This window comes from Pseudorhodoplanes sp., assembly GCF_059499825.1.
This window is the reverse complement of the sequence record NZ_JCABZI010000005.1, coordinates 111,752-167,091: the sequence shown is the minus strand read 5'-3', so window position 1 is coordinate 167,091 and position 55,340 is coordinate 111,752. Positions and strand designations below refer to the sequence as shown.

Here is a 55,340-nt window from a genome sequence, read left to right as displayed (position 1 = left end):
ACGGCAGCAGATCGTCGGGTATGCGGTCGGGCGAATAGGGCCGTGGCCGGTTGCGGTTCCAGGTTTTCCAGCCGGAATAGGCAAGCGCCCAGGCGGCGGCAGCGACCCCGAGCGTATGCCAGGTGGCACGAGAAAAAGCAGCACCAGCGGTAACACGCCAAAAAGCGCAGCGCCGGCCAGCATCGCAATGCTCACGATCATGTGCCGCGTGTCGCTCAGGCCGCCGTTGAATGCGATGCGAGGACGATCGGCGGGCGGAATGCGACGGTGAAAGTCGCGCACGAAGGCGTGGTACGCCATCCGCTGCGCTTCGTCGGCACGCATATGGGAATCGCCGCTGAATATCGTCAGCGCGCGGAATCTTCCGAAGCCGACCCGGCAGATGCCGATCGGCGTTTCGTTGGGATTGGCGTGAGCCGTATGCAGGCGGACCGAGCGGAGTTCGGAAGAGCGGATTGTTCGTGTTTCGCGCTCGCTGGTGAAGGTGAGACCATCGTTGCCAAGCCGCAGCCCACGCGTTTCGATCGACCAGACGAAGCCGGTGCCGTCGCGGAAATACAGCGGATAGTCTGAGGCCGGTGCTGTTGTCATCGTGTCGAGCCTAACCCGCGCGCCAGCCCGGCGGGAAGTTCCGCTGCTGGCTGTCATCGTCGCGACCTTGCAATCGGGCTGCGGTTCACCATGTCTGACGCGCCATGACCGCAGCCTTCGCCAACAGCGCCCGCACGGCGCGCTTTGCCCGCTCCGCCTCCCGCGCCGAGCGTATCGCCCGCATTGACCGGCTGGCGACGCTGCTAGACACGCGCTTCGCCATTCCATTCACGAAAATCCGGTTCGGCGCCGACAGCCTGATCGGGCTTGCGCCGGGCGTTGGCGATACCATCACGACGGCCCTTGCGCTCTACATCGTGTACGAGGCCCACCGGCTCGGCGCACCGAAAACCGTGCTTGCGCGCATGCTCGGCAATGTCGCCATCGACGGCATGGTTGGCATCGTACCGGTTGCCGGCGACGTCTTCGACGTGATGTTCCGGGCGAACCGGCGCAACGTCCGCATCCTGCGCGAGCATCTGGACCGCGCCGGGCGCTAGGTCATCCGGCTGCAAGATGTGCTAAGGCTCCCCCGCAAAATCCATGCGGGGGAAATCCATGCGCAAAAAGCCTGCCTGTCCGGTCATCGCCATCGAAGAGCATTACTGGGACGAGGAGTTATCCGCGACCTATAGCGGCATCGGCCGTGCCACCCAGGCGGAGGAGCAGGTGCGCCGCCTGCGCGATCTTGGCGATCTGCGCATCCGCGAGATGGACGAGGCCGGCATCGACATCCAGGTGCTGTCGCATGGTTCGCCCTCGGCACAGGAGCTCACCGGACCGGAGGGCATCGCGCTGACCAGGCGCGTCAACGACCGGCTGGCCGAAGCGATCGCCAGGCATCCGACGCGGTTTGCCGGCTTCTGCGCGCTGCCGACTTCCGATCCGCAGGCCGCTGCCGCCGAACTCGAACGCTGCATCAGGAACGGCTTCAAGGGCGCGATGATCCACGGCCTCGCCAACGGCGTATGGCTCGACGACAACGCACTGCGCCCGGTCTTTGCCGAAGCCGAGCGGCTCGACGTGCCGATCTATCTGCATCCGTCGGTGCCGATGCCGGCGGTGATGGACGCCTATTACAAGGACTACATCAAGGATTACCCGATGGTGATCCGCGCGGCCTGGGGCTTCACGGTGGAGACCGCAACCATCGCGATCCGCATGATCCTGTCGGGGCTGTTCCAGGAGCATCCGAAGCTGAAGATCATTCTCGGCCATCTCGGCGAGACGCTGCCGTTCCTGGTCTGGCGCATCGATCATGCGCTGGCACGGCCGGGCCAGAAGTCGATGAGCTTCCGCGACGTGTTCTGCAAGAACTTCTACGTCACCACGAGCGGCTTCTTCTCCAATCCGGCGCTGCTTTGCACGGTGATGGAGATGGGCGTCGACCGTATCCTGTTCGCGGTCGACTGGCCGTTCGTGATGAACAAGCCCGGCACCGACTGGGTCGACACCATTCCGCTGTCCGACGAGGACAAGGTGAAGATCCTGAGCGGGAATGCAAAGCGGCTGCTGAAGATGTAGCGCGCCGCCCCCCCGGCGGTGCCGATATCGGCGTCCCGGGAAGCGAATTAAGGCGTTGTCGCCTTAATTCGCCCTAGGGCCGAAAATGCTGGAATTTCAAACGATTTGGGTCCATAAGGGGCCACATTAAACCCGCGGCTCATCCAAACGGGCTGATTCCCGCGGGTTGCAGATAGGACGACGGCGTTCCTGCCATCAATGTCCAATCTTCATCGTCGTTTGTAGGCTTATCGGCAGACGGCGCGATCGGCTCCGCATGACGAGCGCAACATGTCGATCGCGTTTCCCAGTCCCTGCCGATCCTGCGATCCCGCTGTGTGCGGTGGAGCGGACCGATTTGCCTGCGATAACGAACAGGCCGCCCGAACGCCGGGTGGCGTCAACACGAAGCCGGGTCGTTCGATCACGTCGATGGAGCGGCCGGCCACGAGCGGAGACGGGTTATGAGTGATCGCGTGCATCAATTCAAAGTCGGCGAATGGGTCGATATCGTACCGTCGACGCTGCGATCGGCGGCCCCCGGCCGTTACCGGATTGTGCGCCTCATTCCCTGCGACGCCGACAATCCGCGCTATTGCATTCGCTCCGAGCAGGAGAAATACGACCGCGTCCTGCCGGAGCACGATCTGCGCCGCATCGAAGAGGCCGTGGCCTGACGCCTGGCGCATGCCCGGCTGTCGGGGCGTCGCAAACAGATCGGTCTTCGCAGCGATCGCGTTCGCTGCGATTTTGTCTTGCGCTCCGGCAGACCCAGCGTCCGCACAAGACGGCAAGGCGCTCGGCGAAACCCTGAGCGCCGGTGAGCGCGCGGATTTCGTCAACGAGGTCGCGCAAGGATGTCTCGAAAATCAGCGGACGGCGCCCGAAAAAAAGGGCGTGTCCGAAGCGATGATGTCAGTCCATTGCCGATGCACCGCCGAGCAGATGGTGATGCAGTTCAATGCGGCCGAGATTGACCGGATTGTCGAGAACATCACGCCGAAACTGCACTTAGGGTCGACAATATCGAGAAGGCCTGTGTGCCGAAGGCGCGGTAGCCTTTTCGAAATCGTGCAGCCTCCGCCACCAACATTTTAACGCGCGTCGTCATCCGCCGCCGGACCGATTGACAGTATACTGAAAAACAGTATGCTGTTAAAAAAGCGCGACAAGACTGCGCATGTCGGGAGGAGTGGATATGGCGAAATCGTCGCAACCATCAGTGATCGTCGCCGGCGGTGGCATCGGCGGCCTGTCCGCGGCGATGGGCCTTGCGCGCACCGGTGCCAAGGTCACCGTGCTCGAACAGGCCGATACCTTCGGCGAGATCGGCGCCGGCATCCAGATCGGGCCGAACGGCTTTCACGCGATGGATTATCTGGGGGTCGGCAAGACCTGCCGCGAGCGCGCGGTCTATATCGACAACCTCATCATGATGGACGGCCTGTCCGGCGAGGAGATCCTGCGGGCGCCGGTCGGCGAGCAGTTTCGCAAATTCATGGGCAATCCCTACGCGGTGATCCACCGCGCCGATCTGCACTCGGCGTTTCTCGATGCCTGCCGCGCCTCGCCCAACGTCACGCTGATCAACAAGGAACGTGTCGTCTCCTATGAGAACACGCCGAGTGGCGTGCGTGCGAAGACCGCGGCCGGCAACGTATACGAGGGCGATGCGCTGATCGGTGCCGATGGCATCCGGTCGGCGATCCGCGAGCAGATGACGGGTGGCGATCCGCTGCGTTTGTCCGGCCACGTCGCCTATCGCGCCGTGCTGCCGATCGAACAGATGCCCGAGGACCTGCGCTGGAACGCAGCGTCGATCTGGGTCGGCCCCAAGACCCACTTCGTGCATTACCCGCTGCAGGGTTGGAAGACCTTCAACCTGGTCGCGACCTTTGTCACCGATCTCGAAAACGTCGGCAGCAACGAACCCGGCAAACGCGAGGAAGTGGTCGAGAAGTTTCAGCACATCGTGCCGCGGATCCGCAAGGTTCTGGAAATTCCGAAGGACTGGCGCCGCTGGGTGCTGGGCGATCGCGATCCGATTGCAAGCTGGATCGACGGCAATGTCGCATTGCTCGGCGATGCCGCGCATCCGACCTATCAGTATTTTGCGCAAGGCGCCTGCATGGCGATGGAAGACTCGGTCTGTCTGTCCGATGCGTTCGAAAAGGCCGGCGGCGACGTTACCGCGGCGCTGAAGGCCTATGAGACCATCCGCATCCCGCGGGCCTATCGTGTCGTGCTGTCCTCGCGCGAACTCGGACGCATCTTCCATGTCGAGGGAGTCGAGCGGCTGGTGCGCAATGCCTGGCTGAAGGACAAGACGCCGGACGATTTCAACCATTCCGTTCGCTGGATCTATGGCGGCAACGGTCTGACCGGTGCCAAGGCGCGCGCTGTGGAGCCCGGTCACGCGGCTTGATCTGCAACAAGGAAAGAAGCGGCAAACGGACAAAGAAAAGAAAAGGAAACCAGGAGACGCCGACATGACCGCTCTCGGAACGCTCAGTGAATTGCCTTCGGCCTATGTCGACGGACTTACCGCGAAAAACCTGGTCCCGCTCTGGCCGAGCCTGCGCACCGCCCTTCCGCACGACAAGCCGTACCGTCGCACGCAGCCGGTGTTGTGGCGTTACGCGGATGTGCGTCCGATGCTGATGCAGGCCGGAGAACTGACGCCAATCGAGAAAGCCGAGCGCCGCGTTTTGGTCCTCGCCAATCCCGGGCTCGGTCTCGAGAACATGCAGGCGACGCCTTCGATCTATGTCGGCCTGCAATTGATCATGCCGCGCGAGACCGCGCCGAACCATCGCCATACGCCGAGCGCGGTCCGGTTCGTCGTGGAAGGCGAGGGCGGCTACACCATCGTCGATGGCGAGAAACTGCCGATGGAGCCCGGCGACCTGATCCTGACGCCGTCGCTGATGTGGCACGAACATCGCCACGAAGGCTCCGGCCCGGTGATCTGGCTCGACGCGCTCGATCTGCCGACTGTGTTCGCGCATGAGGCCTCCTATGCGCTGGAAGGGCCGCCGCAGGCCGTGCGCAATCAACCGGACCAGTCGCAAACGCATTACAAGCGTTCGGGCCTTCTGCCTTATCGCGCCCTAAGCGGGCCGCGCGCCAATTATCCGCTGTTGCGCTATCCGTGGCAGGACGTGCGTGAGGCCCTGCAGGCGATGGCTTCGGTCACGGCGGCCGGCGAAATGGTGCATCTCGCATATGTGAATCCGCAGACCGGCGCCGAATGTTTGCCGGTGCTCGGTTTCTCCGCCATCATGCTGCGTCCGGGCGAAACCGCGAAGCCGGATCGCCGCTCCGCGTCGGCGGTCCTGCATGTGATCGAGGGCGAGGTCGAGGCCATGATCGACGGCGTCGCGCTTCAGGCTGCCGCGCGCGATACGCTTGCAGTGCCGACCCATGCCGCGGTTGCGATCGCAAATCGTTCGGCGCAGAAGCCGGCCTTCCTGTTCCAGGTCGACGACGCGCCGATGCAGCGCAAGCTCGGATTCTATGAAGTCTTTCACTGAGGGATCGACGGATCTGATGGGCATTGCGCGGATTATGAAATGGGCCGGCATCGATGCTGCTTGAGGAATTGCACCGCCAGCCTGGCCATCTGATCCGCCGCGCGCAGCAGATCGCGGTCGCGATTTTCATCGAGGAATGCGCGGCTTTCGATCTGACGCCGGTGCAATATGCGTCAATGGTGGCGATCCAGGACAATGAGGGGATCGACGCCACCCGGCTGTCGGCGCAGATCGCCTTCGACCGCTCGACGCTCGGCAATGTGCTTGAGCGGCTGGAGGCGCGGGGGTTTGTCGAGCGCTATGCCTCGCCCGAGGACAAGCGAGTGAAGTTGCTCAGGCTGACGCCGCAGGGGCGCAGCGTGACGCGGAGCGCAGAGGAGGGCGTCAGGCGGACACAGGAGCGGATACTGGCACCGCTCGATGCGACCAAGCGCCGTGTCCTGCTCGACCTTCTGGCGCAACTGGTGGAGGTCAACAACGATGCCTCCCGCGTGCCGCAGCGCTCGATCGCATGACTCTCTTCCCGCCCCATTATTGCCCCAGGTATTGACGTTTTCCGGCCTCGTTTAGGCGCACCTGCAGCTACTGCATGGCTTGGCGGCACTTAGCGCGAGCACAGCCCTCCGCCTGCAACACCCGGTTACAAAGAGTGAGCCTGATCGCGGAACGTGCCGCATCGCAGCCGCATTGCGTCAGCTAAGGACAGGCATCCCCAACAACGACCGGAGTTCCGATGACTCGTGTCTGCACGATTCGCGCTGCCTTGTTTTCGCTTGGCCTCATTGCCGCGGGCCTGATCCCGATGTCGGGGGCCAGCGCCAATGAAGCTTACTCGGCCCTGGTCCAGAGCCACGCCGCCACGCACGGCCTGCCGCCGTCTCTCGTGCATCGCGTGATCATGCGCGAGAGCCGTTACAACCCGCGTGCGGTGTCGAAGGGCAATTACGGGATGATGCAGATCCGGCTCGGGACTGCGCGCTCCATGGGCTACAGCGGCAGCGCCGCGGGGCTGCTCGATGCCAACACCAACATGACCTATGCCGTGAAGTATCTGGCCGGGGCTTATCGCGCCGCGGGCGGCAATCCTGATCGCGCGGTGGCGCTTTATGCGCGCGGCTATCACGACGTGGCGCGGCGCCAGGGATCCAGCGCGGTCGCAATGGCGAACGGCGGACGCGCGGCTCCGGTCTATGCCACGATCCAGAGCCCGGCCATCGGCGCCCCGCTTCCGGAATTCTCGTCCGAGGCCCGCCGGGCCCGTGCCCAATACTCGACGAAACGGACGCCGCGCCGCACCGCCGTCCGGGCTGTGGCGCACCCTCGCGATCAGATCTGGTGACGTCACGGGGCGGGTGAATTGTCCACCCGCATCGCCTTTATGCCGGGCGGCATTTGCGTTGCCGCCCGGCATTGCTATGAGTGCGGACCCGCGCCCACCCGCCGGCGGGGGCCCGTAGCTCAATGGTTAGAGCCGGCCGCTCATAACGGTCTGGTTGCAGGTTCGAGTCCTGCCGGGCCCACCAACAAAATCAAATACTAATCGCGCCGTCGCACGGCGACCGCCCGCGCCGAAGCCATTCCAGCTTCGCGGTGAACGAGTATTGCTGCCTCTGAAGAGAGGGCTTTTCCGGCCGCGCCATTGCAAGAGCGCCGGTCAGGCCTCGTGTTGATCCGAGCGTTCCCGCTTGGTCCGCGACCCTTTCGTCCTGGTTGCCGGGCGTCGATCGATATCACCCACGCGTTCCGGATGGCTCGCCGGCATCATCATGTCGCAAACCGTCTCGACCAGCCGTTCGATGTCGCGCAGATCGTTGAGGCGGCGATTGATGACGAAGCCGTCATAGGCCATCAGGAACAGATGGGACAGAAGATCGTAATCGATCGACCGTCCGGCTTGAGTGGGGATTGCGCTCTCAAGCATGACGCGCAGCCGTTGTTCAGCCCAGGCGAGGAGCGGCGAAGGCTTCTTCTCGCCGGGATCGGCGGACGCAAGCGCCTCCATCAGGCTGTTGGCGAGGCCGATATTCTCCATCGGGATATCGCGCCACACGCCGAGCAGAATCGCGCGCAGCCTGTCGCGCGGATCTTCAACCTTTCGCACAGCGGCTTCCAGCCGCCAGATGCATTCCTTCTGCCACGGCTCGACCACGGCATAGAGCAGATGAAGCTTGGACGGGAAATACGAATAGAGGCTGCTGACGCCGGTCCCCGCGCGCTGGGCAATGTCGAGCAGGGTCGTGCGATGGTATCCGCGATCGGAAAACGAATCCCGGGCAGCATCCAGGATTGCGTTGCGGACGGTTTCTTTCTTGACCTGAACCAAGGTGCTGTCCGTGAATCGTGCTGCCGGTCGCTGGCCCTAAATCGGTATCGTCATCGGCGCATGAACGCCGTCGCAATTCATAAGCGCGACGCGTTTGCGCCGGATCCGGAACGAGCCGTCCTGCCGCGCAATATGGTGAACCTGCCGGCCGGTGTAAATGCGCTGGCGGTCGCCCTGAATTTCGGTGCAGAGGAACGCAGAGGCGACCTCGAATTCCTGCAAATGAGCATCCCCGCCCAGAACTTCGATATTGCTGACCATGTGCACGGTCCGCGGCATCGGTGTCAGCACCAGCGCGCGTGCTTCCAGCAGTCGCTGCACCCGGATCGCAAGGATCGCGTGATCCTCATAGACGATCGACGCGACATTCAGCGGGTCGGTCTGTCCGGGCTGGCTCGGCATCCAGTAGATGCCCTGCGGCGCGTAAAGGTCGAGCCAGGCCTCGAACGCGCCTTCGTCGAGCAGGCGCGCCTCTGTCAGAACGAACAGCTCGATCTCGCGAAACACCTCGTAGGGCAGCATCAGGCGGCCTCGGCGGTCATGTGCTTCACCCAGGCATTGAACTGCACGCGCATCGGCATCTCGCTCGCCGCACCCGACACGCTGCCGTCCGGGCCTTGCCGGTCGCTGTCCAGGCCGCGGGAAAAATCGATCCACGGACCGGTCTCGGTCGCAAGTCCGCGCTGGCAGCGCTCCAGCATCTCGACGTCGTCGGAGAATATCATCGAGGCTGGCGATCCGATGGTGGTGAGGAAGCGTACCGCGCGATGAAACATGGCATCCGGGGCGCCCTTCAGACGGAAGCAATGAACGCGGACCAAGGTGCGATCCACCGAGAGCGGGATGGTGACGCGCATCTGCTGGTATTGCGCGTTGATGATCAGGTTCGGATAGATGATGTTGTTGAACCGGTTCATGCCGAGCACGCGTTCGGCATGCTCGGCGCCGAGCTTTTCGGTCAGCAGCCGGCGATACTCGGTTGCGACCGGGTCTTCGCTTTGCCGCGACAGCACGCCGCTGTCGTAAAAGCTCGTCATGTAGGTGTGGCCGCTATCGAGGCCGTTGAGCTGGATGCCTTCCCATTCCTTGAACCCGAAGCCGTTCGCGAGCAGCATCTCGCGGGTCTGATCCTGATCGAGGATCGAGGCATTAACGGGCGCGCGCCGGGCCGGCAGGACCGATGACGCATGCACGAAGGTTGGGTGGAAGATATCCGCCGCGTTCTCCAGATGCAGCTTCCAGTTCCCGCTATATTCCAGCGAGAAGCTGGAATCCGCAATTTCCACCTCGCCATCGGGTGCGCGATCGACGAGATTGTCGATCACCTCGGTCATCGGTCCGAGATGCTCGGTCAATGGCGGCGGATTGTCGGACAGATTGGCGAACACGAAGCCGCGATAGCTCTGCACGTTGCCGATGCGCTGCATGTGATTTTGCGGGTCGGCGATATCGAAATTGGCCGGATAGCTCTTCGGATGCGGGACCGATGCGAGCGTGCCGTCGGGCCGGAACACCCACGCATGATACGGACAACTGAACGAGCGATTGGACCCCTTATCGACCATGCAGAGCCGCGCGCCGCGGTGCGGACAACGATTATGCAGGACGTAGATGTTGCCGTCGTGATGGCGCGTCACCAGCACTTCGTATTTTGAAAGCCGGGTGCGGATGAAGTCGCCCGGATTCTTCAACTGGCTCTCATGCGCGACGTAGATCCAAAGCCGGCCGAAGATGCGGCTTTGCTCGAGTGCGAAGATTGCCGGATCGGAATAGGCGCGCCGGTGAACATGATCCGGCCGCACCAATGCGCGGATGTCGGCTTCGGCGATCGGAAAATCGACGTCCTTCGGGTCGGCAACGATCTGGTTCATGCCTTCTGTCCCTGTCTTCCCATCTTGCGTGACGTGGCGAGGTCGTTCGATCCAGGCCGGCAATGTGTTCGCGGCCGCATGTGTGCCACTCCAGCTAGTGCAGCAAGCCCGAGAAAATCTCGGAGAATGCCGGTGACGTTTCCAATCCTGCGCCCGCGCGTTCCGAAAGCCGGGCGCGCCCGTCCGCGACCGGCACCGCCGAGGTCAGCTTTCCAAAAAGTCCGTTTTCGTCGATGGCGGTTTCCGCGCATCCGAGACCGAGCCCGGCCACCACATTGAACGCGAGCAGATGACCCGCATGCGGTGCGCATTGAGTGCGGTTCCAGCCATGATCCGACATGATGTCGAGAATCCGCCCGTATTCGACGATGCCGTAGCTGAGCGAGATATCGAATTGCAGAATGTCGCGGTCCGGCCGCAATCCGCCATAGCGGAGAAGGTTGCGGGCATCGTCGGCGGAGAACAGGTTTTCGCCGGTCGCGATCGGGGAGGGGAAGCGTTCTGCCATGTCGCGATGCAGGTCGTAATCGAGGGGATGAACCGGCTCCTCGATCCAGGCCAGCGGGAGGCCGGACAACGCCTCGGCATAGGCGAACGCGGTGTCGCGAGAGAAGGACCCGTTGCCGTCAACGGCAAGCGTCATGCCGGACTCGAGCATCGACAGCACCGCTTCGATGCGCCGAACATCCTCGGCGAGCGCGATCCCCCCGACCTTGATCTTGAAGCGGCGATGCCCGCGCGCCATCGCCTTCTGGATGTCCTTGCGCAGATGGCCGATATCGTCGTCCGTGCGATAATGCCCGCCGCTGGCATAGATATCGATGACGTTCACAGCCGGCCGCCGATATCGCTCCGCCAGATAGGCCCATAACGGCAGGCCCTTGCGCTTGGCTGCGAGATCGAAGGCGGCGGCATCGATCAGCCCGATCGCGCCCGATCGCTCGCCATGTCCGCCGGGTTTCTCATTGCGCATCGCGACGGCCCAGACCTTTTCCGGATCGATGCCGCCATCGCCATCGGCGTAATCGTCCGGATCCGCCGCGAGCAGGCGGGGAATGAACCGTTCGCGCAAAAGAGCGCCATGCCCGTAGCGTCCGACCGAGTCGAAGCCAATTCCAGTCAAAGGCTTGCCGCCGTCGTTCGCGTCAGTGACGATCGCGATGGCGCTTGCCGTCATCGCGTCGAAACTGATGCTTGCATTCCGGCTGGCAGCCGAAAGCGGGATTGTCCGCTCGTTGACCGCTACGATCCGCATGCGACGGCTTAAGCCTGGCGCCAGTCGTGCTCGGCCACGTCGAAGACGATGCCGTTCACGTCCTTGAACTTCTTCTCGGCATCGACGCCCGGATAACTCGGAAGCTGCATGAAGAACTCGCCGCCGAGCTCCTTGATCTTGTCGGCAGTCTTTGCCTCGTCCTCGACCACGAAGCCGATGTGGTGGAGTCCGGCCCAGTCCGGGCCGCCTTTGCCGCCTTTGGTGCCTTCCGGGAAATGCAGGAGCGTGAGGTTCATCACCCCGTCCGACAGTGAGATTGCGTTGCCGATCGGGCTTTCGACCTGGCTGACGCGCTTGAGGTCGAATGCGCCTTCGTAGAAGGCCGCAGCCTTTTCAAGATCGGGTACCTGAATGGCGACATGTCGAAGTTTGGCCATGACGATCTCCTGTGTTGCGACGGTGCTTCGTTTCACGCACGATAGAGCAATCCGGATACGCCTTCCAGAGTAAATCGAACTATGTTCGGTTTTGAACTTATGGTCGGGTTTGTGCGCGCAGCACCTGATCTTTGCTGCAATGCAAACGAAGTCGGTGGCTTGAATCTGTGCGATGCGCCTCCGTTCGGTCGCGTCGTTTATCCTGATACACAAGCACTTTCGATGGTCGCGGCGGTTTGCTCTCACCGGCGCCGCCAGCTTTGCACTTTTTTGCAGCGCAAACCGCAGGCTCTTGCCCAGAATGAAATCAGTTGGGCGCGCGCGATCGCGCTTGACGGTTCCGCTATAACCGAACATCCTTCGGTTATAGAGTTGACCCAGATCAAAGGAGGGGTGCCATGCCCGCGATGAGCGATTTTCGCGCAATGCCTCGATTGCTGTCCGCAGGTGTGGCGGGAGCCGGTCTCCTGCTCGCGACCCAGGTATCGGGATGGGCGCAGGAGGTGACATTGAAAGCGGCGGTGTTCGTGCCGCCGACCACGACCTACGGCATCCCCTTCAAGCGATTCGTCGATCGGGTGAACGAGACCGGAAAGGGCGTCCTGCAGATCCGGATCGTCGGCGGGCCGGAAGCCATCCCGGGCAATAACCAAGCCGATGCCGTGAAGTCCGGTGTGCTCGATATCGCGTCGATCCCGCCAGCCTATTACAAGAGCAATATGGTGGAGGGCGACGCCCAGATCCTGTCGGACATGACGGTTGCCGAGCAACGCGCGTCCGGCGCCTATGCGGCGCTGAACAAGATCGCCAACGATCGCATGAACGCGGTCTACCTCACCACCTACGGAATGGGGGTTCCGTTCCATCTCTATCTGACGAAGGAAGCGCCGGTCTCAAAGCCGGAGGACCTGAGCGGAATGCGGTTCAGGGGACAGCCGAATTATAATGCGATCTTCAAACGCTATAACATCTCCAGCGCAAACATCGCGCCGCCGGAAGTGTTCACCGCCCTGGAACGCGGCGTGGTGCAGGGCTACGGCTATCCGCTCTGGGGCATCGACGATTTCGGCTGGGCCAAGCTCACCAAGGTACGGATCGATCCCGGCTTCTATAACGTCGTGGTCAATATCCTCATGAACAAGGCGTCCTATGACAAGCTGACCCCGCCACAGCGCAAGGTCATCGACGATGCGGTCGCATGGTTCGAAAAGGACATGATCGCCTATACCGAAGAGACCACCAAGAAATCGCTCGATGCGATGGAAAAGGGTGGCATCAAGACCGTCGACTTCGGCCCGGAATGGAAAAAGATCGCGCTCGAACTCTATTGGGACGATCTGAAGAAGCTGAGCCCGGATTCGATCGGCAAGCTGCAGCCGCTCCTGACCAAGAAATAACGGGTCTGGTGCTTACTCTCCGGGCGTTTCGTTAGCATGCGCGCCATCTTCTGGCTCAATGGTCAGCTGGTGCGCATGCTGTGCGTCCTGGCGGTTCTGATGATCGCCGCCATGATGCTGGGGATCAGCGCCGAGGTAATCCTGAGGATGGCGGGCGGCGCCTCGATCCCGGGCATGATCGAACTGACCGAGTATGCGCTGTTCGCTTCCACCTTTTTTGTCGCGCCCTACCTGCTGCGCACGAACGAGCATATCCGGGTCGATGTCGTCATCGCGCGGCTGGATCCGGCCAAGACCCGTATCGTTGAATGCGGGGTCTTGGTCGTCATCATGGTGATTTCGCTCATCACGGGCGTCATCGCGACCATGCTGCTGGTTCGCAGCTATCAGGACCACACTCTGATCTTCAAGGATTTGATCTTTCCGCAATGGTGGCTGGACTGGATTATCCCGCTGGCCTCGCTCGCCATGCTGCTTCAGGCTCTGGAACTGCTCGTCACGCTTGTTCGGAATCCTGCGGGTAGCGTGCCGCTGCCGGCGGAAGGCGTGCCCGGGATAAGGCCGGACGAAATGCCATGAGCTGGGTCTCCATATTGGTGGCGATGTTCAGCGCGAAAGTGCTGTTCCTGCTCGCGGCCGTGCCGGTCGCCTTCGTTTTCTTCCTGATCAATATCGTCGGCTCCTATCTGATCTTCGGCGGTATTCCCGGCCTCGAGCAGATGGTTCGCAACGAACAGGTGTCGGTCGCGCAGTTCTCGCTGGTGCCCATTCCGCTGTTCGTGCTGATGGGCGAAGTCCTGTTCCACAGCGGCCTCGCATTGAAATCGGTCGACGCCGTCGATGCCGTCATCAAGCGGGTGCCGGGACGGCTCGCGGTCGTCACGCTGGTCGCCGGCACGATCTTCTCCGCCATATCCGGATCGACCATCGCAACCACCGCAATGCTCGGCTCGCTTCTTCTCCCGCAAATGCTCGCGCGTGGGTACGATCCCAAGACCGCGATGGGGCCGACGCTAGCGATCGGCGGCGTCGATATCCTGATCCCGCCGTCGGGTCTCGCCGTGCTGCTGGGCAGCCTCGCCGGAATTTCGATCACTGGCTTGCTGGTCGGTGGCATTGTGCCGGGACTGATCCTCGCAGCCTTGTTCATCGCCTATGTAATGCTGCGATGCTGGATCAATCCAAGCCTGGCGCCCGTGTCCGACGATGAGGGCATCAAGCTCGAGCGGCCCTGGTTGAATCTTGTCGTCACTGTCGCGCCGCTGATCCTCATTTTTTCGGTTGTCGTGGTCAGCATGACCGAAGGCTGGGCGACTCCCACCGAATCCGCCGCACTCGGTGCGTTCGGAACCATCATTCTGGCAGCCTGCTATCGGGCGCTGACGCCGCAAAACCTCTGGAAGTCGTTTCTGGGGACCGTCTCGATATCGGGATCGTTGCTGTTCATTATCGTCGGCGCCACCACCTTCGCGCAGTTGCTCAGCTTTTCCGGAGCGACCGCGGGCCTCGTCGCACTGATCGAAGGCGCGCAATTGACCCCGAATGTCATCATGATCGGCATGCTGGGGATCCTGATCCTGCTGGGCTTCTTCATCGACCAGACCAGCATCATGATGATTACATTGCCCTTCTATATGCCGCTGTTGCGATCGATGGGCGTCGATCTGGTCTGGTTCGGCATTCTCTACCTGCTTTGCATGCAGATCGGCCTGCTGACGCCGCCGTTCGGATTGCTGCTGTTCGTGCTGAAAGGCGTTGCGCCTCCGGGCATCACCATCGGCATGGTCTATCGCGCGGCCATCCCCTATGTCTGGCTCACGATCCTGATGATGGTGCTGATCTTCATGTTCCCGCCGATCGTCACCAGCTTTGTGCCCGATTAGGCGACCTGTGCGATGAAGGCCCCGAACTTTCTGTATCGCCGGCCCGAAACGCTCGAGGAGGCGCTGGCGCTGCTCGCCGACAACGCGGGCGAGGCGCAGGTTCTGGCCGGCGGTCAAAGCCTGATGCCCACGCTCAATATGCGGCTGTCGTCGCCCGCGATGCTGGTCGACATCAACCGGATTGCGAGCCTGCGGGGCATCGCCCAGCGCGGCGACGCGATCCACATCGGTGCATTGGTGCGTCACCGCGACGTCGCGGGCTCCGATCTGATCGCGGGTCGTCTGCCGCTGGTGGCGTCTGCCATGACCCATGTCGCGCATATGGCGGTCCGCAATCGCGGGACGACCTGTGGCAGTCTGGCACTCGCCGATCCGTCCGCAGAGATGCCGGCGGTTGCCGTCCTGCTGAACGCAACGATCCATCTGAGCCGCCAAGCCGCAACGCGCGATATGCCTGCCCGTGATTTCTTTCAGGGCCTGTACGCGACCGATCGCGGCGATGACGAGATCATCACCGGGGTCAGCTTTCCCTGCGCGGCTGACGATCAGCTTTTCCACTTTCAGGAGTTCAGCCGAAGGCATGGCGACTTCGCCATCGTCGGCATTGCGGTGACGGGACGATTGCGCAACGGGCGGGTCGGGGACATCGAGGCGGTGGTGTTCGGGTCTGAACCGGCGCCGCTTCTGTCGGCCGCCACGGCGTCGATGCGCATCGCGGCCGATACGCCGGACGCGGCCTTGCGCGAGATGGCTGACGCGATCGCAGCCGGGATGGACCCGATCGCCAATCATCAGGGCCGGCCTGAGACCAAGCGGCGCCAGGCCGCCGAATTGTTGCGCCGCGCCTTCGCCGAGTTCCGGACCGCCGCCGATGTCGGATGATCCTGCCGAGCGTCACGAGATCGCGTTCGTCCTCAACGGCGAAGCCGTCGAGGCCTCGGTCGACGCCCGCACGCATCTCGCGGATTTCATCCGTCACGCGCTGGGCCGGACCGGGACGCATATTGGATGCGAACACGGCGTCTGCGGCGCGTGCAACGTGATGGTCGATGGCGTTTCGGTGCGCGGCTGTCTGATGCTCGCCGTGCAGGCCGACGGCTGCGATGTCGTGACCGTCGAGGGCCTGACCGCCGGCGGCAGCATCGCCGACCTGCAGGATGAATTCGTCCGGCGCAACGCGCTGCAATGCGGCTATTGCACACCCGGGATGCTGGCGACGGCCACCGAGATGCTGCAGGGCCCGATGCTGTCGCGGGACGCCATTCGCGATGGGCTGTCGGGCAATTACTGCCGCTGCACCGGCTATCAGGCGATTGTCGATGCGATCGAAGCAGTCATTATGCAGCGCGCGGAGGCTGGATCATGACCAAAATCGATGGTCTTGTCGGCGCCCGGATCGCGCGTCCGGAGGCGGGGCGGCTGGTGGCAGGGCGCGGCCGTTACACCGACGATATCGCTGCCAACGCCGGTCATGTCGCGTTCCTTCGAAGCCCTTACGCCCATGCAACCGTCGGCGCGATCGATGTCACCGCGGCGGCATCGTCGCCTGGCGTCATTGCGGTTGTCACCGCCGCGACCCTGGCCGCGGTCTGCAAGCCCTGGCAGACCAGGCTTGCGGCGCTGCCGAGCCATATCTCTCCGCCGCAATTTCCGCTCGCGCGAGACGAGGTGACCTGGCAGGGCGAGCCCGTCGTCGCCATTGTGGCCAACAGCCGCGCCGAGGCGGAAGATGCGATCGAGCGCGTTGCGATCGAATGGCAAGAGCTGCCCGCCATCGGCTCGCCCGAGGCTTCGGCGTCTCCGCGGGCGGACAAGGTCAATAGCGCGCTCGCCGCCAATCTCGGCCTCGATCACACGTTCACCGCCGGAGATCCAGCGGCAGCCTTTGCGGCGGCCGACCTGGTGATCGAGCACGATTTCACCTTCGGTCGTCAAACCGGCGTTACGCTGGAGCCGCGCTCCATCCTCGCCGATTTCGACCCGCGTCTCGGCAAGCTCACCGTGCACCAATCGCATCAGGTGCCCAACCAGATGCGCGAGATTTACGCCGCGCAATTCGGACTCGCGCCGCGAAACGTGCAGGTGATCACGCCCGATATCGGCGGCGCATTCGGTATGAAGCTCGCCGCCTATCCCGACGAAATGGCGGTTGCCGCGATTGCCGTGTTGCTCGGACGCCCGGTCAAGTTCGTCGCCGACCGGCTGGAATCCTTTGTCAGCGATGTTCATGCGCGCGAGATGAAGGTCAAAGGCCGTCTTGCCGTGGATTCGAATGGCACTCTGCTTGCGATGGACGTCGCCGTTCTGCATGGCATGGGTGCCTATTCGTCCTATCCGCGCGGCAGCCTCGGCGAAGGCCTGCAGGCGGTGCATATGTCGGCAGCGCCTTATCGGCTTGCCGGTTTTAGCGGCCGCCTGCGCAGCTATTTTCAGAACAAGACGCCGAGTGGCGTATTGCGCGCGGTCGGCCAGCCGGTTGCGTGTACCGTCACCGAGCAGCTCATCGACATGGGCGCGCGCGCGCTCGGCATCGACCCGGCCGAAATGCGCCGCCGCAACTACATGGCGTCGGATCAGGCCGCTGTCCGCAATATCGCCGGCATCACGCTGACCGAGCTTTCGCTCGACCGCTGTCATGACCGGCTGCTGTCGCTGATGAATTACGACGCGTTGCGCACGGAGCAGACCACATTCCGTTCGAGCGGGGTCCATCGCGGCATCGGCATCGCTGCCTTTATCGAACAGACGGGCGTAGGTCCCCAGCTCTACGGTCCGCTAGATGTGCGCGTGTCAGCGCATGAAACCTGTCGCCTGTCGCTTGAACCGAACGGGGAGATCCGGTGCGCCACCAGCGTCACCGATCAGGGACAGGGGACGCTGACCGGGCTTCGGCAGATCGTCGGAACCACTTTGGGCGTCGGCATCGACGCCGTGGAGATCGTCAGTGGCGATACCACCGCGGCTCCGTTCGGCGGCGGTGCCTGGGCGTCGCGCGGCACCGCGCTGGGCGGAGAGTCGGCGTTGCGCGCCGCGCGCCAACTCCGCACCAGCATCCTTACGATCGCCGGATCGATCCTGCAGGCGCAGCCGGACAGCTTGCGGATCGACGGTGGCGCCATCTTCAACACCGCCGGCCTGGCGCAATTGTCGCTCGCCGATATCGCTTCGGCGGCTCACTACAAGTCGCATACCATCCCGCTGGAGGATCTGCCGCCGCTCGATATCACCGAGCGCTTCACCTCACGCGATCTGCCTTACCTGGCGTCGAACGGTGTGCAAGCGGCGCATGTCGAAGTCGACCCGGGTCTCGGCACGGTCAAGCTGCTCGGCTTCTGGGTAGTCGACGATTGCGGCACGGTCGTTAATCCGCTGCTGGTGGATGAGCAGATCCGGGGTGGGGTGGTGCAGGGGATCGGCTCCGCCCTCTACGAGGAGTGTATTTACGGCGAAACCGCGCAACTCGAGAACGGAACGCTCGCGGATTATCTGGTGCCGATGGCCGGAGAGATGCCGGACATCCAGGTGGCGCATATCGAGACGCCGATAAGCAACACCAATCTCGGCGCGCGCGGCGTGGGCGAGGCGGGGACGGTCGCCGCTGCCGCCGCCGTCTGGGGCGCGGTGAATGATGCGCTGTCCCCATTCGGTGCGGCAGTGACAAGGCAGCCGATCACGCCGGAGCATGTTCTCGATGCCATCGCGGCGGCCAGCCTGCGCGACCGAGGCTAGTCCGGGTTGCCCGCGTCAGGCGGCGCTGGCGGGTTTGAAGGTCATGGCCACGCCGTTCATGCAATAGCGCAGGCCGGTCGGCTTCGGGCCGTCCTCGAACACATGACCCAGATGCCCGCCGCAGCGATGGCAATGGACCTCGGTCCGGTTCATCAGCATCGAACGATCGCTCTTGGTGCCGACGGCGTTCGGCAGAGGCTGCCAGAAACTCGGCCAGCCGGTGCCGCTTTCGTACTTCGTGTCCGACGAGAATAGCGGCAGGTCACATCCGGCACAGGCAAAAACACCCTTGCGTTTCTCCTGGTTGAGCGGCGACGTACCCGGCCGTTCGGTGCCGTGATTGCGCAGCACATTGTACTGGTTGGGGGTCAGCTGCCGCTTCCATTGTTCCGCGGTTTTTGTGACCTCGAAGGTCTTGGTCTCGGCCATCGCCTCCTCGTCGTTCATCCAGCGCAATCCAAACAGCGCGGCGCCGGCGGCAGCGATCACGCCGACAATGGTTCTGCGATTGGTCATGTCGGCCTCCATCAGTTCGTTTTCTTGCCCCAGATCTGCTCGAGACGCTGATCGCGCCCGCAATTCCAACGATAGAAGGAATACTTTCTGGGATTCTTCAGGTGGTAATCCTGGTGATAGTCTTCAGCCGGATAAAACGTGCTGGCGGCGGTGATTTCGGTGACGATCGGCTGAGTGAATTGTCCCGACGCTTCGATGTCCTTCTTGGATTTCTCCGCAAGTGTCCGCTGCTCGTTTCCGTGAAAGAAGATCGCGCTGCGATACATGTCGCCTGAATCGCAGAATTGCCGGTTCTTCGCGACCGGATCGATGTTGCGCCAGAACACCTGCAGCAGCTTCTCGTATGAAACCTTGGCGGGATCGAAAACGATCTCGACCGCCTCCGCATGGCCGGTGCCACCCGAGGAGACCTGACGATAGTCGGGTTTCGCGGTCTTGCCGCCGATATAGCCGGAGGTCGTCGAGATAACGCCCTCGACCTTGTCGAAATCCGCTTCCACGCACCAGAAGCAGCCACCCGCAACGGTCGCCTTTTCGGTCTTGGCGGGTGCCGGAGATTGCGCGTAGGCCGCCCCTGCCATCGCAAGAGCCGCCAACAGAAATAGTCCAGCAATTGAGCGTTTCACCATCATTCGCGCTTCCGTTTCGGCACTGTGGCCGACCTGCTGATGTCTTCGGTCAAGATACGGGCGCCGTTACGAAAAGATACAAAACGGCGCGCTCACCTTTCCGAGAGCGGCCGCTGAAACCGCCTTGCTTGCGCGGCGATCGTGTCAACCGACGATCCGGACCGTTCAAGTGGGTGCCTGGAACTCCGAAGGCTGTCTGGCCCGTGCGACGCCCGCGGCGCGCAGTTTGGTCACCGCGCCGGTGATGTTTACCGTATGTATCGCAAGCCGCCGACGGCCACATCGGCCGAAAATGCGCGACCGATCGCAACGATGCCGAGACGCCTCAGCCGACCCAGATTAAGCGGGATGTCGGTTCGATGCGGCACGAAATCCTGAAAAGGCAATTGAATGGTCTGCCAGTGCGGCTCTGCCCGAAAGCTCTGGCGGTAGGATTGCCACGGCCGGTCGAGATCCTGGGTGCGCAGGTGCACGCCATAATCCTCGCCATTTCCGAACACATCGAGTTCCATGCCTCGCCAGGCGCTGGCATCGACGGCATCGCCTTCGGGCGACAGATCCAGCGCAATCTGAACAAAGCCGCCATTGTTCTCGAGGCTCACGTCGCCGCGCATGCGGATCGCCGGCCGGCCCGCCACCATCTTGCCGTTGGATACGCCTCCCATCACGCGGTCGCTGATCAATTGCCAGCGGGAGCCGATGGTGGAGAGCGGCGGATCGCGGCTCAGGTCGTCGATGATCGTCGACTGCGGATCCATGGGTTTGGCTCGCGCCCTTCCAATGCCAGCCGACAGGGCAGCAGCGATGATCAAGACGTTTCGGCGGTTATACTGCACACATCAAAGATAGGGTCTCGAGTCACATGATTCCAGACCATTCGGACGGACGGCGCCCGCGCGCCGGCGTCCGTCGCGGAACATCCGTTTACGTGGCCCATTGCGCCGGCGCGGTGAACACCAGCGGGGTCTCGCCTGCTACACGACGCGCTCTTCGGAGACGCAGCGGCAGTCCATCTCGTATTCCAGATCGACAACCGGCGGCCGACAGAAATGCCAGGTCAGCCCGCAGCGCGCGGCGCCGCGCCTCACGATTTCGCTGCCGAGGAAGGGGTGCAGGTCGTGCACGGTATAGACCTGCGCCGCCGTCGTATCCGCCCACGTGGCGCCGAGCAGGCCGAGCCGGCGTTCCATCTCGCCCAGAACCCAGCGCGCCTTTTCGCGCAGGCCATCGGCGCTCAGATCGCCGAGCCGGATGACCTTCTCGCGATAGCTCGCATGACCTTCCTCCGCCTCGCCGCTGCCGGCGACAACGACCGATTTGACCGGGGAGTCGCCCGGCTCGGTGAAGGTGAAAGCGTGAAACGACGGGGTCGCGGGCTTGTGCAGTTCCGGACAGACATTGCTGCGCGCGACCGGGTTGGTGGTGCCATCGAAGATGCCCCAGCGCGACAAAGTGCCGACATAGAGCTGGTTGAAGGTCTTGAACCCGTCTTCGCTGAACGGCGCCGGCGACCGCAATTCGCAAGCCGCGAACGATGTCAGTGGCCGGCCGGCAGCCTTGAGGATGGTTTCGATCCGCGCAAAGCCGTCATCGAGTGGCACCGGATTCTGAAACATGACGCGCACCAGCCGGAAGCCCGGCAGGGCTGCGACACCGGCCGAATATTGAAACGGCCCCTTGATGAAACGATAGCCGCCCGGCTCGAAATCGATCGTTCCCATTCACTCAGTCTCCAGCATGCACAAGTCGATAAGGCGAGATCACAGGCCCATATAGGCTTCGCGGATCGTCGGGTCTGCGAGCAGCGTTTGCGAGGCGCCGGACATGCTGACCTGGCCTCGGTTGATGACGTAGCCCCGATCCGCCAGTTCGAGCGCAGTCACCACATCCTGCTCGACAAGCAGGATCGCAACGCCGCTGCGATTTATCTCGCGCAACCGCTCGATCAGCAGTTCGACGGGGCGCGGCGCGAGGCCGAGCGACAATTCATCGATCATCAGAAGGCTCGGCGCGGCCATCAGACCACGGCCGATCGCGCACATCTGCTGTTCGCCGCCGGACATGGTTCCGGCGTCCTGCCGCCGTCGGTCCGCGAGGATCGGAAACATCGCGTACACACGCTCGAGGTCCGCGGCGATCGCGTCCTTGTCGTCGCGCAGATACGCGCCCATGAGAAGGTTGTCGCGCACGCTCATCGCCGAGAACAGACGGCGGCCTTCCGGCACATGCGCGATGCCGGCATGAACCAGCGCTGCCGACGGCGCGTTCGTCATGTCGCGGCCATCCACGGCGATGGTCCCGGACGTTGTGCCCAGCACGCCTGACAGGCAGCGCAACAGGGTGGTCTTGCCGGCGCCATTCGAGCCGATGAGGCAGACAAGCTCGCCGGCCTTGACCTCGATCGAGATATCCCACAGCACCTGTACGTCGCCGTAACCGGCCTGCAGATGGGAGACGAGAAGCTTCGGCGTTTCGCTCATGCGGCGCCTCCAGCGTGAGCGGCGGCGAATTTCGAGCCGAGATAGGCTTCGATCACCTTGGGATCGCGCAAGACCGCATTCGGTTCGCCGTCCGCGATCAGCTGGCCATGATGCAACACCGCGATGCGTTGCGAGATCGACATCACGACCTTCATCAGATGCTCGATTACGACGATAGTGACTCCGCGCTCCGCAACCTTGCGGATCATCGCCAGCGCATCGTCGATCTCGGACGGGTTCAGCCCCGCATTGACCTCATCCAGCATTAGGAGACGCGGCTTCATGGCGAGGCCCTTGGCCAGCTCGAGGCGCTTGCGCTGTGCCAGCGTCAGCGTGGCGGCGGACTTGTCCGCGGAGCCGGCGAGGCCGGTGAATTGGAGATGATCGCGGGCCTGCGCATGGGCGTCGGCAAGACTGTGCGCGTTGCCCGCGAACAATGCGCCCGCGGCGACGTTTTCCAGCACCGTCATTTTCGGGAATGGCTGCACGATCTGGAAGGTGCGAGCGAGCCCGAGCCGCGCGATCTGGTGGGGCCGCATCCGGGTGATATCGCGCCCGTCGAAGAATACGCGTCCGGCGGTCGCCGGATGTACCGCGGTGATCAGGTTGATCAGGGTCGTTTTCCCGGCTCCATTCGGTCCGATCAGTCCGAGGATCTCACCTTCTACGACCGTTAGAGTCACGTCGTTGACGGCATTCAGGCCGCCGAAACGGCGCGACACATTCTTCAGTTCCAGCAGCGCCGTCACGACCCGACCCCGCGGCGGGACCACTTGTCCCGGATCAGCGACAGCAAACCGTTCGGCAGGAACAACACCAGCACAATGATGATAATTCCGAGTGCCGCCGCGTGGACGGTCAGGAAGATTCGCCAGACCAATTCTTCGAATGCCAGCAGCACGATCGCGCCGAGCACGGGACCGAAGATCGTGCCGATTCCGCCGAGCAGCACCATTACCAGCGGTTTGACGGCCAGCAGAATGTCGAACACGTCGGGCGGCTCGATATAGTTGACCCAGGAGGCATAGACGGCGCCGGCGATACCGACATAGACGGCGGACAGCATGAACGCGGCGGTCTTGTAAGCGTAGGTATTGACGCCGAGGATGTTTGCGGCGTCCTCGTTCTGCTGGATACAACGCAGGCCGAATCCGAGTTTGCTGTTCTGCACGACGATGGCCGTCGCGGTCGCGGCCACCGCGAGCGCCAGCATGACGAGAAAGAAGATCTGCGCCTGCGCGGTGACCGACAGTTTCAGGATCGGCAGATTCAGTCCCATGCCGCCGCCGGTCAAATCCGGCGTGGTGTTGACGATCTCACGCAGCATCTCGGCGATGATCAGGCTACCTATTGCAAAATAATGCCCGCGCAGATGCAGGATTGCGCCACCGATGAAGCCGGCGAAAACCACTGCCGCGAGACCGGCGAGGCCCCAGCCCGCGATCATCGGCACGCCGTAATTCTGCAGCACCCCCGAGGTGTAGGCTCCGAGGCCGAAGAACGCAGCGGTGGCGAAAGACGGGTAGCCCGTCATGCCGCCGATGAAATTCCACGATTGTGCCAGCGCCGCATACATGCAGACGATCGTTGCAAGGCGGAGCACGTAATTGTTGCCACTCAGGGCGAGCGCAGCGAACACGACGGTCGCGGCTGCGAGGATCAGCCAGTTTCTCATTCGTAGCCCCGCTTGCCGAGCAGACCGCTGGGGCGGACGAACAGGAGAACCAGCAACAGCGCGAACGAAATTGTTACCGCATGCTCGGGGCCGAACCAGTACGAGCCGAGGCTTTCGATGATGCCGAGCACCAACCCGCCGATCAGCGCGCCCGGCACGCTGCCAAGCCCGCCGAGCACGCAGACCACGAACGCCTTGCCCAGAAACAGCGTCGAGTTAAGAGGTGAGATCGGATAAACGATGCTGAGCAATGCGCCGGCAGCGCCGGCCATCAGCGCGCCGATCCCAAAGGTGATGGCGTTGACCCTGCCGACATCGACGCCCATGAGCGCCGCAGCGTCGCGATCCATGCGGACCGCCACGATCGCGCGCCCGATCCTGGTATTGCGCAGGAGCCAATACAGGAGAAGCGTCAACAGAACGGCCAGCGCCATGGCGGCAACGCGATCGCCTGGCAGGAAGATCGGACCCAGTTCGAACGTACCCAGAGGATGGGCGAGATTGATCTTGCGATAGTCGGCCGTGAACGCGACCAGCATCGCGTTGTTGAGGAGCAGATCGAGACCGAAGGTGAGAGTCAGCGTGATCAGGACCGGCGCGGTGATGACGCGGTTGATCAGCCCTTTCTGGATCGCATAGCCCACGACATAGAGCGCGCCACCCGCGATGATGATCGAGACGAACGGATGGATGCCGCCGTAATTATAGGCGAACAGCGCGACATAGGATCCGAGCACGATGAAGGTCCCGTGCAGGATGTTGATGACGTTGAGAACACCCCAGACCAGCGAAAAGCCCACTGCGATGCAGGCATAAAGCCCGCCCAGCACAAGGCCGTTCGCCAGTATCTGCGCATAAATCATGACCGATTACCCGCGGGCGCCCAGTAGCATTGTCTGTTGGCAAAAGAGGACGCGGCATAGAGTTGCCGCGTCCGCGCCTGCGGCTATTTCCCGCTGAAGCGGAAATCGCCCTGCTTGATTGCGGCCGGATGGATGACGACCGGCTTGCCGCCCTGGATCTGGAAAACCGGAGGCTCGAGCGAATGAACCTGGCCGGTCGGTCCGAACTTTATCTTGCCAAAGAAGGTCTCGACATCGAGCTCCGCGAGGGCGTCGCGAACCTTCTTGGGATCGATCGAATCGGCCTTCTCGATCGCGAGTTGCAGGACTGCGCCCGCGGCCGCGGCCGAGGCTTCTGAATAGTCCGCTTCTGCCTTGTACTTTTCATCCCACAATTTGTTGAAGGCCTCGGTCGTGCCGAACACGTCCTTGCCGTTATATCGCACCGCCGGATGCCACCAGGCCGCGCTCGACACGTTGTCGGCGAGCGGACCCGCAGCATCGACGAATTCGCGATAGGCCGGACCTGCGATCATGGTGACAACGGGCGGTCGCAGCCCGAGATCGTTCATCTGCTTGCGGATCAGGATCAGGTCGTTGATGTACCCGGTCGCGAAAACCCAGTCCGGCCGCGCGGCGCGCATCTGGGTGATGGCGGCACCGTGGTCGAGGGCGCCGATCGCGTAGCGCTCGAAGGTGACGACGTCCAGGCCCCGGCTCTTGGCGGACTTCTCCATTTCCTGTGCAATCGCGAGTGGGAACAGGTCGTTACGCGCCAGGATAGCAACCCGTTTGATCGCCTTGTCCTTGGCCGTGACCAGATCGGCCAGCGGCTCGGTCAGGGTCTGGTTGGGTGTGAATGTGCCGAACAGATATTTGTAGCCCTGATCGTAGACCTGCTCCGATGAGGCGGTCGCAGCGATGGTCGGAATGCCGTATTTTTCCGAAACGCTGGAGGCTGCCTTGGCCGCTCCCGATCCGAACGGCGAGAACAGGAAGTTGACCTTGTCTTCCGTGATCAAGCGCTCAGCCGATTGTACGGCGCGGGGGGTGTTGGAGGCGTAATCGACGTAAACGATCTCGACCTTGTAGGTCTTGCCGCCGGCCTTGATGCCGCCTTTCGCGTTGACCGTTTCGGCCCACAGATTATTGCCGCGCTGCTGCTTGCTGCCTTCCGGCGAGAGTGGACCGGTCAACGGAAGCGGCGCCCCGATCTTGATGACGTCCTGGGCCTGCGCGGCCGATCCTCCGGCTAGGGCGCCCGCGAAGGCGAGGGCGGCGACGAGCGAACGGCGATGTCGTGTCATGACGAACTCCCTTGAGACGGCAAGCAGCGAAAATTCGGCTGCGCCAGATTGTGCGCCCGCGGACATACCCACAAGCGCAAAGAATCGGCCTGTGCGTTCTGGTTCTGGCAACGCATTAGGCAGCCGTGCTATCGCGGGCTATTCTGGCTGACGCCGTTTCCGGCAGGATCGTTCGACCGATACTGTTCGTATATATAGAACGGTTGATGGAGCCGTGATGTCACAGGCGCCGACACGCTATTTCCTGGAAGTGGTCCGGAGCGGCTCGATCCGCGTGGCGAGCGCGCGCCTCAATGTCGTACCGTCGGCGCTGAGCCGCCAGATCCAGAATCTGGAAACCGAGCTGGGCGTTCCGTTGTTCGAGCGGCGTCCCCGCGGCATGGCGCTGACCGCTGCCGGCGAGGTCTATGCCCGCTACGCCCAGGCCGTCGCGCTCGAATCCGAGCGCATGCGCTCCGATCTCGAGGAATTGCGCGGTCTTCGGCGCGGCGTGATCCGAATTGCGACGGTCGAAGGGGTGGTTGCCGACAGCATCACAAGCGTGATCGCGAAATTCCGGATCCGGCATCCGGGGATTCGCTTCAATCTCATCACGCTAGGCACGGACCATGTGGTCGCGGCGGTTCGCGACAACAGAGTGGACATTGGCGTGTCGTTTCACGCGCAGCCGGATGCCGCGGTTCGGTTCGTGCGCCGGTTTCGCGATCCGCTGATGGCGCTGGTCCATCCGGACAATCCGCTGGCGGGCCGGCAGAAGGTTGCACTCAGGGAAGTTCTGTCGATGCCGATTGCCGTGCCGGAAAGCGGCTTCGGCATCAGGCGGTTGATCGACGAGCAGTGTCGGCGGATCGGTGAATCGCTTGTCCCCGCACTCGAGACGAACTCTATCGAGGCCCTGCGTGGATTCGCGCGCTCCGGCGCGGGGGTGACATTTCTGCCCGGGAACTCCTTTCAGCGCGAACTCCGGCAGGGCGAGGTGGTATCGATCCCGCTGGCCGATCGTGCGCTGAATCAATGTTCGATGGATTTCGGCGTGCTGGCCGGCCGCTACCTGCCGACGACGATATCGCAATTCCTGACGATACTGGACGTCGAATTCAGCGTCCGTGACCGGCCAAAGCGCAAGATCGCTTAACGTCGGTCGTTTTGTCGAACTGAGCGAACGGTGTGAATTGATCGAGCCGGCATCGGTAGCGGCGCTTTGATGACCGGCGTAAGGCAAAATTTACCGCTATCGCGCAGCTAGACAGCAAGCGGGCAACTGCGCGCGGCAGAAGAGATGCGATCGCAACATGCCGACGAACAAAATTATGGTCATTCGACACGCGGAGAAGCCTGTGCATCGAGGGCCAAAGGGCGTTGACGCGAATGGAGAGCCCGACGCGGAGTCGCTGACACCACAGGGCTGGCAGCGGGCCGGGGCGCTTGTTCGGTTCTTCGCACCTCGCGATCATGACCCGTCCCCGCCGCTTGGCCGGCCCAAACATCTCTTTGCCGCGAAGGCAAATTTGAAGAGAGACGCTCACAGCAAGCGTCCCTATCAGACGATCGCTCCGCTTGCGGCCCATCTCAAGCCTGCGGCAGGCATTGATGATTCGCTGCGAAAAGACGAACTCAAGGCGTTGATCACCAAAGTGACGAGCGTCGATGGCACTGCGTTAGTGGCATGGGAGCACGAAAATATTCCGCCGATGGCAAGGCTTCTCGTACCCGAGACCGCGGCGGTGCCGGATTGGCCGGAGGATCGCTTCGACATGGTGTGGGTTTTCGATCGGGTGGATTCCCGCTGGCACCTCACCCAGGTCCCGCAGCTCTTGCTCGCAGGAGATCGAGCTGAGCCTTTCAGCTGAGTCCAATCTGTGTTGCACGACACCCTCTCTCGCATGAGGATGGCCCGCGCGCGTGGCCCAGCGTGGCTCGCAGACCGGCCACGCGGAACGAAATCGCAGGCGCCGACTTAAGCCTCCAAATCACACACAAGGAGGCTGTCAATGAATCATGACACTTCGCGCATGCCGACCGATCGCTCGACTGGCGGCGGCCTAACCGAAATCCTCGGTCTCGCGGCCGTTGCGCTGGTCGCCATGGGGCTGCTTGCGTTTGGCTATAACACGCGCGAGAGCAATACCCAGACCGCAAGCGGCGGCGAAATGTCGATTCAGGCCGAAAAACCCGTCGCGCCCGATCGCGTCGCGCCGACCGATACCACGCCGCCGCCGACCACTTCGACCACCGGGCAGGGGGATTCGGCCGGCGAGCAGAAGGCGCCGCGGCAGTAAAACCCGAACAGTGATCAACAAAGAAGTGTCAATTTGAATTGACACTTCTTTTGTCACCTATTTATGATGCGGCATGGACCTGCATGCCGAATACGTCCGGGACCACTCGGCAAAGCTGAGACGCTTTTGCCTGGAGACGCGACGCGCGCAGCCGGCATCGGACCGGAGCTAGCGATGCGACCGGTATTCCCATTCTCAGCGATCGTCGGTCAGGATGAGATGAAGCTCGCGCTTCTGATCGCGGCGGTCGATCCGTCGATCGGCGGCGTGCTGGTTTTTGGCGATCGCGGCACTGGCAAATCGACGGCGGTTCGGGCGCTTGCAGCGCTGTTACCCAAAATGCGCGTTGTGGTGGGCTGCCGATATCAGTGCGATCCCGGCGCCAACGGTTCGGGATGCGCGGAGTGTCAGGAGCGTGCACGCCAGGGGCCGCACAAGAGCAAACTCGCGCCCGTGCCGGTGGTCGATTTGCCGCTGGGTGTCACCGAGGATCGCGTGGTCGGTGCGCTCGATCTGGAGCGCGCGCTGAGCCAGGGCGTGAAGGCGTTCGAACCGGGGCTGCTCGCACGCGCGCATCGCGGCTTTCTTTATATCGACGAGGTCAACCTGCTGGAGGACCACATCGTCGACCTGTTGCTCGACGTCGCCGCTTCGGGCGAGAACGTGGTCGAGCGCGAAGGACTGAGCGTGCGGCATCCCGCACGATTCGTCCTGATCGGGACCGGAAATCCGGAAGAAGGGGAGTTGCGCCCGCAATTGCTTGATCGCTTCGGGCTTTCGGTCGAAGTCCGGACCCCGTCCGATATCGCGACCCGCATCGAAGTGGTCCGACGTCGCGACGAATTCGACCAGGCGCCGGCTGCGTTCATGCAGAAATGGGTCAAGAAGGATGAAGCGGTTCGCCGGTCGCTGCAAGCGGCGCGCGCACGGCTTTCGTCGGTCACCATCAGCGACCAGGCGCGCGAGCGCACAGCACGGCTGTGCATGGATCTCGGTACCGACGGTTTGCGTGGAGAACTGACCCTGATCCGCGCGGCACGCGCCATCGCCAGTCTCGACGGACAGAAAAGCGTCGGCGACGATCAACTCCGGCGTGCTGCACCGATCGCATTGCGTCATCGGCTACGCCGCGATCCGCTCGACGAAGTCGGCTCGACGGCGCGGATCGATCGCGTCATGGCCGATATGTTTGAGGCATGAGAGCGCAAGCCGCGCCCGTCTGCAACGATGCGGCGTTGGCCGCATGCATTTTTGCTGTCGATCCGGCTTCGCTTGGTGGCCTCGTCGTTCGGTCGCCAGCCAGCGAGGGTCGCGGCCACTTCATTGCGGCGATCCGGGCGATGATGCGTCCGGACATGCCGGTTCGGAAAATTCCGCCTTCGATCGATGACGATCGGCTGCTGGGCGGGCTCGACCTTGCGGCGACGCTGCGGTCGGGCCGCCCTGTGCTGGCTCGCGGCGTGCTGGCGGAATGCGATGGCGGCGTGATCATGATTCCGTCGGCGGAGCGCATATCGGCGTCCTTGGCTGCACGGCTTGGCGCAGCGCTCGATGGCGGCGGCATTGTCATCGAACGGGAGGGGCTGACCGAGCGGGTTGCCTGCAGCCTTGGCCTGCTTCTGCTCGATGAAGGGATCGGCGCCGATGAAGGCGCGCCTGCCGCGCTGCTCGACCGCCTGGCGCTGTTCACTGCGATCGACGGTTTGTCCGATCTTGGCTCGATGCCGTTCGATCGCGAGACCATCGAGGCTGCCCGCGGCCGCGTGCAGCATGTTCATGTCGACGAACGCATGATGGGCGCTCTCGCCGAGGCGGCGGCCGTATTCGGTGTGGACTCGAGCCGCGCCTGGACCTTTGCGCTCCGGGTGGCGCGGATCCATGCGGCACTGAACGGCCGCATGGCCGTTTCTGCGGAGGATGCGGGCGTTGCCGCGAGACTGGTGCTCGCGCCGCGCGCAACCATCATCCCCGCTCCGCAGCAGGAAGACGAAACACCGCCGCCGCCAGAGGACAATAACGAGCAAAGCGAAACAGATAACGCCGAGCGGCCCGACGCCGAACGCGAGATGGTGCTGGAGGCTGTGCGGGCGGCCATTCCGCCCGGTCTGCTGGAGCGGCTGGGGCAACCCAATGTCAGCCGGACACGCAGCATGAATGGCGGCCGGTCGGCCAATCTTCGCGCATCGCTGCGGCGCGGGCGGCCGGCGGGGACCCGGGCAGGCGATCTCAAGCCGGGCGTTCGGCTCAATCTCGTCGAGACCTTGAAGGCTGCCGCGCCGTGGCAACGCCTGCGCGGCGGTGGATCGGGCTCTCGCGTGCAGGTACGGCGCGACGATTTCCGCATCGTTCGCTTCAAGCAGCCTTCCGAAACGCTGACGATATTTCTCGTCGATGCGTCCGGGTCTTCCGCATTTCATCGTCTCGCCGAAGCCAAGGGCGCTGTCGAATTGCTGCTTGCCGACTGCTATGTGCGCCGCGATCAGGTCGCGCTGCTGGCTTTTCGGGGACAGGGTGCCGACCTTCTGCTGCCGCCGACGCGCTCGCTGACGCGCGCCAAGCGCTCGCTTGCCGAATTGCCGGCGGGCGGCGCCACGCCGCTGGCGACCGGCCTCGACCAGGCCTGTCTCACCGGACAATTGGCAATCCGGCGCGGCCAGACGCCGCTTCTTGTCATTCTCACCGATGGGCGCGGCAATATTGCGCGCGACGGTGGTTCCGGCCGCGAGCGTGCGGAGGCCGATGCGCTGGCAGCTGCGCGGAACCTGCGATCGACCGGAATCAGCGCGTTGCTGATCGATACATCCCAGCAGCCGCATCCGGCGTCGCGGCGGCTCGCAGAGGAAATGCACGCGCGCTATCTGCCATTGCCCCGTGCCGATGCCGCAACTCTGTCGCACGCCGTGCGTTCAGCTCTGTGATGGGTGAGCAAGGCTGTGCTGTCGGAATGTCCAAATGGCTTGTTGAATGCACGGAGCGCGGATATCCGCAAAAGGTTTTTGCCGTGCCTAGGGGGACAATCGGCTATTTCGGGCGGCGCGCGTGAATATCGCGCAATGCCTGTTCTGCATTCTTGTTGTGCGGATTTTCGCTGTCATCCCGGTAGACTACCGGATCGAACTTTCTCTGGAAGTCTTCAGGTGAAAAGACCTCGAGCTCCTGTCTTGAGCCCGACCAATAGACGATCCAGTCGCCATCTTCGACCGTCACTTGTCCGTACGCGGTCGTTATCCGAAGCCGGCCGTCATGATGTCTCACCTGCCCGGAGAGGCGATGCCTGGTGTCGGATATCGCCAGGCGAAGCCAGCTTGGCCAGACGTCCGGCATCTCCGATTCATTCCAGCGGTGAGCTTCGCATCGCTGAGGTTTCGTTTGGTATTCGCCCAAGTCATTCTCCCAAAGCCGTGCTCCTCGATATTTTTTTTGAGACGATAGAAGGATCGTTCGCAGGCGCATTGATGGACATCAAAGTGAACGTCAGCGTCCAACGGGACGCGGCGTTGCTCTCGGTCGCGTCATTCGGTTGCCTCCGTCATACCCGTCGGCTGATCGAGCGAGGCGCGTGATTGAAACTTGCAATCGTCTCAACGCTCTGCCTGCTCGTGGTCGCTGGCGCGATCATTGGTGTGTGGCTGTGGACTCCGGACCGTCCAAGAGCTGCGTTGCAGAGCAAATACCAGGCGTCGGCTGCGGACATCGTAAGCGTGGAGAATGTTCGCCTCCATGTTCGGGACAGTGGTGCGAAATCCGCGCCATCGGTGATCATGCTGCATGGCTTCGGGTCCAGCCTGCACACCTGGGAGCCATGGGCCGAGGCGCTTCAGAACGAATATCGCGTGATACGACTCGACTTGCCGGGGTCCGGCTTGTCGGAGCCTGATCCAACAGGGCGATATGACGATCAGCGCACGATGGATCTCATTCTGGCTCTGATGGATCATCTCGGCGTTGCCAGGGCGGCTCTCGTTGGCAACTCGATCGGCGGGCGCATTGCCTGGAATTTCGCGGCGCATCATCCGGAGCGGGTGACAAAGCTTGTGCTGATTTCCCCCGATGGCTTTGCGAGCAGAGGTTTCTCGTATGACAAGAAGCCCGATGTGCCGGCCATGGCGCATGTCATGCGCTACATCTTGCCAAAGTCGATGGTCCGCTCGAGCCTGGCGAAAGCTTATGGCGATCCGTCCCTGCTGACCGATGGCACCGTCGATCGCTATTATGAACTCATGCTGGCGCCCGGCAGCCGGAACGCGCTGATTGCGCGAATGGAGCAGACAATCTTGCGGGACCCCGTACCGTTGCTGCGTCGGATTCAGGTTCCGGTCCTGCTGATCTGGGGCGACCGGGACAAGATGATTCCGGTCGGCAATGCAGCGGATTATGTCCGCGAAATGCCGCAGGCCAAGGTCGTGACGTTTCCCGCGCTGGGTCACGTGCCGCATGAGGAAGCGCCGGCGCAGTCGCTGGTGCCGGTCAGGGCGTTTCTCGCAACATGAAGACGCGCCGGCACAAGCGTCATGGCCGTGTGAGCATGCCGCTGCACTGTGTGATACGATGACTTTTCTTACGATCCCCGAGGGTTTGAATGACGCCTGACTTGCCGAACGCCCTGACCGGACAACGCATCGCGCTTTCGTCGCCTGTCGGCCCGCTTAGTTATTATCGGGACGGCGAGCCGGATGCGGCTCCGCTGCTTCTGGTCCACAGCATTAATGCCGCCGGTTCGGCCTACGAAATGAAGCCGGTTTACGATCACTTCCGATCGAAGCGCGCCGTCTATGCAATCGATCTTCCGGGTTTCGGATTTTCCGACCGGTCGGACCGGCCTTACGACCCGCGCATGATGACCGATGCGGTTCACGCAATGGCCGGACGCATTCGCTCGGAGCATGGTGACAAGCCGATCGACGCGATCGCGTTGTCTCTCGGCACCGAATTTCTGGCACGCGCGGCGGCGGAGCGGCCGGAGCAGTATCGCACACTGGGTCTGATCAGCCCGACCGGAATGGACAGCCGCGGGCCATATGATGACGCGCCTGGCACGACGCGGGGCATGCCGTGGCTCTACGCGTTCTTTCGCAATCCGATCTGGAGCAAAGGCTTCTTCGATCTGCTGAGCTCGCGCACGAGCATCCGCTTTTTCCTGAAAAAGACCTATGGCAGGGTGGAGATCGACGAAGATCTGCTGGACTACGATTACCTGACAACGCACCAGCCCGGCGCGCGCCACGCGCCCTATCGATTCGTTTCCGGCTATCTGTTCAGCAAGGACATCACGCGGATCTATCGCTCGCTCGCCATGCCGGTCTTCGTTGCGCACGGCGTGCGCGGCGATTTCGTGGACTACAGCGGACTGAAGGAATTTGCGGCCAGACCGAACTGGACCATTGAGCGGATGCAGACTGGCGCCTTGCCGCATTTCGAAATGCGTCAGGACTTCATGCGGCGCTATGAGGCATTTCTCGCGCGTAACATAACGGTGCAGTGAATCTGAACGCCGCATCTTCGGCAGGGAGTGACTTCTTTTACAACCGGAGGCCGCGATGGCACTCGAAGCGCTCATATTCGATCTGGACGGGACCTTTGTTGATACCGACGAACTGCATCGCCGCGCGTTCAATCAGGCCTTTCTCGAATTCGAACTCGGTTTCGACTGGAAACCCGATCTGTATGAGAAGCTTCTCAGCGTGTCCGGCGGCGCGGATCGCATCAGGCATTTCATCGACGGCGCGCCGCTCTCGCAGGAGCAGAAGCTCGCGCTTCATGCCGTCGTTCCGGCCGTGCATCGCGAGAAGACTCGCATTTACGGAGAGATGCTGTCGGACAACGCAGCCAAGCTGCGTTCGGGTGTGCGGCGGCTGATGGGCGAGGCGCGGCAGGCAGGATTGCGGATCGGCGTGGTCGCGACTTCGGCATCGGCCAACATGCAGCCCCTGATACTGTCGGTGCTCGGACGGGAAGGCGCGTTGGATATCCGGGCCTTTGTGTCCGCCGATCGTGTGTCCCGGAAAAAGCCTGCACCCGACATCTATCTGCTGGCGGCATCGATGCTCGATGTGCCGCCCGAGCGCTGCGTCGCCTTCGAGGACTCAACCAATGGCGTACTGGCGGCGAAAGCGGCCGGAATTTTCACGATCGCGACCCCCAGCCGCTGGACCCGCTCGCAGGATTTTTCACGTGCGGATATCTGCCTGAGCGAACTCGGCGAGCCGGATGCCCCACTCGGACCGGCGGATGCTATCCGGCTCGGCGGCGCAGGCTTTGTCGGCCTCGCGCAGGTGAAGGCTCTATACGCCAGGCGCGAGGATGCTGCGGTGCAGCGTCATCCCGATCGGAACTAGTGTCAATTTAGAGTGACACTATTTGTGTCAGACGTTATAGTCATCCCTGACGAGGTTGGCTGATAGTTGGCCTTCGAACAGGGAGATCGCGGCCGGGCCTTAGCGGCGGCGGAAGCGATCACGGCAGACATGTCTGACCGGAGCGACTTTTCACGGCTGCTGGACCGGATCGATATCCCGGAGGATCTGCGAAGTTTGCAGGAAGGCGACCTGCGTCAGGTCGCGGACGATGTGCGCGACGAGTTGATCCGTGCGGTGGCGGTGACCGGTGGTCATCTCGGTGCCGGGCTCGGCGTGGTCGAACTGACGGTCGCGCTTCATTATGTGTTCGATACGCCGCACGACCGGTTGATCTGGGACGTCGGCCATCAGGCCTATCCGCACAAGATTCTGACCGGACGGCGCGATCGCATTCGCACGCTTCGCCAGGGCGGTGGGCTGTCAGGCTTCACCAAGCGCGCGGAGAGCGAATACGACCCGTTCGGCGCCGCGCATTCGTCGACGTCGATTTCCGCCGGGCTCGGCATGGCGGTTGCCCGCGATCTGCAGGGCGAGAAACGCAACGTCGTCGCCGTCATTGGCGACGGCGCGATGTCGGCCGGCATGGCTTATGAAGCCATGAACAATGCCGGCGCGATGGATTCTCGGCTGATCGTCATTCTCAACGACAACGACATGTCGATCGCGCCGCCCGTTGGTGCGATGTCGGCCTATCTTGCGCGCGCGATATCGGGGCGCACCTACCTGTCGGTTCGCGAGGCGCTCAAGCGCATCTCGAAAACCTTCCCGAGCTATTTCGCCGGACAGGCCGCCCGGACCGAAGCCTTCGCGCGCAACTTCTGGACCGGCGGATCGCTGTTCGAGGAACTCGGCTTTTATTATATCGGCCCGATCGACGGCCACGATTTCGCCCACCTGCTGCCGGTGCTGAAGAATGTGCGCGATGCGCCGAACGGTCCGATCCTCATTCATGTGGTGACGCAGAAGGGCAAGGGCTACGCACCGGCCGAAGCCGCGGCCGACAAGTACCACGGCGTCGTGAAGTTCGACGTCGTGACAGGCAAGCAGGCCAAGGCGCAGAGCCATGCGCCATCCTACACCAAGGTCTTCGGCGAAAGTCTCGTCAAGGAGGCCGCGAAGGACGACCGCATCGTCGGCATCACCGCGGCGATGCCGGCCGGCACCGGCCTCGACATGTTTCAAAAAGCATTTCCGAAGCGCTTCTTCGATGTCGGCATCGCCGAGCAGCATGCCGTGACCTTTGCCGCCGGGCTCGCCGCCGACGGCATGAAGCCGTTTGCGGCGATCTATTCGACCTTCCTGCAGCGCGCTTACGACCAGATCGTGCACGATGTCGCGATCCAGAAACTGCCGGTGCGGTTTGCGCTCGATCGCGCAGGGTTGGTCGGCGCCGATGGTCCGACACATGCCGGATCGTTCGATCTTGCCTATCTCGGCTGCCTGCCGGGCTTCGTCATCATGGCGGCCGCCGACGAGGCGGAGCTTGTGCATATGGTCGCGACCGCCGCTGCCCATGACGACGGACCGCTCGCGTTGCGCTATCCGCGCGGCGACGGCGAGGGTGTCGCCATGCCCGAGGCCGGCGTGCCGCTGGAGATCGGTCGCGGCCGGATCGTCAGCGAAGGCACGACGATCGCACTTCTTTCGCTCGGCACCCGCCTTGCGGAATGCCGAAAGGCCGCGGCTGAACTGGCGCGCGCCGGGCTCTCGGTCACGATCGCCGATGCACGCTTTGCCAAGCCGATCGATACCGATCTGGTCCTGCGGCTGGCGCGCGAGCACGAAGTGCTGATCACGATCGAGGAGGGCGCCGCGGGCGGCTTCGGCGCGCATGTGCTGCAGCTTCTGGCCCGGCATGGTGCGCTCGATCACGGGTTGAAGATCCGCAGCATGGTGCTGCCGGACATCTTCATCGATCAGGACAGCCCGGCGGCGATGTACGCGACCGCAGGGCTCGACAGCCGCGGAATCGTTGCGACCGCGATCGAAGCGCTAGGGCTCGATCGTGCGGCGCTGTCGCGGTTGCGCGCGTGAGAATCGTGAGGGATGCGATCGAGCTTGAATTGGGAGCGCTACGGGCATGACTGGCCGAACCGTGAGGCGAGCCGCTTCGTCCGCGCCAGTGGAATGCAGTGGCACGTCCAGGTCATGGGCGAGGGGCCGGCGCTGTTGCTGCTTCACGGCACCGGTGCGAGCACGCATTCCTGGGCGCGACTCATGCCGTTGCTCGCCTCCGGCTTTACCGTTGTCGCCCCCGATCTGCCCGGCCAGGGATTCACGCAGGCGCCGCCGAGCGAGTTTCTCTCGCTTCCCGGGATGGCGCGCGCGATCACGGGCGTGCTGCGCGAACTCGACATCGCGCCCGACGTTGCTGTCGGGCATTCGGCGGGGGCGGCGGTGGCGATCCAGATGACATTGTCGCGCCAGATCACGCCGCGCGCGATTGTCAGTCTCAACGGCGCGCTGCTGCCGCTTGGCGGAATGGCCGGTCAGATTTTTGCTCCGCTTGCGAAGCTGCTCACCGTGATGCCCTTCGTCTCCGAATTGTTCTCCCGGCGCGCGCGCGATCCGCAGGCGATCGAGCGCATGATCGAGCAGACGGGCTCGACGCTCGACGCGCGTGGCATCGAACTCTACCGCCGCCTCGCCAGCAATCCGGCGCATGTGGCTGCTGCGCTGGGCATGATGGCGAACTGGGACCTGCGTTCCTTCGCAGCGGCGCTGCCGCGGCTGAAGGTGCCGCTGACGTTGGTCGTGGGCTCGCAGGACCGCACCATTCCGCCGTCGCAGGCCGAGCGCGTGCATGAAATGCTGCCGCAATCGAAGATCGTGACGCTGTCGGGGCTCGGCCATCTCGCCCATGAAGAGCGGCCGGAAGAATGTGCTGAGATCATCCGCAACGCGGCGCGCGATGCGGGTGTCGTGCCGGCGGGGACGGGATAGCCATGCTCGATATCACCAGCTATCGCGGGACAATCGAGACAGGCCATGACGGCCGGCCGCATGCCATCGTGATCGGTTCCGGCTTTGGCGGACTGGCTGCCGCGATCCGGCTCGGCGCGCGCGGCTATCGTGTCACCGTGCTGGAGCAGCTCGACGCGCCCGGCGGCCGCGCCTGCGTGTACCGGCAGGACGGATTCACCTTCGACGCCGGACCGACCATCGTCACCGCGCCGTTCCTGTTCGAGGAATTATGGGCGATGTGCGGCCGCAGTTTTGCCGACGACATCGATCTGCGGCCGGTCTCGCCATTCTACCGCATCTGCTTTCACGACGGCGACAGCTTCGATTACTCGGGCGATATTGAAGCGATGGAGCGCGAGATCACGCGGCTCGCACCGGGCGATCTCGACGGCTATCGCGCCTTCATGAAGCTGAGCGAAGCCACCTATCGCACCGGATTCGAGCGGCTCGGCCATGTGCCGTTCGGATCGATTGCCGACATGGTTCGCATCCTGCCCGATCTGCTGCGGCTGCAATGCTTCCGCTCCGTCCATGGCGAGGTCGCGCGCCATGTCCGCAGCGAGAAATTGCGACAGGTCCTCAGCTTCCATCCGCTGCTGATCGGCGGCAATCCGTTCAGCGCCACGTCGATCTATTGCCTGATCGCATTCCTGGAACGCGAATACGGCGTGCATTTCGCCATGGGCGGCACGGGAACACTGATCGCCGGCATGGTGCGGCTGATCGAGGGGCAGGGCGGCACAGTTCGCTGCAACGCGCCAGTCCGCCAGATCGCCGTCGACAACGGTACCGCAATTGGCGTCGAACTCGCAGACGGCACATTCCTGCCGTCGGACATCGTGATCTCAAACGCGGATTCCGCCACCACCTATCGCAGTCTGGTCGCTCCGCGTTTCCGCAAGCGCTGGACCGATCGCAAGATCGAGCGCGCGCGCTATTCGATGAGCCTGTTCGTCTGGTATTTCGGGACCCGCCGTACATATCCGGACGTGCAGCATCACACCATCATGCTGGGTCCGCGCTATCGCGAATTGCTGTCCGACATCTTCGATCGCAAGACCCTTGCCGACGACTTCAGCCTCTATCTGCACCGGCCGACCGCGACCGATCCGTCGCTTGCACCGGACGGCTGCGATGCGTTCTACGTCCTGTCGCCGGTGCCGCATCTCGATGCCGGTATCGACTGGAGCGAAGCCGCGGATCCCTATCGCGCGCGCATCGCCCGCTATCTCGGCGAAACGCTCCTGCCGGGTCTGCAGAGCGAAATTGTCACCTCGCGCCTGCTGACCCCGCAGGATTTTCAGGATCGCCTGTCATCGTTCCGCGGTGCGGCCTTCGGGCTCGAGCCAGTGCTGACACAGAGCGCGTGGTTCCGTCCGCATAACAAGAGCGAAGACATCGACCATCTCTATCTCGTCGGCGCCGGCACGCATCCCGGAGCGGGGCTGCCCGGCGTCCTTTCTTCCGCACGCATACTCGACACGGTGGTGCCCGATGCCATGGTTTTTGCCGAACGCTAGACCGATAACGCCGTCCGACATCGACGATTGCCGTGAGCGGCTGCGCGGCGGATCGCGATCGTTTCACGCGGCCTCGCTGCTCCTGCCGGAGCGGTTCCGCACGCCGGCCGCCGAACTCTATGCGTTCTGCCGCGAGGCCGACGACCTCATCGACAGCGCCGGTTGCCGGGAAGCCGGCTATGCGGTTGCCTTGCTGCGCGAGCGGCTGGATCGCATCTATCGCGGCGTCCCCCAGAACCGGGTGGCGGATCGCGCTTTCGCTGCCGTTGTCGAGCGGCATGCCATTCCACGCGGTTGGCCCGAGGCCTTGCTCGAAGGCTTTGCATGGGACGCGGAGGCGCGGCGCTACGAGACCATCGAAGAGGTGGAGCAATATGCCGCGCGCGTTGCCGGCTGCGTCGGCATGATGATGACCCTGATCATGGGACGCTGCGATCCTGCGACGCTTGCACGCGCGGCCGATCTCGGCATTGCGATGCAACTGACGAATATCTGCCGCGACGTGGGCGAGGATGCGCGCGCGGGCCGTGTTTATCTGCCCCTGGCATGGTTGCGTGACGCCGGCATCGACCCCGACCGGATGATCGAACGGCCGGCCTTTTCGTCCGGACTAGGCGATGTGGTCCGCGCCGTGCTGGCGCATGCGGACCGCCTCTATCGGCGTGCGGCGCCCGCCATTGCCGCGTTGCCGGCGTCGTGCCGGCCCGCGATACATACCGCGCGGATTCTTTATGCCGAGATCGGGCGCGAAATCGAGCGACAGGGGTTCGACAGCGTCTCGCAACGCGCCGTGGTGCAGCCGCGGCGCAAGCTCGAGGCGCTGTTCCTCGGCTTGCCCGCAATCGCGTTGAGTTCGCGCAATGCCGCCGGCCCCGCGTTGCCGGCCACCCAGTTCCTGCTTGATGCGATGCCGACCGGCATCAGCCGCGAGGCTGCTCCGCCGTGGTACCGGGTGCGCGATCGCGCAGTCTGGGTGATCGACCTGTTCGAGCGTCTGGAGCGAGAGCGGCGGGCCCAGATGCAAAGGGCGGGGTAGAAGATAGCGGGATGGTGCGTTGGAGAACTACCTCGGTTTCATTGAGGCGGGTTTCGTCCTGCTGGTTCTGATCGGTGTTGGCGTGGTCGAGCTTGCCGGCCGCCATTTCGACAGGAAGTACAAGGACGCGTCGACGAAAAAGTCGAAGGCCGAGTCCTAACCTCGGCCCTTCCATCCGGTTCGCCGCGGCATCCGGAACGGCAGCATCGCCTGCACCCAGCGCGATGCGAAGCGATCGAGCGAGAGGCTTTCATGCATGCCGGTCGCGCGCTCGCCAAGCAGCCGCGCCGTCACCACGGATCGCGCATAGAAGGGCGTGTCTTCCAGCGTACGCGCGGTGGTGTCGTCGGCTGAGTCCGAGCACAGCTCGCGGGATACGCGCCACGCCGTGTGCGGCAAGGCGACGGAAGCTGGCGGCTCGAATCTCTCCACGCCGTCCTGGGTGTGTCGCAAGGCCAGCGAGACCGGCTGTCCTTTCCGGGGTACCGTGTCATAGACGATGGCGTTGCCATTGCTCAGCGGAAAGCGGGCCCAGTTCCACCGCGCGAAATCGCTTTCAAGCGGCGCTGCGCCGCGATTGTGATCGAAGTAACCATGCCCGGTCCAGGACACGTCCGGGTCGGACATGTCGACCTCGATACGCGCCGACGGCATTACCGGTCGCCAGACATGCCGGCCGGCTGGGTCGATACGGTAATCCTGGTGTCCCAGGATGTCCGGCCGCAGCCGAATCGAGCCGCGCAGCCGAAACGGAATCGGCACGCATGTTTCGTCGATCCGGATCGCAAGTTCGTTGCCGTCATCGGTGACGTTGCTGCGTCCGATGCACAGGTGGCGGTCGGAACGCCACAGCGCGTCGCGGTCGCGCTCCGTCATCGCCCATCGCTTGCCGCGCGGACTGTAGAGAACGGCATTGATCGCGCAATAGTCCACGGGGTCGGTGTCGCCACGCCGCCGCGCGCGCGCATAATAGGGCGAGAACACGCTGCCGATGAATGCGATCACCGTCAGTCCATAGCGGCCATCGTCGCTCAGGCCATCGACATACCACCACGCATAGCCGTTGTGCGGGACCGGCTGGCTGAACTGAGATCCTGCATCAAGGCTTGCGCTGCCAGTCTCCCCGAGATCGCCGCCATCGGCACGCCCGGTCCCGGATGCACGCTGCCGCCCGCGAGGTAAAGCCCCGGGATCCGGCTGCGTGCTCCCGGCCGGCGGAACGACGCCATCCAGCCGTGCGACGCCTGGCCGTAGAGTGCTCCGCCCGTCGCCGGATAATCCCAGTCGAAATCCTGCGGCGTCGTGACTCGCATTGCCGTCGGCGACGTCGAAACGGTCAGTCCGCATTGCTCCAGGCGAAGGAAGGTCCGATCGCGGCATGACTCGATCTCCAGGTTTGACGCGCGGTCGCCGGTAGGCGGAGCGTTGATCAGAATGAGAAGCCGCTCCGGACCTGCGTCTTTCGCACCGGCATCGTCGCGGTCCTGCGCGCAGACATAGACCGTTGGATCGGCAGGCACGCGCCGGTGCACGAAAATGTCGTCGAACTCGGCGCGGTAATCGCCGGAGAAGAAGACATTGTGCCGCGTCAGCGGGAAGCCACGGGTTTCGAACAGTCCGGTCCAGGTGACGGCTGACAGCGAGCGATGACGTTTGTCGATTTGCGGCACTGCGCGTGCGATGTCCTTACCCAGATGGCCATCGGCAATCGCCGCGGCATCCCCGTTGAATACGACGGCATCTGCCGGATGCCACTCGTCGTTTTCGAGCGTGATCCCGGACACCCGGCCATGGGCTGCGGTAATGTCGCGGACGCCGCAATTGTAGTGAATGCGCACGCCCTTGCGCTCCGCGAGCGCCGCAACCGCCTGCGCGAGCCGATGCATGCCACCCTCGACGCTCCATACGCCATCCTGCTCTGCATGCGCGACCAGCATCAGCGTCGCCGGCGCATGAAACGGGGACGAGCCGCAATAGGTCGCATAGCGCCCGAACAGCTGACGCAGCCGCGGGTCGTGAAAGTATTTGCCGAGTTCCTGCCACAGGGTGGTGAAGGGCGAGATGCGCATCAGCTGCGGCAGGCCGCTCGCACCCGACGCCGTCACCAGTCCGAACGGCGAGGGACGCTGCGCGCGCATAAAGGTGCGGTCGAGTGTGTGGAAAATCTGCCGGGCCCGTTCGCAGAAGGCGAGGAAGCGGCGCGCTTCGGCGGCGCCTACTAATTCCCCGATATTCGCCGACGATTGCAGAATGTCTGCCGACAGATCGAGCGAACAACCGTCCGACCAGGCGTGTCTGGCCAGAATATCGAGCGGCCGCAGCGTGACGTGATCGGAAAGCGCCGCACCGGCGTCCGCGAACATCTCTTCGAAGACATGCCGCAAGGTGAAGACGGTCGGCCCTGCATCCACCGGAACATCGCCGAACATCGCTGCGCGCAGCTTGCCGCCCGGCGCCGAACTGCGCTCGAACACCGTGACCTGCAGGCCCCGGTTGGCCAGGTCCAGTGCCGCGGCAAGACCGCCGATCCCGGCGCCGATGACTGCCACCTTCTCCGTCGCCATGCTGTCAACCTCGCGAATGTAATTATAACTTGACATTTTAAAGTGACAATTAAAGATTACACAGCAGCCGCGAAGGAGCATCGCCATGGATGCCGTCAGCCGGATTGAAACTGCCCTGACCAGCGCCCTCCAGCGGGCCGATGGTCCCTCCTGTCCACCCAAGCTTATGGCAGCGATGCAGCATTCGGTCTTTCCGAAGGGGGCTCGCGTGCGGCCGCGCCTGTGCCTTGCGGTCGCTGCCGCATGCGGCGACGACAACCCGATAGCCACCGATATTGCCGCGGCCTCGATCGAATTGCTGCATTGCGCGTCCCTGGTTCACGACGATCTGCCATGCTTCGACGATGCCGATACGCGGCGCGGTTTTCCCACCGTGCACCGCGTGTATGGCGAACCGCTTGCGGTGCTCGCGGGTGACGCACTGATCGTGCTGGCCTTTGAGAATCTGGCGCGGTTGTCCTTCACACCGCAGCGCATGACTGCGTTGCTGACGATCGTTGCGCGCGCCGTCGGTGCGCCGGGCGGTATCGTCGCCGGGCAGGCGTGGGAATGCGAGCCGAAGGTGGATCTCGCGCATTATCATCGTGCCAAGACCGGATCGCTGTTCGCCGCTTCGACCTGTGCCGGTGCGGCTGCGGCGGGAGGCGATCCGCATCAGTGGCGGGAGCTTGGCGAGACGCTGGGCGAAGCCTATCAGGTTGCCGACGATCTGAGCGACGCCGTCGCCGAGCCCGACGAGTTCGGAAAGCCGATCGGTCGCGATCTCGCGCTGGGCCGCCCGAGCGCAACCCGCGAACTCGGTGTCGAAGGCGCAATGTCGCGGCTCGAACAACTGGTCGCGCGTTCGATTGCGTCGATTCCGGCTTGCCCGGGTGCCGGCGATCTGCGCGCGCTGATCATGCTTGAAGCCAAGCGCCTGGTGCCGAAGAGCCTCGCCCGGCACGCAGCGTGACCGCCAAGGTCACCCGTCATGGCGCCGCCGGTACGTCCGGTGGCGTCGAAAGCCGCTTGTCGGTTTCGGATCGCCTGTATGCGCTGCGCGACAGATGTCTCGAAAGTCCTTATTTTCAGCGGCTTTGTAGCTCCCTGCCGATCGCGCGGCGGATCGCCAATCGCGAAGCGAACACCTTGTTCGATCTGTGCGCGGGCTTTGTGTATTCGCAAATCCTGTCCGCTTGCGTCGAGCTCCGGCTGTTCGAGATCCTGAGAAACGGTCCGCTGCCGGCACGGGAGCTGGCATTGCGGATAGGCCTTCCCGAAGAGGCCGCGATGCGTCTCCTGCGTGCCGCGGCAGCGCTGCGGCTGGTCGAACGCCGCAGCGGCGACCGATTCGGCCTCGGCATGCTGGGTGCGGCATTCAACGGCAATCCCGCGATCGGGGCGATGATCCGGCATCATGCCATGCTCTATCGCGATCTGGGCGATCCGGTCGCGCTGTTGCGCGGCGAGGTGAAAACCGAATTGTCTCGCTACTGGGGGTATGCCGACAAAGATCGCAACAACGATCTCGATGCCGGCGATGTGGCACCCTACAGCGCGTTGATGGCGGAATCCCAGGCCCTGATTTCTGACGATATCCTCTCTGCGTATTCGTTGCGAACCCACCGCTGCCTGCTGGATGTCGGCGGCGGCGAGGGGGCTTTTGTTGCCGCTGCCGCCGCTCGCTATCCGGGTTTGCGGGTCCGGCTCTTCGACCTTCCGGCGGTCGCTAGCCGCGCGCAAGCGTGCTTCGAGCGGGAGGGTTTCCGCGATCGCGCGGAAGCGTTTGGCGGAAGCTTTCTCTCCGATCCCTTGCCGCGCGAAGCCGATGTCATATCGCTCGTTCGCGTGCTGCACGATCACGACGACGCCGCGGTGATGCAGGCGTTGCGCGCGGTCCGCGATGCCTTGCCCGATGACGGTGTGATTCTCATCGCCGAGCCGCTGGCCGGCACGTCCGGGGCCGAGTCGATGGGCGACGGCTATTTCGGATTTTACCTGCTGGCGATGGGGCAGGGGCGCCCGCGTACCGCCAAGGAACTTTCCGACATGCTTTCGAAAGCGGGCTTCAGACGTATCCGGCAACACCGCACACGACGCCCGCTACTGACCGGTGTCATGACCGCTTGTCGATAATGTGTAAATAATGATTGACACTTTAAAACGTCACTCTAGACTTACAGTCACAAATTCCCCTGGGCCATAAGGCCGGGAGCCTGCGGATGGACACGATTGCGGTCGTCCTGAGCGAACCTGAGAAACTCCAGCTCAGTCGGGTTGATCTCTTGCCCCCGGCGGAGACCGACATCGTGGTCGAGGTCGAATGGAGCGGCATCAGCACCGGCACCGAGCGATTGTTCTGGTCCGGCCGCATGCCCCCGTTTCCGGGAATGGGATATCCCCTCGTGCCTGGTTACGAATCGGTCGGCCGCGTTTCATCTGCCGGCGCGAATTCAGGAATTCATGTCGGCCAGCGGGTCTTCGTTCCTGGCGCCAAATGTTTCAAGGATGTGCGCGGCCTGTTCGGCGGCGCTGCCTCCCGGATTGTCGTGCCTGGACAGCGAGCCACGCCCGTCGATGAGCGATGGGGCGAGAAGGCCGTTCTCCTCGCATTGGCCGCGACCGCGCAACACGCGCTGGGCGCCGGGCCTGCACCAGATCTCATCGTCGGTCACGGGGTGCTTGGACGTCTCCTCGCCAGGCTCTGCCTAGTGGCCGGCGGTGAGACCCCAACCGTGTGGGAGTCGCGTGCCGACCGCCGGACCGGCGCCGACGGCTATCGCGTGATCGCACCTGAAGATGACACGCGGCGCGACTATCGGGCGATCTACGATGTCAGCGGCGACAGCGCGCTGCTCGATCAACTGATCGCACGGTTGGCGCCGGGCGGCGAGGTTGTGCTGGCGGGGTTCTACGATGCGCCGCTCAGCTTCTCGTTTCCGGCCGCATTCATGCGCGAAGCGCGTATCCGGGTGGCCGCGGAATGGCGAGGCGACGACCTCGCAGCGGTCCTGAAATATCTCGATGCCGGCAGGCTCTCACTCGACGGCCTGATCTCCCATCGCCGCAGCGCCGAGGATGCCTCGCACGCCTATCGCGACGCATTCGAAGATCCGGCCTGCCTCAAAATGATCCTCGACTGGAGAGCCCGCTGATGAATGCGCCGACGATGACTGCGCAGCTGCGGGTGGAGGCTTCGGTTTCGCCCGATCCCGTCCATGCGGGCACGGTGACCAAGGAAACGCAGGTCATCGCGATCTACGGCAAAGGCGGGATCGGCAAGAGCTTCACGCTGGCGAACCTGTCCTACATGATGGCGCAGCAGGGCAAGCGCGTCCTTCTGATCGGATGCGATCCGAAGAGCGATACCACTTCGCTTCTGTTCGGCGGGCGCGCATGCCCGACCATCATCGAGACATCGGCCAAGAAGAAGCTTGCCGGCGACGAGGTTGCGATCGGCGACGTCTGTTTCAAACGCGACGGCGTGTTCGCGATGGAACTGGGCGGCCCGGAAGTCGGGCGCGGCTGCGGCGGGCGCGGCATCATTCACGGCTTCGAACTCCTGGAGAAGCTCGGCTTCCACGAATGGGGCTTCGACTACGTGCTGCTGGACTTCCTTGGCGACGTGGTCTGCGGCGGCTTCGGTCTGCCGATCGCACGCGACATGTGCCAGAAGGTGATTGTCGTCGGCTCCAATGATTTGCAATCGCTCTACGTCGCCAACAATGTCTGCTCGGCGGTGGAATACTTCCGCAAGCTCGGCGGGAATGTCGGTGTCGCCGGCATGGTCGTCAACAAGGACGATGGGACCGGAGAGGCGGCTGCATTCGCCGAAGCCGCCGGCATCCCGATCCTCGCTGCGATCCCGGCCGATGACGACATCCGCCGCAAGAGCGCCAATTACGAGATCATCGGAAGACCTGGCGAGCGCTGGGCCCCACTGTTCGAGGGGCTCGCCGAAAGCGTGGCCGTTGCGCCGCCCGTACGGCCAACACCGCTGACGCAGGACGGATTGCTCGCCCTCTTCAAGGGCGATGTCGTCGGTCGCGGAGTCGTGCTCCAGCCGGCATCCATGGCCGACATGTGCGGCGGCACGATCGTCGAGCGTCCGTCGCTCGAAGTCGTCTACGACACGGTTTGAGGATGCAAGGCAAACAGCAATGACCGCTTTGCAGGAACTCGTCCGGGATGCCGCAGCAGCGACCAACGAAGTCGCCTGCGACATGACTGCGCGGATCGAGAACGAGCCGAATCTTGTCGAACTCGCAAAATCAGGCGTTCTGCTAGATCCGGCCGAAATCAATGCAACGGGCGTCGGGTGTCACGCCGGCAAGGCTGAGATGCGCAACGCCGCGGCGGCTGCGGGACTGAGCGAGACGCTCGAGCGCTATGCGGCCGACTATCCCCAGGGTCCGCATGATCAGCCTCAAAGCATGTGTCCGGCCTTCGGATCGCTGCGCGTCGGCTTGCGGATGCGGCGCACGGCGACGGTCCTCTCCGGCTCGGCCTGCTGCGTCTATGGGTTGACCTTCACCTCACATTTTTATGGGGCGCGCCGCACCGTTGGCTACGTGCCGTTCAATTCGGAAACGCTGGTGACCGGCAAGCTTTTCGAGGACATTCGCGAGGCCGTCTTCAAGCTTGCGAAGCCGGAAGACTACGACACCATTGTCATTACCAATCTCTGCGTGCCGGCGGCATCGGGCGTGCCGCTGCGGCTGCTGCCGAAGGAAATCAACGGCGTTCGCATCATCGGTATCGACGTGCCGGGATTCGGCGTGCCGACCCATGCCGAAGCAAAGGATGTGCTTGCGGCCGCAATGCTGAAATATGCGCGCGAAGAGATCGAGCAGGGTCCCGTCCAGGCGCCACGTGCGGGCCGGAGCGGACGGCCAACGATCACGCTCCTCGGCGAGATGTTCCCGGCCGATCCGGTCGGCATCGGCATGATGCTGGAGCCGATGGGCCTCGCCGCCGGACCGGTGGTGCCGACGCGCGAATGGCGCGAGTTTTATGCCGCGCTCGATTGCGCGGCTGTCGCTGCCATCCATCCGTTTTACACGGCATCGATCCGCGAGTTCGAGACCGCGCGCCGCCCGATCATCGGCTCCGCCCCGGTCGGGCAGGATGGCACGGCAGACTGGATCGAAGCGGTTGGCGCCGCATGCAACGTCTCGCGCGAACTGATCGACAAGGCGAAAGCGCGCATATTACCTGCGATCAAGGGCGCGCTCGCCGGCGCGCCGGTGAAAGGTCGCGTCACGCTGACCGGTTATGAAGGCTCCGAGCTTCTTGTCGGGCGGTTGCTAATCGAAAGCGGCGCGGATCTGCGCTATGTCGGCACCGCCTGTCCGCGCACGCGCTGGTCGGACCCCGACCGTGAATGGCTCGAGGCGCGGGGCGTCCACGTCCAGTATCGCGCTTCGCTCGAGCAGGATCTAGCGGCGCTCGCCGAATTCCAGCCCGATCTTGCCATCGGTACCACTCCGGTCGTGCAGAAGGCCAAGGAGATGGCGATCCCGGCGCTTTACTTCACCAATCTGATTTCGGCACGTCCGCTGATGGGGCCCGCCGGTGCGGGCTCGTTGGCGCAGGTCGTGAACGCGGCCCTGGGCAACAAGGCGCGCTTCGATGCGATGCGCGAGTTCTTCGGTGACGTCGGCATAGGCGACAATGCCGGTGTGTGGGAGGAGACGCCGCGCGCGCGACCGGAATTCCGCGAGCGCTATCGCAAGCAGATGGACGCGCTGGCCAAGAAGCGCAGCAGCGGCGACACCAGCGACTTCAAGACCGCGAGGATGATCTGATGCTCATCCTCGACCATGATCGTGCCGGCGGATACTGGGGCTCCGTCTATGTCTTTACGGCGATAAAGGGGCTCCAGGTCATCATCGACGGGCCGGTCGGGTGCGAGAATCTGCCGGTGACATCGGTGCTGCATTACACTGATGCGCTGCCACCGCATGAATTGCCGATCGTCGTCACCGGGCTCGGCGAAGAGGAACTCGGCCAGAAGGGCACCGAAGGCGCGATGAAACGCGCGCACCGTGTGCTCGACCCCGACCTGCCGGCAGTGGTCGTGACCGGGTCGATCGCCGAGATGATCGGCGGCGGCGTCACACCGGAAGGCACCAACATCAAGCGCTTCCTGCCGCGGACCATTGACGAGGATCAGTGGCAGAGCGCGAACCGCGCCATGACCTGGCTGTGGAGCGAATACGGGCTGAAGAAGGTTCCGGACCGCAAGCCGCGCAAGGACGGTGAGAAGCCGCGCGTCAACATCATCGGCCCGATCTACGGCACCTTCAATATGCCATCCGACCTCGCCGAAATCCGGCGACTGGTCGAGGGCATCGGTGCCGAGGTGAATATGGTGTTCCCACTCGGCAGCCATCTGCAGGATGTGCCCCGGCTGATCAACGCCGATGTCAATATCTGCATGTATCGCGAATTCGGGCGGCTGCTTTGCGAAGCTTTGAACCGTCCTTATCTGCAGGCGCCGATCGGGCTGCATTCGACGACGAAGTTCCTTCGTTCGCTGGGCGAGCTGCTGGGGCTCGATCCTGAGCCGTTCATCGCACGCGAAAAGCACACCACCATCAAGCCGCTTTGGGACCTTTGGCGCTCGGTGACCCAGGATTTCTATGGCACCGCGAGTTTCGGCATTGTTGCGAACGAAACCTATGCACGCGGCGTGCGGCATTTCCTCGAGGAGGAGATGGGCATGGCCTGCAACTTCGCGATCGCGCGATGCGCGGGAGCGAAGACCGACAATGATGCGGTGCGCAAGGCGGTTCACGAGAAAGCGCCGCTAATCCTGTTCGGCAGCTACAACGAGCGCATGTATCTGTCGGAGGTCGGCGGCCGCAGCGTTTACATACCCGCGTCGTTTCCAGGCGCGATTATTCGCAGGCATACCGGAACCCCGTTCATGGGTTATTCCGGCGCGACCTACCTGGTGCAGGAATCCTGCAACGCGCTGTTCGACGCGCTGTTCCACATCATCCCGCTCGGCACCGAACTGGACAAGGTCGACGCGACACCCGCGCGCCTGCAGCCGGAGCTGGACTGGAACGACGACGCCAAGAGCGAATTCGACCGCCTGGTCGATACTCACCCGGTGCTGGTGCGAATCTCGGCGGCGAAACGACTGCGCGATGCCGCCGAGCGCGATGCAAGGCGAAACGGTTACGAGATGGTCACGGTTGCAAGCGTCGCGCGTGCGCGTGTGGCGCTGATGTCGAACGAAGCGGCGTGAAGGAAACGGGAGGGCGGTCCATGGCTCTGGAAACAGATACGCGACATGCCGGAGTGAGTCGCTGGCGGCATGGCGAGATCGAATACCGGCTGCTGCACGCCGTGCTGTTCTCCATATTCGTTACGTCGATCGCAATGTCGCGGTTGATGCCGTGGCGCTGGTATGCGCGCCGGACGAGTGAGGCGCCTCGGCGCAGCATTCTTTGCGAGGCGCGCGCGACGACCAACAAGATCGTGCCGATGGCGTTCATGGGTTAGGTGGTATCGGTGGCGCTTTCTGGCGCCGAGGTAGACCAGGAGAGGCTGCACGAGGAGGTCCGGGGTTCCGGACGCAGTCTGACCGGGAGATGCGGGTGGCGACGCTGACGCGGCGTCATCCAACGAGTTTTCGTCCGGGTCACACCGGGCGGAAAGCTGTCGTGGCGGGCAACCGCCTCGGCAATCCTTGCCGCGCGGGACTTGCGCGGTAACGGCCGCAAGGCCAACCGGAGAGTAAAAACATGGCTGACTCTAGGGGCGGCTCTCTCTCGGGACTGACGGAACAGGAAGCGCGAGAATTCCACTCGATCTTCCTGACCAGCTTCATCGCCTTCGTCGTGATCTGCGCGATCGCCCACTTCCTGGTTTGGCAGTGGCGTCCGTGGCTCCCGGGACCGAAAGGTTACGCCTTCCTTGAAGGCGCCGGACAGACGGTGAGCTCCCTGATCCCGTTCGTGTCATAGGAGGATAAACAATGTGGAAGATGTGGCTTCTCTTCGATCCGCGGAGAACCCTGATTGCGTTGTTTACCTTCCTGTTCGCGCTGGCGCTGGTGATTCATTTCATCCTGCTCAGCACGAACCGGTTCAACTGGCTGGAGGGGCCTCGCGCCCCGGCAGCAAAGGTATCGATCGAGACGACACTGCACGGTTGAAGGCAGTCGAGACTGGCGGACGAGGCGCGGGCAACACCCGTGCCCCGTCCGCCGACGGCAAGGCATGCTGGCAGCGCGCGGGGCGCGCGCTGCGTGATGGAGGGTCGGGACTATGGCCATGCTCAGCTTTGAACGAAAGTACCGCGTACGTGGCGGTACGCTGATCGGCGGGGACCTATTCGATTTCTGGGTCGGGCCGTTTTATGTCGGCTTCTTCGGCGTCACCACGATCTTCTTCACCTTCGTCGGTGTAGCGCTGATCATGTATGGCGCGGCGCTCGGGCCGACCTGGAACATCTGGCTGATCAGTATCAATCCGCCACCGGCGGAATACGGACTGGCATTCGCGCCGCTCAAGGATGGCGGGATATGGCAGATCGTCACGATCTGCGCGCTCGGCGCATTCGGCTCATGGGCGCTGCGTGAGGTCGAGATCTGCCGCAAGCTCGGGATCGGCTATCATGTCCCGTTCGCCTTCAGCGTCGCAATCTTCGCCTATTTCACGCTGGTGGTGGTGCGGCCAATCCTGATGGGCTCCTGGTCCTACGGGTTCCCGTACGGAATCATGAGCCACCTCGATTGGGTCTCGAACACGGGCTACCAGTACGGCAACTTCCATTACAATCCAGCGCACATGATCGCGATCACGTTCTTCTTCACGACGTGTCTCGCGCTGGCGCTGCATGGGGCGTTGGTTTTGTCGGCGACCAACCCGAAGCCGGGCGAGATCGTAAAGAGCGCCGAGCACGAGAACACCTTTTTCCGCGACACCATCGGATGGTCGATCGGTACGCTCGGCATTCACAGGCTCGGATTGTTCCTCGCCTTGTCCGCCGGCTTCTGGAGCGCGATCTGCATCGTGATCAGCGGGCCGAGCTGGCTATGGCCCGAAGGCGAGCAATGGGTCACCTGGTGGGAATGGTGGCGCAACATGCCGATCTGGTCGTCACGGTAAGCGAGGGAGCGTGTCATGGCTGAATATCAGAATATCTTCACTGCCGTGCAGGTGCGGTCCCCGCTCTATGAGGGCGTGCCGGTCGCGGTCGGGCCCTTCGTGCGGCAGGGCGGCGGGTTTTCCTACTGGCTCGGCAAGATCGGCGACGCCCAGGTCGGTCCCTATTACATCGGCTGGACCGGCATAGCGTCGCTGTTCTTCGGCTTCATCGCCATCGAGATCATCGGCCTCAATATGATGGCCAAGGTGAACTGGAGTCCGATCGAGTTCATGCGGCAATTGCCGTGGCTCGCGCTCGAGCCCCCGCTGCCGCAACACGGTCTTACAATTTTGCCACCACTGACTGAGGGCGGCTGGTGGCTGATTGCAGGGTTCTTTCTCACCACCTCGATATTGCTTTGGTGGGTGCGGGTGTATGTCCGGGCACGTACGCTTGGTATGGGCACGCATGTCGCCTGGGCATTCGCTTCGGCGATCTTCCTCTATCTTACGCTCGGCTTCATCCGGCCGCTGTTGATGGGAAGCTGGAGCGAGGGCGTGCCGTTCGGCATCTTCCCGCATCTCGACTGGACCAACAACTTCTCCATCAATCACGGCAATCTGTTCTACAATCCATTCCATATGCTCTCGATTGCCTTCCTGTATGGCTCGGCCCTGCTGTTTGCCATGCACGGCGCGACCATTCTCGCGGTCACACGCTACGGCGGCGAGCGCGAGATCGAGCAGATCGTCGATCGTGGAACTGCGGCCGAGCGCGCTGCCCTGTTCTGGCGCTGGACCATGGGCTTCAACGCCACTGTTGAATCGATCCATCGCTGGGCCTGGTGGTTTGCAACGCTGTGCACACTCACCGGCGGCATCGGTATTCTTTTGTCGGGAACGGCGGTTGACAACTGGTTCGAATGGGGCGTGAAACACGGACTGGCAGTGCGCTAATGACGGACCTGGAACAACATCGGCACGATCGCTATGCGGACGTGTCGTTCCAGAACCATGGGGCGGATCTGGCTGGCGGAGACTTTAACCAACGGCTGATCTGCCCCATGGGGTTCACCAAGGCCTCGTTGAGCCGCTCTGACGATACGGAAGAGCGGCCATTGTCGGACATGCTGCGAGAGCGGACGAAGCGGCTGCACGCGGTAGCCGAACGCAGCGGGACTATCGCGGATATCCTGCAAAAAAAGTGCGACCGCTTCGGCTACGCTCTATTGCTGCGCAACCTTCTGCCTGCCTACGAACGTCTCGAGGCAGAATTGTCCGCCCGGCGGGCGCATCCGGTCCTCGGCGTTTTCGCGCACCGCGCGCTGCGTCGGTCCGATCGCCTGCGAACCGATCTGCAAGCCATCGGGGGCGTAGATTGGGAACGCTCTCTGCCGTTGCTCAGGTCGGGGATTTCGTATGCCGCCGCAATCAGCGAGGCGGCGGCCGGCGATGGTCTGCGGCTCGTGTCTCACGCCTATGTTCGTTACCTCGGCGACCTGAGCGGTGGTCAGGTCCTCAAGAAGCTTCTTGGGAAATCACTGTCGCTGCCGGCGGCCGCGCTGACGGTCTACGAGTTTCCCGATATCGAAGCGCACGTACTCAAAGCCAGACTGCGCGACGCGCTTGATCGCGCCGGTCGCGTGACCGATGATCCGCACATGCTGGTGATCGAGGCAATGACCGCCTTCGAGCACAATATCGTCGTCTCGCGCGAGGTGCAGAGACAAGCCGGACAGGTTGCGGCAGGCTGAGTTCTGAAAATCCCGCGGATTATTTGTCGTCGCGGGTGGCGTGCCAGATCAGGTGATCCAGGACTTCGGCGGCGCGATCGACCGAACTGCGGACACTTTCCAGCATCTGCAGCATACGCGTATTGTCCATGCCGTCTGTGATTTCCAGCGCCGCGAGCTGCGCGTTCTCGACCACCGAAGCCAGCAGCTGCTGATAGAGGAGGTCGGCGCTGCTGTCCTTGCCGGAAATCTTGCCGCGATGACGGTCGTAGATGACCTCCTGGAAGCGGCGGCCGGCGGCTTCCGCTGCCTTGCGGTCGGCGATATCCGTGAACAGAAGCACGAAGCCCAGGATGCGGTCCGGCGACGAAAAGACCGGATCGCCGCGTACCAGAAATGAATGCGGCTCAAGTCCGGAACGCAACAGCGTCACCTCGCCGCGCCATGTGCGGCGCAATTCCACGAGATCCTTCAGGCGCCGGCGCGCGTCCGACGCTGCATCGAAAAACACGGCCAAGTCGTCGACAAATTCATAGGTCTGCCGCGTCTGCGGCAGCAGCGCTGCGAACGCGCGGTTGTGGAGAAGGATTCGTCCCTTTGCATCGGCGATGACCACTGGCAGGTCGGAAATCTGCACCTGCTTTGTCACATGGGCGAATTGATCCTGTGCGATCAGCAGGCGCACCGAACGGAACTGCAAAACGACGTCCGTGACCGTTTCGCCGATCAGCCGCGCGGCGGTCAGATCGGCCGCGCTCCACGGTTCGCATTTTCCTTCGACCAGCTGATGCCATTGCGCGAAGGATCGCCGTGGCGACAATTGCGACGGGTCGTCGCCGACCAGGACGGGCTTCAGCGGGTCGCCGCCCCAGGTGATGAGGCGAATCCGTTCCGGGCGAAACCAGATCAGATATTCGCCTGGCGTGCTGGAGACCGGTGTCGCGACGATGCCGGCTGCGACCGAAACCAGCGGCGCAAAATCCGGCTCGTCGAAGCCGAGCGCCGCGGTGGAGAAGACCGGTACGCGCTCCATCTGATCGAGCCAGGCAGCGATCTCCCGCAACTGCAGTGTTCCGGGAACTTCGCCCGTCGACAGGATCTGGCCTTCGAACAGAAGCGCAGCGCCGCTTGCGGCCAACGGTTGCAGCAGCGATTGAGAATTGTCGAACAGCGCCACCCGCCAGTCGCCGTCGCGGGAGATTGCCTCTATCATCCGCTGTTCAAGGCGGCGAACCGACAATTCGGCCTGCGCCTGGGCGAAGCTTTCGAGTGCGGCAATCCGGGTGCCGATGGTTTCGCCCAGCAATTCGCAGGCGGCGCGCATCTCGAACGACATCGAACGGGGTGAGTAATGGTGACAGGCGACCAGCCCCCACAGCTTGCCGCCGACCATGATCGAAGCGACGAGTGTCGCCCTGACGCCCATATTCTTCAGGTACTGGATGTGGATCGGCGACATGCTGCGCAGCCAGCACAGCGACATGTCGAGATCGCGGTCGTCGAACGGACTTTGCCGCGGCAGTATCGGGATCGGGGCGTATTCGACATCGACCAGGACGCGCACGCGATTGCGTTCGTACAGCCTGCGCGCGATCTGCGGAATGTCGGAGGCGGGATAGCGGTTGCCGAGATAAGCCTCCAGGTGCGGCTCGCGCCGCTCCGAGAAAACCTCTCCGTGTCCCTCGTCGTCGAACCGGTAGACCATGACGCGGTCGTAACCGGTGAATTCCTTGAAGATGCTGGCGGTTTCTTCGCAGAGCGTGCGCAGCGACGACGCCGAAATGATGGTTTTCAGCGCCGTGCCGATCGCCGTCGACAGATCGGTCGAAGGAGAGGTGCGCTCGAATTCGATGACGAGTCCTTCGCCCGGAGG

General features: G+C 63.2%; 58 protein-coding genes and 1 tRNA gene (2 of these 59 running past the window's edge). 40 read left to right on the top strand and 19 right to left on the bottom strand.

Annotation, left to right across the window (positions count from 1 at the left end):
* Positions 1-648 carry the 5' portion of a hypothetical protein gene (locus tag AC5I5I_RS07910; RefSeq protein ID WP_495971652.1) on the bottom strand. It extends 12 nt beyond the left edge of the window, so only the first 648 of its 660 coding nucleotides appear in the window; it begins with the start codon at positions 646-648; the stop codon falls past the left edge of the window.
* Positions 649-695: 47 nt separating this feature from the next.
* Between AC5I5I_RS07910 and AC5I5I_RS07905 the strand changes: the two genes are divergently transcribed.
* From AC5I5I_RS07905 to AC5I5I_RS07870, 8 genes are all read left to right on the top strand, one after another.
* A complete protein-coding gene (locus AC5I5I_RS07905; protein WP_495765095.1) occupies positions 696-1,091 on the top strand; it encodes a DUF4112 domain-containing protein in 396 nt (131 codons plus the stop codon).
* 58 nt (positions 1,092-1,149) lie between these two features.
* Positions 1,150-2,115 (top strand): amidohydrolase family protein, encoded by a 966-nt coding sequence (locus AC5I5I_RS07900; protein WP_495765094.1) that lies wholly within the window; start codon positions 1,150-1,152, stop codon positions 2,113-2,115.
* Positions 2,116-2,558: 443 nt separating this feature from the next.
* The gene (locus AC5I5I_RS07895; protein ID WP_495765093.1) at positions 2,559-2,771 is read left to right on the top strand and encodes a hypothetical protein; all 213 of its coding nucleotides are present in this window, start codon (positions 2,559-2,561) and stop codon (positions 2,769-2,771) included.
* 521 nt (positions 2,772-3,292) lie between these two features.
* Positions 3,293-4,519: a 3-hydroxybenzoate 6-monooxygenase gene (locus tag AC5I5I_RS07890; protein ID WP_495971649.1), complete on the top strand. Its 1,227-nt coding sequence runs from the start codon at positions 3,293-3,295 to the stop codon at positions 4,517-4,519.
* A gap of 64 nt (positions 4,520-4,583) precedes the next feature.
* Positions 4,584-5,627 (top strand): cupin domain-containing protein, encoded by a 1,044-nt coding sequence (locus tag AC5I5I_RS07885; protein WP_495971647.1) that lies wholly within the window; start codon positions 4,584-4,586, stop codon positions 5,625-5,627.
* Positions 5,628-5,680: 53 nt separating this feature from the next.
* Positions 5,681-6,142, top strand: a complete 462-nt coding sequence (locus AC5I5I_RS07880; RefSeq protein ID WP_495971645.1) for a MarR family winged helix-turn-helix transcriptional regulator — start codon at positions 5,681-5,683, stop codon at positions 6,140-6,142.
* Between the two features lie 218 nt (positions 6,143-6,360).
* Positions 6,361-6,966 (top strand): transglycosylase SLT domain-containing protein, encoded by a 606-nt coding sequence (locus tag AC5I5I_RS07875; RefSeq protein WP_495971643.1) that lies wholly within the window; start codon positions 6,361-6,363, stop codon positions 6,964-6,966.
* A gap of 108 nt (positions 6,967-7,074) precedes the next feature.
* A tRNA-Ile gene (locus tag AC5I5I_RS07870) sits at positions 7,075-7,150 on the top strand.
* Between the two features lie 131 nt (positions 7,151-7,281).
* On the opposite strand, the gene AC5I5I_RS07865 is transcribed toward AC5I5I_RS07870, so the two are convergent.
* From AC5I5I_RS07865 to AC5I5I_RS07845, 5 genes are all read right to left on the bottom strand, one after another.
* Entirely contained in the window at positions 7,282-7,950 is a 669-nt protein-coding gene (locus tag AC5I5I_RS07865; protein WP_495971641.1) for a TetR/AcrR family transcriptional regulator, read from the bottom strand.
* Between the two features lie 36 nt (positions 7,951-7,986).
* Complete coding sequence (locus AC5I5I_RS07860; RefSeq protein WP_495971639.1) at positions 7,987-8,472, bottom strand: aromatic-ring-hydroxylating dioxygenase subunit beta; 486 nt, start codon at positions 8,470-8,472, stop codon at positions 7,987-7,989.
* Positions 8,472-9,821, bottom strand: coding sequence for an aromatic ring-hydroxylating oxygenase subunit alpha (locus tag AC5I5I_RS07855; protein WP_495971637.1), 1,350 nt, complete (start codon positions 9,819-9,821; stop codon positions 8,472-8,474). The genes AC5I5I_RS07860 and AC5I5I_RS07855 overlap by 1 nt, the downstream gene beginning before the upstream one ends.
* A 94-nt stretch (positions 9,822-9,915) precedes the next feature.
* Positions 9,916-10,998 carry an enolase C-terminal domain-like protein gene (locus AC5I5I_RS07850; RefSeq protein ID WP_495971635.1) on the bottom strand — a complete coding sequence of 361 codons (1,083 nt, stop codon included), beginning with the start codon at positions 10,996-10,998 and terminating at the stop codon, positions 9,916-9,918.
* A gap of 86 nt (positions 10,999-11,084) precedes the next feature.
* Complete coding sequence (locus AC5I5I_RS07845; RefSeq protein WP_495971633.1) at positions 11,085-11,474, bottom strand: VOC family protein; 390 nt, start codon at positions 11,472-11,474, stop codon at positions 11,085-11,087.
* 81 nt (positions 11,475-11,555) lie between these two features.
* Between AC5I5I_RS07845 and AC5I5I_RS07840 the strand changes: the two genes are divergently transcribed.
* The 7 genes from AC5I5I_RS07840 (at position 11,556) to AC5I5I_RS07810 (ending at position 18,483) form a co-directional block, all read left to right on the top strand.
* On the top strand, positions 11,556-11,885 hold the full coding sequence (locus AC5I5I_RS07840; protein WP_495971631.1) for a hypothetical protein: 330 nt from the start codon (positions 11,556-11,558) through the stop codon (positions 11,883-11,885).
* Positions 11,873-12,871 (top strand): TRAP transporter substrate-binding protein DctP, encoded by a 999-nt coding sequence (gene dctP, locus AC5I5I_RS07835; protein ID WP_495971629.1) that lies wholly within the window; start codon positions 11,873-11,875, stop codon positions 12,869-12,871. Before AC5I5I_RS07840 ends, dctP begins: the two co-directional genes overlap by 13 nt.
* Positions 12,872-12,970: 99 nt before the next feature.
* Positions 12,971-13,450: a TRAP transporter small permease gene (locus tag AC5I5I_RS07830; RefSeq protein WP_495971627.1), complete on the top strand. Its 480-nt coding sequence runs from the start codon at positions 12,971-12,973 to the stop codon at positions 13,448-13,450.
* Positions 13,447-14,754, top strand: coding sequence for a TRAP transporter large permease (locus AC5I5I_RS07825; protein ID WP_495971625.1), 1,308 nt, complete (start codon positions 13,447-13,449; stop codon positions 14,752-14,754). The genes AC5I5I_RS07830 and AC5I5I_RS07825 overlap by 4 nt, the downstream gene beginning before the upstream one ends.
* Positions 14,755-14,766: 12 nt before the next feature.
* Positions 14,767-15,636, top strand: coding sequence for an FAD binding domain-containing protein (locus AC5I5I_RS07820; RefSeq protein WP_495971623.1), 870 nt, complete (start codon positions 14,767-14,769; stop codon positions 15,634-15,636).
* Positions 15,626-16,120 carry a (2Fe-2S)-binding protein gene (locus tag AC5I5I_RS07815; protein ID WP_495971621.1) on the top strand — a complete coding sequence of 165 codons (495 nt, stop codon included), beginning with the start codon at positions 15,626-15,628 and terminating at the stop codon, positions 16,118-16,120. Before AC5I5I_RS07820 ends, AC5I5I_RS07815 begins: the two co-directional genes overlap by 11 nt.
* The gene (locus AC5I5I_RS07810) at positions 16,117-18,483 is read left to right on the top strand and encodes a xanthine dehydrogenase family protein molybdopterin-binding subunit (RefSeq protein ID WP_495971619.1); all 2,367 of its coding nucleotides are present in this window, start codon (positions 16,117-16,119) and stop codon (positions 18,481-18,483) included. Before AC5I5I_RS07815 ends, AC5I5I_RS07810 begins: the two co-directional genes overlap by 4 nt.
* A 15-nt stretch (positions 18,484-18,498) precedes the next feature.
* On the opposite strand, the gene msrB is transcribed toward AC5I5I_RS07810, so the two are convergent.
* The 9 genes from msrB to AC5I5I_RS07765 form a co-directional block, all read right to left on the bottom strand.
* A complete protein-coding gene (gene msrB, locus AC5I5I_RS07805; protein WP_495971617.1) occupies positions 18,499-18,999 on the bottom strand; it encodes a peptide-methionine (R)-S-oxide reductase MsrB in 501 nt (166 codons plus the stop codon).
* A gap of 11 nt (positions 19,000-19,010) precedes the next feature.
* The gene (gene msrA / locus AC5I5I_RS07800; RefSeq protein ID WP_495971615.1) at positions 19,011-19,580 is read right to left on the bottom strand and encodes a peptide-methionine (S)-S-oxide reductase MsrA; all 570 of its coding nucleotides are present in this window, start codon (positions 19,578-19,580) and stop codon (positions 19,011-19,013) included.
* A 296-nt stretch (positions 19,581-19,876) separates the two neighbouring features.
* Positions 19,877-20,386, bottom strand: coding sequence for a CIA30 family protein (locus AC5I5I_RS07795; protein WP_495765089.1), 510 nt, complete (start codon positions 20,384-20,386; stop codon positions 19,877-19,879).
* Between the two features lie 216 nt (positions 20,387-20,602).
* Positions 20,603-21,349 (bottom strand): 2-amino-5-chloromuconate deaminase CnbZ, encoded by a 747-nt coding sequence (cnbZ, locus tag AC5I5I_RS07790; protein ID WP_495971613.1) that lies wholly within the window; start codon positions 21,347-21,349, stop codon positions 20,603-20,605.
* A gap of 39 nt (positions 21,350-21,388) precedes the next feature.
* Entirely contained in the window at positions 21,389-22,108 is a 720-nt protein-coding gene (locus tag AC5I5I_RS07785; protein ID WP_495765087.1) for an ABC transporter ATP-binding protein, read from the bottom strand.
* Positions 22,105-22,857: an ABC transporter ATP-binding protein gene (locus tag AC5I5I_RS07780; protein ID WP_495971610.1), complete on the bottom strand. Its 753-nt coding sequence runs from the start codon at positions 22,855-22,857 to the stop codon at positions 22,105-22,107. The genes AC5I5I_RS07785 and AC5I5I_RS07780 overlap by 4 nt, the downstream gene beginning before the upstream one ends.
* Positions 22,854-23,783 carry a branched-chain amino acid ABC transporter permease gene (locus AC5I5I_RS07775; RefSeq protein WP_495971608.1) on the bottom strand — a complete coding sequence of 310 codons (930 nt, stop codon included), beginning with the start codon at positions 23,781-23,783 and terminating at the stop codon, positions 22,854-22,856. Before AC5I5I_RS07775 ends, AC5I5I_RS07780 begins: the two co-directional genes overlap by 4 nt.
* The gene (locus AC5I5I_RS07770) at positions 23,780-24,646 is read right to left on the bottom strand and encodes a branched-chain amino acid ABC transporter permease (RefSeq protein ID WP_495971606.1); all 867 of its coding nucleotides are present in this window, start codon (positions 24,644-24,646) and stop codon (positions 23,780-23,782) included. Before AC5I5I_RS07770 ends, AC5I5I_RS07775 begins: the two co-directional genes overlap by 4 nt.
* Positions 24,647-24,729: 83 nt before the next feature.
* Positions 24,730-25,932, bottom strand: coding sequence for an amino acid ABC transporter substrate-binding protein (locus AC5I5I_RS07765; RefSeq protein ID WP_495971604.1), 1,203 nt, complete (start codon positions 25,930-25,932; stop codon positions 24,730-24,732).
* 217 nt (positions 25,933-26,149) lie between these two features.
* On the opposite strand from AC5I5I_RS07765, the gene AC5I5I_RS07760 reads away from it, so the two are divergent.
* The 5 genes from AC5I5I_RS07760 to AC5I5I_RS07740 all read left to right on the top strand — a co-directional run bounded on the left by AC5I5I_RS07760 (position 26,150) and on the right by AC5I5I_RS07740 (position 31,129).
* Positions 26,150-27,067, top strand: a complete 918-nt coding sequence (locus AC5I5I_RS07760) for a LysR family transcriptional regulator (protein WP_495971602.1) — start codon at positions 26,150-26,152, stop codon at positions 27,065-27,067.
* 157 nt (positions 27,068-27,224) lie between these two features.
* Positions 27,225-27,782 (top strand): histidine phosphatase family protein, encoded by a 558-nt coding sequence (locus AC5I5I_RS07755; protein WP_495971600.1) that lies wholly within the window; start codon positions 27,225-27,227, stop codon positions 27,780-27,782.
* A 141-nt stretch (positions 27,783-27,923) separates the two neighbouring features.
* Positions 27,924-28,211, top strand: a complete 288-nt coding sequence (locus AC5I5I_RS07750; RefSeq protein ID WP_495971598.1) for a hypothetical protein — start codon at positions 27,924-27,926, stop codon at positions 28,209-28,211.
* A gap of 174 nt (positions 28,212-28,385) precedes the next feature.
* Complete coding sequence (gene bchI, locus AC5I5I_RS07745) at positions 28,386-29,411, top strand: magnesium chelatase ATPase subunit I (RefSeq protein WP_495971596.1); 1,026 nt, start codon at positions 28,386-28,388, stop codon at positions 29,409-29,411.
* Complete coding sequence (locus AC5I5I_RS07740) at positions 29,408-31,129, top strand: magnesium chelatase subunit D (RefSeq protein ID WP_495971594.1); 1,722 nt, start codon at positions 29,408-29,410, stop codon at positions 31,127-31,129. Before bchI ends, AC5I5I_RS07740 begins: the two co-directional genes overlap by 4 nt.
* A gap of 103 nt (positions 31,130-31,232) precedes the next feature.
* Here AC5I5I_RS07740 and AC5I5I_RS07735 read toward each other — a convergent pair whose 3' ends face one another.
* Positions 31,233-31,595, bottom strand: coding sequence for a hypothetical protein (locus AC5I5I_RS07735; protein WP_495971592.1), 363 nt, complete (start codon positions 31,593-31,595; stop codon positions 31,233-31,235).
* Between the two features lie 179 nt (positions 31,596-31,774).
* On the opposite strand from AC5I5I_RS07735, the gene AC5I5I_RS07730 reads away from it, so the two are divergent.
* From AC5I5I_RS07730 to AC5I5I_RS07695, 8 genes are all read left to right on the top strand, one after another.
* A complete protein-coding gene (locus AC5I5I_RS07730) occupies positions 31,775-32,701 on the top strand; it encodes an alpha/beta fold hydrolase (RefSeq protein WP_495971590.1) in 927 nt (308 codons plus the stop codon).
* An 89-nt stretch (positions 32,702-32,790) separates the two neighbouring features.
* On the top strand, positions 32,791-33,693 hold the full coding sequence (locus tag AC5I5I_RS07725) for an alpha/beta fold hydrolase (protein ID WP_495971588.1): 903 nt from the start codon (positions 32,791-32,793) through the stop codon (positions 33,691-33,693).
* 55 nt (positions 33,694-33,748) lie between these two features.
* Positions 33,749-34,546, top strand: coding sequence for an HAD-IA family hydrolase (locus AC5I5I_RS07720; RefSeq protein ID WP_495971586.1), 798 nt, complete (start codon positions 33,749-33,751; stop codon positions 34,544-34,546).
* Between the two features lie 129 nt (positions 34,547-34,675).
* Entirely contained in the window at positions 34,676-36,601 is a 1,926-nt protein-coding gene (gene dxs / locus AC5I5I_RS07715) for a 1-deoxy-D-xylulose-5-phosphate synthase (RefSeq protein ID WP_495971584.1), read from the top strand.
* 12 nt (positions 36,602-36,613) lie between these two features.
* On the top strand, positions 36,614-37,510 hold the full coding sequence (gene bchO, locus AC5I5I_RS07710) for an alpha/beta fold hydrolase BchO (RefSeq protein ID WP_495971582.1): 897 nt from the start codon (positions 36,614-36,616) through the stop codon (positions 37,508-37,510).
* 2 nt (positions 37,511-37,512) lie between these two features.
* Positions 37,513-39,051, top strand: coding sequence for a phytoene desaturase (locus tag AC5I5I_RS07705; protein WP_495971580.1), 1,539 nt, complete (start codon positions 37,513-37,515; stop codon positions 39,049-39,051).
* Positions 39,026-40,087 (top strand): phytoene/squalene synthase family protein, encoded by a 1,062-nt coding sequence (locus AC5I5I_RS07700; RefSeq protein WP_495971578.1) that lies wholly within the window; start codon positions 39,026-39,028, stop codon positions 40,085-40,087. The genes AC5I5I_RS07705 and AC5I5I_RS07700 overlap by 26 nt, the downstream gene beginning before the upstream one ends.
* A 19-nt stretch (positions 40,088-40,106) precedes the next feature.
* Positions 40,107-40,247, top strand: a complete 141-nt coding sequence (locus tag AC5I5I_RS07695; RefSeq protein WP_495971576.1) for a hypothetical protein — start codon at positions 40,107-40,109, stop codon at positions 40,245-40,247.
* Here AC5I5I_RS07695 and AC5I5I_RS07690 read toward each other — a convergent pair.
* Together AC5I5I_RS07690 and crtD are read right to left on the bottom strand one after the other, a co-directional pair.
* Complete coding sequence (locus tag AC5I5I_RS07690; protein WP_495971574.1) at positions 40,244-41,092, bottom strand: hypothetical protein; 849 nt, start codon at positions 41,090-41,092, stop codon at positions 40,244-40,246. The genes AC5I5I_RS07695 and AC5I5I_RS07690 overlap by 4 nt on opposite strands.
* Before the next feature lie 26 nt (positions 41,093-41,118).
* Positions 41,119-42,687, bottom strand: a complete 1,569-nt coding sequence (gene crtD / locus AC5I5I_RS07685; RefSeq protein WP_495971572.1) for a 1-hydroxycarotenoid 3,4-desaturase CrtD — start codon at positions 42,685-42,687, stop codon at positions 41,119-41,121.
* Between the two features lie 49 nt (positions 42,688-42,736).
* Here crtD and AC5I5I_RS07680 point away from each other — a divergent pair, with 49 nt between their 5' ends.
* The 12 genes from AC5I5I_RS07680 (at position 42,737) to AC5I5I_RS07625 (ending at position 53,488) form a co-directional block, all read left to right on the top strand.
* On the top strand, positions 42,737-43,603 hold the full coding sequence (locus AC5I5I_RS07680; RefSeq protein WP_495971570.1) for a polyprenyl synthetase family protein: 867 nt from the start codon (positions 42,737-42,739) through the stop codon (positions 43,601-43,603).
* The gene (locus AC5I5I_RS07675; RefSeq protein WP_495971568.1) at positions 43,600-44,766 is read left to right on the top strand and encodes a methyltransferase; all 1,167 of its coding nucleotides are present in this window, start codon (positions 43,600-43,602) and stop codon (positions 44,764-44,766) included. The genes AC5I5I_RS07680 and AC5I5I_RS07675 overlap by 4 nt, the downstream gene beginning before the upstream one ends.
* Positions 44,767-44,852: 86 nt before the next feature.
* Positions 44,853-45,785 (top strand): chlorophyll synthesis pathway protein BchC, encoded by a 933-nt coding sequence (gene bchC, locus AC5I5I_RS07670; protein ID WP_495971566.1) that lies wholly within the window; start codon positions 44,853-44,855, stop codon positions 45,783-45,785.
* Complete coding sequence (locus tag AC5I5I_RS07665) at positions 45,785-46,771, top strand: chlorophyllide a reductase iron protein subunit X (RefSeq protein ID WP_495971564.1); 987 nt, start codon at positions 45,785-45,787, stop codon at positions 46,769-46,771. The genes bchC and AC5I5I_RS07665 overlap by 1 nt, the downstream gene beginning before the upstream one ends.
* Before the next feature lie 19 nt (positions 46,772-46,790).
* Positions 46,791-48,437 (top strand): chlorophyllide a reductase subunit Y, encoded by a 1,647-nt coding sequence (bchY, locus tag AC5I5I_RS07660; RefSeq protein ID WP_495971562.1) that lies wholly within the window; start codon positions 46,791-46,793, stop codon positions 48,435-48,437.
* The gene (gene bchZ, locus AC5I5I_RS07655) at positions 48,437-49,888 is read left to right on the top strand and encodes a chlorophyllide a reductase subunit Z (RefSeq protein ID WP_495971560.1); all 1,452 of its coding nucleotides are present in this window, start codon (positions 48,437-48,439) and stop codon (positions 49,886-49,888) included. The genes bchY and bchZ overlap by 1 nt, the downstream gene beginning before the upstream one ends.
* A 20-nt stretch (positions 49,889-49,908) precedes the next feature.
* The gene (locus tag AC5I5I_RS07650) at positions 49,909-50,145 is read left to right on the top strand and encodes a hypothetical protein (protein WP_495971558.1); all 237 of its coding nucleotides are present in this window, start codon (positions 49,909-49,911) and stop codon (positions 50,143-50,145) included.
* Between the two features lie 242 nt (positions 50,146-50,387).
* Complete coding sequence (pufB, locus tag AC5I5I_RS07645) at positions 50,388-50,609, top strand: light-harvesting antenna LH1, beta subunit (protein ID WP_495971556.1); 222 nt, start codon at positions 50,388-50,390, stop codon at positions 50,607-50,609.
* Positions 50,610-50,620: 11 nt separating this feature from the next.
* Positions 50,621-50,800, top strand: coding sequence for a light-harvesting antenna LH1, alpha subunit (pufA, locus tag AC5I5I_RS07640; protein WP_495971554.1), 180 nt, complete (start codon positions 50,621-50,623; stop codon positions 50,798-50,800).
* Between the two features lie 112 nt (positions 50,801-50,912).
* A complete protein-coding gene (pufL, locus tag AC5I5I_RS07635) occupies positions 50,913-51,755 on the top strand; it encodes a photosynthetic reaction center subunit L (RefSeq protein WP_495971552.1) in 843 nt (280 codons plus the stop codon).
* A 15-nt stretch (positions 51,756-51,770) separates the two neighbouring features.
* Positions 51,771-52,691 carry a photosynthetic reaction center subunit M gene (gene pufM, locus AC5I5I_RS07630; protein WP_495971550.1) on the top strand — a complete coding sequence of 307 codons (921 nt, stop codon included), beginning with the start codon at positions 51,771-51,773 and terminating at the stop codon, positions 52,689-52,691.
* A complete protein-coding gene (locus tag AC5I5I_RS07625) occupies positions 52,691-53,488 on the top strand; it encodes a biliverdin-producing heme oxygenase (RefSeq protein ID WP_495971548.1) in 798 nt (265 codons plus the stop codon). The genes pufM and AC5I5I_RS07625 overlap by 1 nt, the downstream gene beginning before the upstream one ends.
* Before the next feature lie 19 nt (positions 53,489-53,507).
* On the opposite strand, the gene AC5I5I_RS07620 is transcribed toward AC5I5I_RS07625, so the two are convergent.
* On the bottom strand, positions 53,508-55,340 hold the 3' portion of the coding sequence (locus AC5I5I_RS07620; protein WP_495972551.1) for a GAF domain-containing protein. Its footprint extends 333 nt past the window's final position; only the last 1,833 of its 2,166 coding nucleotides appear in the window; its start codon lies beyond the right edge, outside the window; it ends in the stop codon at positions 53,508-53,510.

What these genes read in the sequence shown, in the direction of transcription:
- AC5I5I_RS07810 (WP_495971619.1), top strand. Translation starts at nt 16,117, where the DNA reads ATGACCAAAATCGATGGTCTTGTCGGCGCCCGGATCGCGCGTCCGGAG.
- cnbZ (WP_495971613.1), bottom strand. Translation starts at nt 21,349, where the DNA reads ATGGGAACGATCGATTTCGAGCCGGGCGGCTATCGTTTCATCAAGGGG.
- AC5I5I_RS07760 (WP_495971602.1), top strand. Translation starts at nt 26,150, where the DNA reads ATGTCACAGGCGCCGACACGCTATTTCCTGGAAGTGGTCCGGAGCGGC.
- dxs (WP_495971584.1), top strand. Translation starts at nt 34,676, where the DNA reads ATGTCTGACCGGAGCGACTTTTCACGGCTGCTGGACCGGATCGATATC.
- AC5I5I_RS07625 (WP_495971548.1), top strand. Translation starts at nt 52,691, where the DNA reads ATGACGGACCTGGAACAACATCGGCACGATCGCTATGCGGACGTGTCG.
- AC5I5I_RS07860 (WP_495971639.1), bottom strand. Translation starts at nt 8,472, where the DNA reads ATGCTGCCCTACGAGGTGTTTCGCGAGATCGAGCTGTTCGTTCTGACA.
- bchI (WP_495971596.1), top strand. Translation starts at nt 28,386, where the DNA reads ATGCGACCGGTATTCCCATTCTCAGCGATCGTCGGTCAGGATGAGATG.
- bchY (WP_495971562.1), top strand. Translation starts at nt 46,791, where the DNA reads ATGACCGCTTTGCAGGAACTCGTCCGGGATGCCGCAGCAGCGACCAAC.
- pufA (WP_495971554.1), top strand. Translation starts at nt 50,621, where the DNA reads ATGTGGAAGATGTGGCTTCTCTTCGATCCGCGGAGAACCCTGATTGCG.
- AC5I5I_RS07700 (WP_495971578.1), top strand. Translation starts at nt 39,026, where the DNA reads ATGCCATGGTTTTTGCCGAACGCTAGACCGATAACGCCGTCCGACATC.
- AC5I5I_RS07775 (WP_495971608.1), bottom strand. Translation starts at nt 23,783, where the DNA reads ATGAGAAACTGGCTGATCCTCGCAGCCGCGACCGTCGTGTTCGCTGCG.
- AC5I5I_RS07895 (WP_495765093.1), top strand. Translation starts at nt 2,559, where the DNA reads ATGAGTGATCGCGTGCATCAATTCAAAGTCGGCGAATGGGTCGATATC.
- AC5I5I_RS07665 (WP_495971564.1), top strand. Translation starts at nt 45,785, where the DNA reads ATGAATGCGCCGACGATGACTGCGCAGCTGCGGGTGGAGGCTTCGGTT.
- AC5I5I_RS07850 (WP_495971635.1), bottom strand. Translation starts at nt 10,998, where the DNA reads ATGACGGCAAGCGCCATCGCGATCGTCACTGACGCGAACGACGGCGGC.
- AC5I5I_RS07785 (WP_495765087.1), bottom strand. Translation starts at nt 22,108, where the DNA reads ATGAGCGAAACGCCGAAGCTTCTCGTCTCCCATCTGCAGGCCGGTTAC.
- AC5I5I_RS07650 (WP_495971558.1), top strand. Translation starts at nt 49,909, where the DNA reads ATGGCTCTGGAAACAGATACGCGACATGCCGGAGTGAGTCGCTGGCGG.
- msrA (WP_495971615.1), bottom strand. Translation starts at nt 19,580, where the DNA reads ATGGCAGGGGCGGCCTACGCGCAATCTCCGGCACCCGCCAAGACCGAA.
- AC5I5I_RS07845 (WP_495971633.1), bottom strand. Translation starts at nt 11,474, where the DNA reads ATGGCCAAACTTCGACATGTCGCCATTCAGGTACCCGATCTTGAAAAG.
- AC5I5I_RS07890 (WP_495971649.1), top strand. Translation starts at nt 3,293, where the DNA reads ATGGCGAAATCGTCGCAACCATCAGTGATCGTCGCCGGCGGTGGCATC.
- AC5I5I_RS07820 (WP_495971623.1), top strand. Translation starts at nt 14,767, where the DNA reads ATGAAGGCCCCGAACTTTCTGTATCGCCGGCCCGAAACGCTCGAGGAG.
- AC5I5I_RS07750 (WP_495971598.1), top strand. Translation starts at nt 27,924, where the DNA reads ATGAATCATGACACTTCGCGCATGCCGACCGATCGCTCGACTGGCGGC.
- AC5I5I_RS07680 (WP_495971570.1), top strand. Translation starts at nt 42,737, where the DNA reads ATGGATGCCGTCAGCCGGATTGAAACTGCCCTGACCAGCGCCCTCCAG.
- AC5I5I_RS07830 (WP_495971627.1), top strand. Translation starts at nt 12,971, where the DNA reads ATGATCGCCGCCATGATGCTGGGGATCAGCGCCGAGGTAATCCTGAGG.
- AC5I5I_RS07905 (WP_495765095.1), top strand. Translation starts at nt 696, where the DNA reads ATGACCGCAGCCTTCGCCAACAGCGCCCGCACGGCGCGCTTTGCCCGC.
- AC5I5I_RS07855 (WP_495971637.1), bottom strand. Translation starts at nt 9,821, where the DNA reads ATGAACCAGATCGTTGCCGACCCGAAGGACGTCGATTTTCCGATCGCC.
- AC5I5I_RS07900 (WP_495765094.1), top strand. Translation starts at nt 1,150, where the DNA reads ATGCGCAAAAAGCCTGCCTGTCCGGTCATCGCCATCGAAGAGCATTAC.
- dctP (WP_495971629.1), top strand. Translation starts at nt 11,873, where the DNA reads ATGCCCGCGATGAGCGATTTTCGCGCAATGCCTCGATTGCTGTCCGCA.
- bchZ (WP_495971560.1), top strand. Translation starts at nt 48,437, where the DNA reads ATGCTCATCCTCGACCATGATCGTGCCGGCGGATACTGGGGCTCCGTC.
- msrB (WP_495971617.1), bottom strand. Translation starts at nt 18,999, where the DNA reads ATGACCAATCGCAGAACCATTGTCGGCGTGATCGCTGCCGCCGGCGCC.
- AC5I5I_RS07720 (WP_495971586.1), top strand. Translation starts at nt 33,749, where the DNA reads ATGGCACTCGAAGCGCTCATATTCGATCTGGACGGGACCTTTGTTGAT.
- AC5I5I_RS07755 (WP_495971600.1), top strand. Translation starts at nt 27,225, where the DNA reads ATGCCGACGAACAAAATTATGGTCATTCGACACGCGGAGAAGCCTGTG.
- AC5I5I_RS07885 (WP_495971647.1), top strand. Translation starts at nt 4,584, where the DNA reads ATGACCGCTCTCGGAACGCTCAGTGAATTGCCTTCGGCCTATGTCGAC.
- bchO (WP_495971582.1), top strand. Translation starts at nt 36,614, where the DNA reads ATGCGATCGAGCTTGAATTGGGAGCGCTACGGGCATGACTGGCCGAAC.
- AC5I5I_RS07740 (WP_495971594.1), top strand. Translation starts at nt 29,408, where the DNA reads ATGAGAGCGCAAGCCGCGCCCGTCTGCAACGATGCGGCGTTGGCCGCA.
- AC5I5I_RS07880 (WP_495971645.1), top strand. Translation starts at nt 5,681, where the DNA reads ATGCTGCTTGAGGAATTGCACCGCCAGCCTGGCCATCTGATCCGCCGC.
- pufM (WP_495971550.1), top strand. Translation starts at nt 51,771, where the DNA reads ATGGCTGAATATCAGAATATCTTCACTGCCGTGCAGGTGCGGTCCCCG.
- AC5I5I_RS07725 (WP_495971588.1), top strand. Translation starts at nt 32,791, where the DNA reads ATGACGCCTGACTTGCCGAACGCCCTGACCGGACAACGCATCGCGCTT.
- bchC (WP_495971566.1), top strand. Translation starts at nt 44,853, where the DNA reads ATGGACACGATTGCGGTCGTCCTGAGCGAACCTGAGAAACTCCAGCTC.
- AC5I5I_RS07795 (WP_495765089.1), bottom strand. Translation starts at nt 20,386, where the DNA reads ATGGATCCGCAGTCGACGATCATCGACGACCTGAGCCGCGATCCGCCG.
- pufB (WP_495971556.1), top strand. Translation starts at nt 50,388, where the DNA reads ATGGCTGACTCTAGGGGCGGCTCTCTCTCGGGACTGACGGAACAGGAA.
- pufL (WP_495971552.1), top strand. Translation starts at nt 50,913, where the DNA reads ATGGCCATGCTCAGCTTTGAACGAAAGTACCGCGTACGTGGCGGTACG.
- AC5I5I_RS07765 (WP_495971604.1), bottom strand. Translation starts at nt 25,932, where the DNA reads ATGACACGACATCGCCGTTCGCTCGTCGCCGCCCTCGCCTTCGCGGGC.
- AC5I5I_RS07815 (WP_495971621.1), top strand. Translation starts at nt 15,626, where the DNA reads ATGTCGGATGATCCTGCCGAGCGTCACGAGATCGCGTTCGTCCTCAAC.
- AC5I5I_RS07825 (WP_495971625.1), top strand. Translation starts at nt 13,447, where the DNA reads ATGAGCTGGGTCTCCATATTGGTGGCGATGTTCAGCGCGAAAGTGCTG.
- AC5I5I_RS07705 (WP_495971580.1), top strand. Translation starts at nt 37,513, where the DNA reads ATGCTCGATATCACCAGCTATCGCGGGACAATCGAGACAGGCCATGAC.
- AC5I5I_RS07875 (WP_495971643.1), top strand. Translation starts at nt 6,361, where the DNA reads ATGACTCGTGTCTGCACGATTCGCGCTGCCTTGTTTTCGCTTGGCCTC.
- crtD (WP_495971572.1), bottom strand. Translation starts at nt 42,687, where the DNA reads ATGTCAAGTTATAATTACATTCGCGAGGTTGACAGCATGGCGACGGAG.
- AC5I5I_RS07840 (WP_495971631.1), top strand. Translation starts at nt 11,556, where the DNA reads ATGTTCGGTTTTGAACTTATGGTCGGGTTTGTGCGCGCAGCACCTGAT.
- AC5I5I_RS07770 (WP_495971606.1), bottom strand. Translation starts at nt 24,646, where the DNA reads ATGATTTATGCGCAGATACTGGCGAACGGCCTTGTGCTGGGCGGGCTT.